The sequence below is a fragment of the Legionella adelaidensis genome, assembly GCF_900637865.1.
Lineage (GTDB): Bacteria > Pseudomonadota > Gammaproteobacteria > Legionellales > Legionellaceae > Legionella_A > Legionella_A adelaidensis.
Genome location: NZ_LR134437.1, coordinates 1 through 49,619 on the forward strand (window position 1 = coordinate 1; position 49,619 = coordinate 49,619).

The window sequence follows — 49,619 nt, forward strand, 5'->3', positions numbered from 1 at the left end:
ATCCATTAAAAACAGCAGTTTATGGGGTAGTAGGTGCTATGCAGGGCGCTATTGGTGTGATGGCTCTCTCTACATTCGGATTTAGCACTTGTTCTATAGCCACAGCAGCTACTATTGGAGCTTTAGCAGGCGCTGCAATCGCCGCTCCTTTTGCAATTGGGATGGGGGTTCTAGGTATTCTTGGAGCCACAGAAGGAAACGATATGGGTCCAACTTTATTACGATTTAGTTTAAACGTTGGAATTATGCTTTTAGCCAGTTTTGTCATGTCAACCTCATTAATGTTAGGTACATTACCTGTTGCTGCTGTTACTACGGGTGCTGTAATTTATGAGCTTGCCAAAGAAGGCGCTGCATTAATAATTTAATTCGTATCTTTGCTGGAAATGCTTCTCAGTTGTCGGTATGATTTTTCGAAGATTAACAATTCGGAAGGTTTCATGCGCGCAGCCATGGGTCTGATTTTTTTTACGATGTCTCAATTATTGTGGGCAGCTGTTGATGATTTTGAGCGTTCTCAAATAGAACAACGAATCAGTCCTGTGGGACAGGTCAAAGTCCAAGGACAAGAACAAATCAATACCGCGCAGACTCCTCCACAAGAAAACACGCAAGCAAGTGCCCCGAAAGAATCTGGACAGGAAATTTATGAAAAATATTGCGGCACCTGTCATGGTACAGGTATTGCTGGTGCGCCAAAATTTCGTGTAGAAGAAGATTGGAAATCTCGCTTAGCAAAAGGGCAGGAAACACTTTTGAAAAATGCTATAAACGGAATCAATGCGATGCCTCCTAAAGGCACCTGTGCCGAGTGTACAGAGGAAGAAATAAAGAATGCTGTTTTGTATATGTCCTCGAGCCATAAATGAATAAACGAATTTTTCGTGTTTTTGAGAGTTTATTGTTTTTAGCCACAACGTTCGTCCTCTTTTCCTCTTTTTATTTTCAATATTTTCAGGAATTGCAGCCCTGCCCCCTTTGCCTTATGCAACGACTCTGCATTTTTTTTATATTTTTTTTGTGTTTATCAGGTATGTTTTTATCGACTTTAAAAAGGGCAAGAATAATAACATTTTGGCAAGTTTTCTTTTCGCTAGCTGGCATATTTTTCGTTAGTAGACAATTATGGTTACAATCTCTTTCTGCCGAGAATGTTCCTGCATGTTTACCTGGCTTAGATGTTTTAATTCGTTATTTTCCTTGGCAAGAAGTAGCGCATGCTCTTTTTTGGGGCGATGGAGAATGTGCCGAGTCCACTTGGAGGCTATGGGGTTTGAGTATGGCGGGGTGGGCCGCTATTTATTTTATATTCTCTACATTTTTAAGTGGTTTTCTTTTCTGGCGTTTAAAAAAAACGCCTATAACTTATACACCGTAATTAAATGAGTATTTTTCGTTCTGAAATCCTTTATCGTTGTAAATATAATTCTGCACGGGTTACTAAAATAACTACTGCCCATGGCGAATTTTTAACACCCGTATTTATGCCTGTGGGTACGCGAGCAGGTGTAAATAACATGACCCCGCTTGAGTTAAAAACAGCAGGTAGCCAGATCATTTTAGGAGGAAACACCTATCATATGCTTTGTGCTCCAGGAATGGAGGTGATTAAAAAGGCAGGTGGTATGCATCTTTTTATGGGTTGGGACGGTCCCATGTTAACTGATAGCGGTGGTTTTCAAGTTTTTAGCTTATCAAAGAATAAAGAAATTTGCTTTATAGATGAGAAAGGCGCTCATTTTCGTCTACCTAATTCTTCAACGCTGATTCATATGACCCCGGAAATGTCGATCGAAACCCAGAAAATTATTGGTGCTGATATTATAATGGCTTTTGATCAATGTACTCCGGATAGTTGTTCCCGAGAAGAAGTCCAACATATTATGCAAAGAACCCATCGATGGTTAAAACAATCTGTCGCTTACCATCAAGATCATCCCCTCTCCTCTTATGGGTACCCGCAGGCATTGTTTGGGATTGTGCAAGGGGGAATATATGAGGACTTAAGGCAAGAGAGCGCCGATTTTGTTTCAACGATGAATACCGACGGCGTTGCAATTGGAGGTGAGACAGTAGGATTTGACATGCCCAAAACAGTTGAATTATTGCGGTGGATACAAAAATCTTTACCGGAAAATAAACCCCGTTATTCGATGGGAGTGGGTATGTCTCCGCAGGATCTTCTGGATGTTGTGGCTTGGGGTGTGGATATGTTTGATTGTGTTGCCCCTACCCGCAATGCCAGACATGGCGCTTTGTATGCAGGGGAGGTTATTAAGAAAAATAATTGGCTAGTATTTCAAAGCGAACATCCTGACTGCAGATTACAAATAAAAAAAGCGCAATATGCCAATGACTTATCTCCAATAATGGCAGAGTGCAAATGCTATACCTGTTTGAACTATAGTCGTAGTTATTTACATCATTTATTTAAACAAAAAGCGACTGCTTTTACAGCATTGGCAAGTATACACAATATTCATGTATTACATGATGTCTGTGCTAAAATGCGTTCTTTTATAATCGAAAACCCACAGGATTAGGAGCACAAATGGTAGTAATAGAAACATCAAAAGGTAATATTCGTATTCAATTGGATGAAGAAAATGCCCCGCAAACCGTTGCCAATTTTTTAAACTATGTAAATGAAGGTTTTTATGAAGACACTATTTTTCATAGGGTAATTGATGGATTTATGATCCAGGGAGGGGGCTTGAACGCGGAGATGCAAACTAAATCTACCAAGGCTCCAATAAAAAACGAAGCAAAGTCTGCCAAGCCTAACAAACGCGGTACTATTGCAATGGCAAGAACCATGGATCCGCATTCTGCAACGGCTCAATTTTTTATAAACGTAGCTGATAATGCATTCTTAAATCATCAAGCAGAAACATTAGACCATTGGGGGTATTGTGTGTTTGGTGAAGTGGTTGAAGGGATGGATGTGGTCGATTCAATTGCTAAAGTGAAAACTGCTAATAAAATGGGACATGGGGATGTTCCAGTTGAAGTGATTAGCATTAATAAGATTAGCGAAGAATAAAGCTTGAATTAAGCACGATAAAATCGTGCCCGTGAACGCGCCCGGGTATGATTTTATACTATACTTTATCAAAAGTAGGTTGGCGCCGAAGGCCCAACAATTTTATTTACATCGTTTTGTTGGGCCTTCGGCGCCAACCTACAGGTCAAGGATGGCTTTTATGATAAAAAAGATAAGTTGGCTTTTAGTGCTTTTACTTTTTGCGAATTCTTCTTGGGCAAGCCGCATTGTAATCCAAGGACGTCCTTTAGAATTAATACTGCATCAAGGTTTTTATAAATTTCCAAATGACTACGTGCAAGAAAATAGAGGCTATCATTTTATTGAGATTTTACACGTTGCCAGGGTTTGTTATATACATCCTAAAACGGATTTGGGTGCGTTAGAAATGATTCCTATCATTATTGAAGAAAAAGGTCAGAAGTTACAATGGTATTGTTACCGTTACGACCAACGGTTTTTTGAAATTGATTATTAACCTAAAAAAAGTAGCCATAAAGGATCTGCAGCTTTTTTTAGGTTCAATAATTTTATAATAATCGGGTTTTTACTTTAATAATTTGATTATATGCACTTTCAATCCTTTCTTTTTTAATCTTCCCTTTTTTGACTTGTTTCTCAATAATGTCAATGATTTCTTTGGGATTTTGAGGAACTTCCGCGACCTGATTGCCAAAAATTAACATATCTACCCCAGCATTGATAGCCATTGTTAATGCCTCTTCAAGGCCATAATTTGCAGCAATTGCTTTCATTTGCATGTCATCACTAATAATAATCCCGTCAAAATTATATTGCTCACGAACAAGGGAGGTTAAAATTTTATAAGATAACGTTGCAGGAACTCCTGAAGGCTCGATTTGTCTGTTAACTACATGCGCTGTCATTAGAAAATGGCAATGATTGGGTTCATTTATTTGCTGAACAAAGGGAATTAACTCCTCTTTTGACCAAGTGTCCGTTACATCTACAAACCCTAAATGCGTATCGCCTGCTGCACTGCCATGGCCAGGAAAATGTTTATATGCACACTCTATCTTTTTCTCTTGAAAAGCTTGTGAAAAAGTCTTTCCATATTGAGAAACCATATCGGGATCGGCAGAGAAGCTTCGCTCTTTCTTACTAATAAAAGACGTTTCAGGATTCACGTCCAAATCGGCATCGGGGGCGAAATCTAAATTAAAGCCAGCAGTTTTTAAAGTGTCTGCCATACTTTCAGCCTGCAATTTTGCATCACTGATTGACATTTGTCCTAGTTGTTTTGCAGAGAAAGTAGCCGGAAATCCATATTGTTCACTTAAACGTGTAACTAGCCCGCCTTCATAATCTACGGAAATGAACAGAGGTAAATTGGGTCTTTTGTATTTTTTATTGGCTTTTTTTGTAAATGTTTGCAGGGAGGTATTTAATAGTTGCACCTGCTCTGGTGATTCTATGTTCCTGTCATACAGCTTGCTTTGATAATCATAATCAAACAATATTACCCCGCCAAGGTTATACATAAATATAGAGCGGGTTATGTCTGAGTCTTCTGTTACATTTTTTCCTTGAAACCCAAAAATTAACATTTGACCGATTTTTTCTCTTAGACTAACCTCATGACCAAAAGCCCAGTTACTCCAGATACAAACAAAGAGTAATATAATTTTTTTAATTAATGACATAATGACCCTACTGCTAACTCGAGGCTTGAGATTGTATAATAATTTTTAATTAAATTCAAATTTTGAACATTTTGTTTATTGTTTTAATATGGCCGGTATGACTCAATGAAAATTATCCATTCTTTATTGCAAGCAAGAGAAGAAGTAATGAAAGGAAGTATTATTGCCTACCCCACCGAAGCTGTTTATGGCTTAGGGTGTGATCCTTTTAATATGGATGCAGTAAATACACTTTTAGCGTTGAAAAGCAGACCTATAGAGAAGGGTTTTATTGTGTTAATTTCCAACTGGGAACAGCTTTACTCTTTAACTGAACCTCTTTCAGAAGAACAATTAAAACCAGTGAGACAGAGTTGGCCAGGGCCGGTTACCTGGATTTTCCCAAAGGCAGAGACGCTTCCTCAATGGTTGAGTGGGAGCTGGAATTCAATAGCAATTCGAATGAGCGCTCACCCTATTGCTCGTGGCTTAGCGTTAGATAATCCAATTATTTCAACCAGTGCCAATATTACAGGTTTTGAGCCAGCGCGCGATAAAGAAAGTCTTTTTAAGCAATTTCCTCAAGGTATTGATTTCCTCGTCAATGGGGACTTGGGAGGAGCTCAAAATCCAAGCGCTATTTATGATGTATTAACGGGTAAGCGGTTGCGTTAGCTCTGGGTTATTCCATCTGAGCTGGCCGCGTATGATGGTTCCTTTGACTTGCGAATTTTCCAAGCTGTCTAGGGGATTAGAGGAAAGAATAGTCATATCCGCTAATTTTCCAACCTCTAGAGATCCTTTTTCTTTTTGTAAACCATATAGTTCTGCGGCTCCTAAGGTAAATGCATTTAAAGCATCCATGGTGGAAATTTTTTCTATTGCACCTAAAGATTCTGGGCAGTGGGTATTGTAGGGATAATTCCAGGATTGAACATTGCGTTCTGTGGCTTGTTTCATTATATCGAGAGGTATGGGTGGAGAAGAGGGGGAATTGGCATGGAAACTAAGATGGTTAAATGTGTTTTTTGCACTTGCAAGTGGTAAAAGTTGGTTGGCTCGTTGTGGACCTAATACTTCATGACACAGACTTTCCCCCCAGTAATATAACTGCGGAGTAAACCAATTAACTTTAATAGATAATTTTTGCATGCGCGCCATTTGGTCTGCACGAACATAAGCGCTATTTATAAAAATCGGTTTAAAACTTTTGTCATCTTTCATTTGAATACTTTGAATTCTGTTTAAAGCATAATCTGTTGCTGCGTCCCCCTGACTTTCAATGCCTAAGGAAATTTTTTGTTTGGCAGCTATATTTAATGTTTCATCAATCTGCTGAGGCGATTGGTTTAAAGAGCCTCGCCAGGAATTACCCTTTTCTGGGTGCGGTTGATAATAATTCGCGGTTAATAATGCCGAATAGCCTTGCAAAGAGTTATCAAGAGACAAAATAACCGGTCCAGAGAACAGCCGTGGATTATCTTGATATATTAGCTCCATACGTTTTTTAGTATTAATGGAATCGGAATTGAAAATAACATCCAGAGGAAAATTCCCGTTGCTTGTAAAAGAATTATATAAGGGAAGCCATTGATTAAGGCCTTGGGATTCGGTGATTGTTGTATATCCCTGTTGTGAATAAAAAGAAGCTGATTTTTGAATGGCATTTTTAGCAGTTTCATGATCAATCAATTGTGAAAACAGTTGGTTTAAATTTTGACCGTGGAGGACACCATTATCGGGTATTTCTAAAGAGGGGATCATTTGTCTTATCTTTTCAATCCCTGCGGTATTAAGCTGAACTATTTGTGGTGAATTATAAATAATGAGTAGTGGTTCCTGGTTGGTGATGGCATTTAGGTCTTCGATAGTTAAATGTTTTCCCTTAATGCGTGAAGGGTCGTAACCAAAGACTACCATCCAGTCTTGTTCCTTTTTGCCCAGATTTTCTTTGATAGAAGTAAGAAACTCATTAATATTTTTTACTGCCTTCCAATCTTTTTTATGTAAAGCATTGGTAGATGAAAGATCCAGAGCATTCTCACTTAACCAACCAAAGAGTAAGAAATGCGAATACGTATCAATAAAACCTGGGGTTACTGTATCGCCGTTTAAATTTATAACTTGTGTATTAGTGCCGCGGCAAACAGTCAATAACTCATTTTTATCCCCGACGCCTACTATACGTTCTTGCGTAATTGCCAGAGCATTAGCATCAGGTTTATTTGGATCCATGGTTATGAATTGGGCATTAATTAACAATTTATCTGCATTGTTACAAAGTATTTTATCTACCGTGGCCTGAACAGCATTAATACAACAAAAAGTTAAAAGAAATACAGCTAAAGAGCTAACTCGCATAATTTCGCCGCAAAAATCCCTGATGAAATTATCCTAGCGCATATAGGTAGGTTTTGGCAAAAAATCACAAGTATATCTTGAAATTTGTGCGCTAAAAAGTGATAGTGTCCTACGAATAGAATTCTTTGACTTTTTTTTGAACGATTATTAAGGTTTTCTTAAGAAATCTTTTATATAATTGCCCAATCTTTAATGTGGGTAAAGGAAGGTAATGAGTAAAAAACACACATTGACATTATTTAGTTTAACGATGATTACGGTGGGTTCGGTAGATAGTATTCGTAACTTACCGGCTACCGCCTTGTTTGGCAGTCAATTAATTTTCTTTTTCATCCTCGGTGCTATTTTCTTTTTAATTCCTACGGCCCTGGTTTCCGCAGAATTAGCCTCCGGCTGGCCAAAGCAAGGTGGTATATATATTTGGGTGAAAGAAGCGTTTGGTAAACGCACTGGCTTTTTGGCCATATGGTTGCAGTGGATTGAGAATGTAATCTGGTATCCTACTTTATTATCCTTTGTGGCGGGTAGTATTGGGTATTTGTTTAATCCTGCGCTTGCAAGTAATCCCTATTTCTTATGGTTGGTAATCGTTGGGTCTTTTTGGAGCGTTACTTACATTAATTGGCGCGGCATGCGCTCCTCTGCATTATTTAGCAATGTATGTGCCATTTCCGGATTACTTATTCCCATGTCTTTAATCATAGGGCTTGGTGCGGTATGGATTATGAATGGCAATCCCTTACAAATTCAATTTGATGCAGCCCATATTGCCCCTCATTGGCAAGATACTTCCATGTGGGTTTCATTAACAGCCATTATGTTATCTTTTTGCGGTATTGAGATTGCAACAGTACACGCCAATGATGTTGTTAATCCACAAAGAGTATTTCCAAAAGCCTTGGTTTATTCTGTAGGTATTATTTTAAGCACCTTAATATTAGGTTCTCTCGCAATTGCTGTGGTTCTTCCGCAACATGATATTAATTTAGTCGCCGGAATTATGCAGGCATTTGATGCGTTTTTCTCAAAATATCATATGCTTTGGTTTATGCCTTTTGTTGCCCTTATGTTGGTGTTGGGCGGGTTGGGTAGTGTCAGTAATTGGATTATTGCACCCACTAAGGGATTATTAGTAGCTGCAGAAGATGGAAACTTACCTGCAATATTTCAAAAAACCAATAAACATGGCGCGCCTATGTTAATGTTGATAGGGCAAGCGGTCATCGTTACTGTGTTATCCAGTTTCTTCTTGTTTATGCCTAGCGTGAATGGCTCGTATTGGTTATTAACTGCCCTTGCAGCGCAGCTCTATATGTTAATGTATTTATTAATGTTTGCTGCTGCTGTATGGTTGCGTATAAAAGCACCTCATCACCCCCGTGCTTTTAAAATTCCTGGGGGGTTATTGGGTTTGGTAGTCGTGGCAGGCATCGGGGTTATCGGGGCCTCTACTACTTTGGCGGTAAGCTTTATTCCTCCTGAACATATTAATGTAGGAAGCCAAACACAATATGAAATTATGTTAATTGGTGGATTAATATTAATGTGTTTGCCGCCACTAATAACAGCTAGCGCCTTGTCCAGAAAGCAAAAGCAAATTTTGGTGGAGTCTTCTCAGGCTGGGTAATTTTTAAGCCAAAAATTTGCGATGTCTATTCTGCGTGCTATCCAAACATCATGATAATTTTGTAAATATCCCACGAATTTTAAAATAGCGTAAGCGCGGCCAGGATGGCCGCTAATCCTTGGATGTAAACCAATTGTCATCATGGCAGGTTTTTTTTCTTGATACAGAAAATCAAATGTATTTTTTAAATGTTGATAGAATGCATCTCCATGGCTGAAGCCAGGACTGGTAGTGTATCTAAAATCATTACAATCCAAAGTATACGGAAGCACTAATTGTTGATTTGTATAATAGGGTAGGTCATCTGCATAACTATCCGAATGGTAAATTAATTGCGGGTATTTTTTTAAAAGATCAAGAGTATGGATACTCCTCCTGCCTGTATACCATCCGGAAATTGTTTTTGTAGTCAGTTTTTGTAATGTCGTTAAACACTGGTTGATGTGGTTGTTTTCTTCCTCCGCGCTTAACGAATGGTAGTCTAACCAGCGCCATCCATGTCCTGCTACTTCATGTGTACTGTTGGTTAAATAGGTAGTCAAAGCAGGATTGAGAGTAAGGGCATGACCAACTACAAAAAACGTAAGTGGTACATTGTTTTTATCAAAGATCTCAAGCAATCGCCAAATTCCTACACGACTGCCATATTCAAATAAGGATTCCATACTAAGATTACGCATTCCCTCAGGTCTTGGAGAAAGAGGAAATTCTCCACCGTAGGTTTCTGCGAACCGATCGCCATTAACCGGAGATAACTCTGCTCCTTCTTCGTAATTAATTACAAAATTAATGGCAAGCTTTGCTTTTTGTGGCCATGCAAATGTTGGTGGATTTTTTCCATATCCCTGCATATCTCGCATGACTACCCCAACTCAAAAGAAGTAATACCGTATATTTGTTCCAGTTTTATTTTGGGGGCGCCTTTTAAATACATCCGTGCCGTTTCAAAGACTTTTTCCATATTATGCCTTCTGGCGAGAGCCTTTGCGTTTTCATTGCATTCAGGAATGTCTAAATAATAAGGTTCTCCATACGCATGGGCGGTTAAATTAATAAAGAGCTCTTCGGCAATGAATGGGGAGTCGGCAAAAAGCGGGCCAATTTTGAAACCTTTTATGCAAGGCCGAATCAAACCATATCCTGCAATCTTTCCTTTTCTAAGAAACGCACATCCCTTTGCCCCTGGTTGATTAATCCAACATTGCAGGAAAGTGTCTCTTTTTGCAGGAAAATGGCGTTGGTCGTATTTAGAAAGAGCAGAGAATGAAACGGATTTCAGCGAAACAATAGCAGGATTAGAAGAAGCAATGGAATATTGCATATTTCCTTGATAGCGCGCGTTATTATGAGCAAGCTTATAACCTAATCGCGCATATTTGTTTAACATTCCTGTAACCCCGTCTATCCCGGCATTGCGCGAACCAATATACTCTAAACGTTTTTTGGTTAGTTCTAGCCCATAACCTTTATGACGGTATGCGTCTTCTACTATGTAAAAACCACAAAAAGCAAAGTGTTTATCATAAATAACCGCGGATCCTGCTGCAATAATTTCACCAGCCAGCTTACCAGCAAAAAAGCCATGAGGATCCGTTTTATAAAAGCAATCCGCATCATGAAGTCCCGGATTCCATCCTTCTTTTGCCGCCCATTGAATGGCTAAATCAACTTCTTCTTTAGTCATTCGCTCAACAAGATACTGATCCTTCATATGCAATCCTTTGCAAAGTCCTTTCTTTTAACTAAAGGCTATAATTGTCAATTAGTCTAATTTCTCCAATTTTAATGGCGGCAAAACGCCTGTTTTTATATTCTTCAATATATTCAACCTCAAATCCTTCCTGGAGTAATGACTGCTTGATTTGATCTTTTGATGATCCTTCATGAAAAATTTTGGCAAACATATCTGCACGTGCTTTTTGCTCAGGAGTAAGACGATTATTGCGTGAGCTACATGCCAAACTACTTTGCTCGCGTATAGTCGGGCAAGGAATGATTTCTATGTTAAGAAAAAAAGCGTTTACCATGTCTGTTATCAAAGACAGTTGCTGGTAATCTTTCTCGCCAAAGTATGCACGACTAGGCTGTACTAAATTAAAAAGCTTCATTACTACCGTGAGAACTCCATTAAAGTGCCCCGGCCTATGAGTTCCTTCCATTAATAAGCTCTCATTATTTTCAGTTAATTGGAATCGATATTTATCAGCATATACTTCAGTCTCAGTTGGCAAAAGACAGTAATTCACTCCACAATTTTTTAAAATTTCAAAATCTTTTTCCAGTGTTCTTGGGTAATGGATAAAATCTTCTTGTTGATTAAATTGAGTAGGATTCACAAAAATACTAACCACGGTGTATTGATTTTCTTGTACACTCCTTTTAAATAAAGCAGCGTGACCGTCATGTAAATTTCCCATAGTAGCCACAAAACCAATTGTTTTGTTTTGCAAAGTTTTTCGAAATTCACGCCAGTGATTTAATTCTTTAAAAATCTCCATTTATTCACCTCAAAATGTAAATTCAGCAGTGGGGAAGTGAGAGTTACGCACCTGATCCACGTAGTGATTAATGCCTTCTAATAAAACTTCTTTACCATTAGCAAAGTGTTTTACAAAGCGGGGTTTAAATTCAGTTTGCAGACCGAGCATGTCATGCCAAACTAGCACCTGCCCATCCGTATCACTACCTGCTCCGATTCCTATCGTAGGAATAGAAAGAGAATCAGTAATTTCTTTTGCTAAAAGTCTAGGGACACATTCAATAACGATAGCGAAGCATCCAGCTTGCTCTAATAATTTGGCTTGTTCTATTAATTGCAATGCTTCTTGTTCTTTTTTCCCTTGGACAATATAGCCACCTATTTGATGCAAGGATTGAGGGGTAAGGCCAATATGTCCCATGACTGGTACCCCAGACACCACCAAATGATGAATGGTTTCGCAAACATTTTCATCAGCACCTTCAATTTTAATGGCATGGGCACCTGCTTGTAACAATTGTTTCACATTATTAATTGTCTCGGCGATGGAAATCCTATGGCATAGGAAAGGAAGGTCACTTACCAAGAATTTTTTCTTCAACCCACGAGCAACTGCTGCGGTGTGCATAACCATCATTTCCATGGTAGCCATGATTGTATTGTCATAGCCATGAACTGCCATCGCGACCGAATCACCTACTAATGCACAGTCAACATCCGACTCTGCTAAAATACAAGCGGAGGGATAATCGTAACAAGTCACCATGGTAATTTTCTGTTGCGATGCTTTTTTTCTTTTAAAGTCGTGGATTTTCATGAAAGCCTCCTGAAAACGGAAGCTAATGGCAGGGCTATAGGTACCTGTCTCATGGATCAAGTCCTCCAATTTATTTTCGAGTTAAATGTCACCGCTCTTAAAGAGTCGACGCATGGGTATAGTAATAGAACCCGCTAGGAGCTGGCAAGAAAGATATGGGATAATGTGAGGAGTTACACGAATTTACGTTTTGAGGCTTGCGATGATAAGTAAAGAACTTCTAAATGAAGCTGGCGAACATATTTTTTCTTTTGAAGGTGCGGGGGGGCATATTTTAGATGCCAGGTTGCTTGTTCCTGAAAAGAGGCATCCTGAATTAATTGCTGTGCTTGGACATCCGCATTCATTGCAGGGAGGGACAATGCAAAACAAAGTGGTCACTACCATGGCACGTGCTTTTAGAGAGCATGGGATTGCCAGTGTACGTTTTAATTTCCGTGGGGTGGAGAAATCAGAGGGAGAATATAATCACGGGATAGGAGAGAGTGAAGATATGTTGTTCCTGGCACGTGAGTTTAAGGATCTCGTCTTAACCCCACGTTTTATTTTTGCTGGTTTTTCCTTTGGTTCTTACGTAGCTTACCGTGCTGCGGCACAATGTCCCCATCAACTCTTAATTACTATTGCTCCGCCTATTCATCATTATGACTATACTGAATTTAAAATTACGAAACCTTGGGTGGTTGTTCAAGGCGATGAAGATGAGGTGGTACCACCGGAGGTGGTATATGAATTTGTTGAAAAAAGATCGTCGTCAATATCTTTACTAAACTTTTCAGGGACAGGACACTTTTTCCATGGAAAATTAATTGAGTTAAAAGATCGTTTAAAAGAATGTATTACCTTTAAGGTTTCTTTATGAATTTGATGCAACAATATGAGCTGGCCGTTAAGCGCAAAGAAATTCAAAATGATCCCTTGCAAATAGAAATTCTTCCCTCACTGCAAAATCTGGGAGATACATTAAAAAGACCGAAGCATACTTGGTTCAAAAGAGGACGTAAAAAGTATGTTAAAGGGATCTATCTTTATGGGCCAGTAGGCTCAGGTAAAACATTTCTTTTAGATTTATTTTTTCAAAATGTAGAGGAACGCTATAAAGTACGGTTTCATTTTCATCATTTTATGCAGCAAGTGGATAATCAATTACGCAGGCTGCAAGGACACAAAGATCCTTTGCAAATTATTGCCAACGAGCTTGCCAAGAAAACCCGAATTCTCTTTTTAGATGAGTTCTTAGTACAAGATATTGCGGATGCTATGATTCTCTCTGAGTTATTACAGGCACTTTTTGCCCATGACGTGGTGTTAATTGCTACCTCCAATACGAGACCGGATGATTTATATTTAAACGGATTACAAAGAGCGCGGTTTTTACCCGCGATTGAACTTATTAAAACGCATTGTGAGATCCTCGTACTTGCCGAAAATTGTGATTACCGTTTAGGCCGAACGCCGGTATTAGAAGCTTATTTATCCCCCTTAACGAATGAGACGCATCAGTTACTTGAAAAACAATTTCGCTCTATTGCTAAAAATATTGAGGAAAAGGGTGAGATCATAATTCAGAATCGGGTGATTCCCTGTATAAAAAGTAGTGAACGGGCGGTTTGGTTTCAGTTTAATGTCATTTGTTCGATACCGCGTAGTCAATTGGATTACCTGGAAATTAGTGATCGTTACGATACCGTTTTTATTAGTGAAGTACCGCAGTTAAAAAATGATGATACGGTGAGTGCCATTCTTTTAACAAATTTAGTGGACGTTTTTTATGATAAAGGTATCCGTTTAATTCTTTCGGCTGCGGTGCCTTTAAAGCAGCTGTATCTGAGCGGGGAAGTCAGAAAGTCTTTTCAGCGAACTTTGAGCCGATTGGAAGAGATGCAGTCAGTTAGTTATCTTAGAAGAGAGCGATGAGAAAAGAGCCCTCTTTTATCGTTGTGAGGTGAACCAGACAGAGTTTCGATAAAGTAATTTTATAAATGAGAATGATTCTCGATATCATTTGTGGTAAACTTGATTTTTTATTTCTTTATATGTCGACATGTTGACCATTAACGAGCTAAATAAAGGAGACCGTGTTCGCTTAATAAGCTTTGGACAAACTCCTACTCTTTATCGACGTAAGTTGCTTTCTTTAGGGGTAACTAATGGCACGGAGGTTGCTATTATTCGATTTGCTCCCTTGGGCTGCCCTTTACAAATTGAAGTCCGTGGAACTTCACTAAGCTTACGTAAGGAAGAGGCGCTGCATTTGCTTTGGGAGCGGGTATGACTAAAGTTGTATTAGTCGGCAATCCTAATTGTGGAAAAACTTCTTTATTTAATATTCTAACGGGCGATAATCAGAAGGTTGGTAATTGGCCTGGCGTGACTGTGGAAAAAAAATCAGGTTCTTTGCAGTTAGCCCAACAAAAAGTAGACATCACGGATTTACCTGGTATTTATTCTTTGGTTAGTTCGTCAGAAGGAGCCAGCCAGGATGAAATCATTGCCGCCAATTTTATCGCTTTCGGTGAAGCGGATCTCATTATTAATGTCATAGATGCTTGCCATCTTGAGCGTCATTTGTATTTAACCAGTCAATTATTGGAATTAGGAAAGCCCATTGTTATTGCTTTAAATATGATGGATTTGGCAAAACAGCGGGATATTTCTATTAATGTTGAGGCCTTATCTCATATTCTTCATTGCCCTGTTGTTGCTATTCAAGCGCACCGTGGTATGGGTATTGGAGAGTTAAAAAAATCGTTACTAGCACCCCAAAGACCTATCCCTTTAAGTTTAAAAATCCCTGCAGAAATTTATCAAAACTTGAATCAATTGGAAGAAAAAATAAACCAAGCAGGGTTATCGAAAAAATTAAGCGCGTATATCGCTAACAGGATAGCAGAAGGAGATACTTTACTAGCACAAAAGCTACCAAAAATGGAAGAAGAGCACTGGCCAATTGACACGGATATTCTACTAGCCGATGCCCGCTACCAAGCGGTCCATAATATTGTCATTCGTACCCAGGAAAAAAAATCAGATGCAAGTGATTATTTAACCGCAAGGATTGATCGTGTAGTCTTAAACCGTTTTTGGTCTCTACCTATCTTTTTCGCCGTAATGTATGCCATGTTTTTGTTTGCTATAAATATTGGCGGCGCTTTTCAAGACTTTTTTTCTATAAGCAGCGATGTAATTTTTGTCCAGGGAGCGGAGTACTTGCTGACTAATCTTCATGCTCCAGGGTGGTTAATTGCTTTAGTTGCTCACGGAATTGGTAAGGGGATCAACACGACAGTGAGTTTTATCCCGGTAATCGCTGCTATGTTTTTTTTCCTATCTTTATTAGAGTCTTCCGGGTACATGGCAAGAGCGGCTTTTATTGTGGATAAAGCCATGCGCGCTTTAGGGTTACCGGGTAAATCATTTGTTCCCATGATCGTTGGGTTTGGTTGTAATGTTCCGGCTATTATAGGGGCTAGAATTTTAGACTGTGAAAGAGACCGTATATTGACAGTTCTAATGAGTCCTTTTATGTCGTGTAGTGCACGTTTAGCCATTTATGCTGTATTTGTGACTGCATTTTTCCCTCAGGGGGGACAAAATATTGTATTTTGTCTCTATTTTATTGGCATAGTAATGGCTGTATTAACAGGCTTGCTTTTAAGGAAAACCGTATTTAAGGGAAAAGCAGCCCCTTTAATTCTAGAGCTACCTGCTTATCATAAACCGACATGGAATCGATTATTCAAAGATACTTATAATCGTTTACGTTATTTCATCATACGTGCGGGAAAATTAATTATTCCCGTATGTTTAATTCTTGGCTTTTTAAATGCATTAACTTTAGATGGGTTAACGCATGGGTTAGAGGCAAGCCCCGACTCCATCTTGTCCAAATTAGGACAATTTTTAACACCGTTATTTCATCCAATGGGGATTACCAATGAAAATTGGCCAGCTACCGTGGGTTTATTGACAGGCACACTAGCCAAAGAGGTAGTGGTAGGCTCGCTAAACTCGCTGTATTCGCAAATAGGAAATGTACATCAAGTATTTTCACAATCTTTTGATTTTGGCGATTTAATGTTTGGAGCGATACGAACTATCCCGGCAAATCTAAGCAACTTGGGGGCTGCTTTAATCCATCCCATTTCGGCAAATGTTCCTGCAGATGGGTTATCTCGCCCTGCGTTCGGGATTATGTTTCACTACTTCAATAACAAAGCGGCTGCTTTTGCTTATCTATTATTTATTCTTTTATATATTCCTTGTGTTTCAACGATGGCTGCAATAAAACAAGAGACCCAACAAAAATGGATGTGGTTTTCTATTATTTGGTCATTATTAATTGCCTATACTAGTGCTGTCCTATTTTATCAACTAGCTACTTGTCTTTCTCATCCATTCTATTCGCTATTGTGGATAGCCACTTTAATAGGTTTATTATTTTCATCTATTACTCTATTTTTTAGGCTAACGAAATCAAGAAGGAGAATCCTTGCATGCTCTTAAAAATTCGTGATTTCATTTATACACAGCAAGTAGTAAGTATTCAGCAATTAAGTAGAGAATTTAATATTGATGAAGTTGCATTATTACCCATGCTAGCAGTATGGGAGAAAAAGGGAGTTATCCGGGCTTGCGAAGATCAAGATTGCCAGAAAAGTTGCGGCGGTTGCAGCAAAAAACCCTCATTTTATCGAATTTGCTGAAATAGACGCTAAATATTTCCAGGCAAAAATCGACAATAAACCAAGGGTGGCTAAAATCAATGCCAGTAAGTATTGATCCTGTAATTTTAATAATGCCACTAGGGCGCTTGCGAAGGCAGCACATATGTCTTGCATGCCGCCAAATAACGCTCCTGTAGTTCCCGCCATTTTAGGAAAAGGATCAAAAGCACCGGCAAAAGCATTAATAAAATTAAATCCAGCCCCCAGGCTAAAAACTGCTACAGGGATCAAAATGGTTAATACGGAGGTTTTGATAGCGAGCAATAACAACATGAGTAGACCGCCAATAAACATTAAAATACAGCCAATCAATACCATCACCCGAATCCCTTTTTTTAGTACCATTTTGTTATTAATAAATCCGCTAACAAAAATACTACCGGCAACCACAAATGCCAACCAGCCAAATTGTATAGGAGAAAGTCCCAGTTTTTCTTGAAAAAGAAAGGGGGCAATAGTCAAGTAAGCAATAAGCCCTGCACCTGCAAAGCAGGAGCATAAGGTATATCCCATAAAAACTTTACTGCGAAATAAAAGTAAATAATTTTCTTTCATCACCTTCATTTGAGTCGCATGAGGATTTAAGTGTTTGTTGGTTTCCGGTAAAAATAAAAAAATACTGACCCACATAATCAAACCAAAAATAAACAAAATGGCAAAATTTGCTCGCCAGCCTAAATAATCCTGCACGTAACCGCCTAATGTGGGTGATAAAGCGAGAATGACCACGCTGAGCATACCTATTTGCGATCCGACCTTGGCAAGGAGACGGTCGGTTAGTAAATCCCTGGCCAAAGACCGACCTACAGAATTACAGCAACCAATACCGATACCCTGAATAAAACGGCCAATAATTAAAAGGGTAGCGTTTGGGGTAAAAAAGCATAATAAACTGCCACAAATGCTAATGCCTATTCCTGCTAAGATGGGAATTTTCCTTCCAATGCGATCAGACAAAGGTCCATATACTAAATGCGAGGTACTGTAACCCAGCATATATATGGCCAAGGTCAGCTGAATAATATCTATTTTGCTACCTAATGATTGCGTGATTGCAGGTAATGAAGGAATGTATAAATCGGTGGTTAATTGCATGAGAGCAACAATTAACAAGATAATTGTTAGTAAAGAAGGGGTAATGGCGGGATGTGATCCCTGATTTTTTGGCAACATAGGTTTTTATTTTTAAAACTTTTATATTTTGTCTCTATCATCTACCTTTTAGAAAAGAATTGTAAAGAAAAGATTAATTTTTTGGCATAATCGTGATTGCTGGAAGAATCTCGGCTAAGATTAGCTAAAAACATAAAGTTTGGTTGATAGCAAATGGCAGAAGTAGAAAGTTCGAATCAAAATCCAGATATTCCAAATCTTTCCGAAGAAGAGAGAAAAATTCTTTTTGAAAGAGAAGATACGGATCCTGCTATATTAGTAGAAAGAGTGTATCAGCTTTGGTGGCGGTGGTCCGACTTTCATTTGTATATCATTTCCCCAGTAATCCCACCAATTTCCCCTCCTCTTGTTATTATGCCAGAAGAGGTGATTGAGGGAGGTGAGCTTGAGTTTGTTTATCCCATTGTGGACGAAGGGTTTAAGTTAAGCACATCCAAAGGGGACGAAATTTTTACGGCGGGAATGTCCATGTGCAAACTTTATTACACTATCGAGAAAATGATTCATATTCTCGTAGATCGCCTAAAATCGGGAGGAGTTAGCCCGGATTCAGAGGTGCAGGTTGCTTTTGGTGGTTTTGAACTGGCCCAACGTAAAGGCTTTGAATCCATCATTAACTTAAACTACAACGTGGTAGTGACTAATTTTGACCCGGGTGCTTGGGGAGAAATGTACTTGCGCGCAGTAAAAAGATTGGCAGACAAAGGGTATGGCTATCCTCCCGAATCGCCAAGAGAAAACTATCGCCATTTACATGCTTCGTCTCCTGGGGCTAAACGGTAGGCTTTCGAATTTTCTGACAGCTTTCACCCGTGTTTAAACAAATGGTTGGGCTGTCTATCCAACCTATCTGGTTTTTTATATATACCCAAGATACTCCAAAAAACTATTTTTGATCTGTCGTTTTTTGCGCCTGAGAAACCAAAAAGCTGGCTATTACTCCTCTTTTTTAATTTCCAGACACAAAAATCGAATCGTTCAAAACCTATATTCCGTTTTTGTCATTTTTTTTATAAATTTTTCCGGTGTGCGAAAGATAAAACCGCTAAATAAAAAGAGCGGGGTTAAACAAAAACGAAAGAAAAGTTGTTTATGCTTGAGTGATTTCTCGAGGGAAACCAATTGTATTCGCCATGCGCGCATGCCAATAGTTTGTCCCGCTAGTTTACAAGAGACACTGTAGTAAGTGTAGATAATAAGTAACAGAGCCATTTGAAACCATAATGTTTCTGGTTGTATAGGTCTGCCCTTGTTCAGAGTTATACAAATGGCAGTGAATGTTAGCAGCAGAGCTAAAATAGTTAAAAGATCATAAAATAGTGCTCCTAGGCGTTTGAGTCTCATCGCATTTCCTTAATCGATTTAAAATATCTTTCCGCGACCTGGTTACCTAAACAGGCTTCAATTCTATCAGTCATTTGCGCTAAGAAAACAGAGTGGTATACTTTAGCATTTCACCCAAGGATAACCTTTTTTACTAAGAGATTATTAACTATTTCCAACGAGGAAGTGTGTAACCGTGAACCCAAAAAGACCCATAAATCTTGATTTAAGAAGTTTAAAATATCCGCCAATGGCCATAGTCTCAATTTTGCATCGGATTTCAGGGATTTTACTTTTCTTATTATTTCCCGTATTTCTTTACTTTGGACATTTATCTATACAATCGCCGGCCAGTTTTGGTGAGCTGCAAGGTTTTTTAGTACATCCTTTCGGTAAATTAATGACCTGGGCTTTTCTTTCTGCTTTAATCTATCACCTTTTTGCGGGTATTCGCCATATTCTTATGGATATAGGTTTTGGTGAAACCTTGATTGCTGGGCGACGTAGTGCGATTGCTGTGATCGTTCTAGCTCTTATTTTTATTCTTATTTTAGGATTCTGGCTATGGTTCCCAATGTTACAAGCTTAACCGGAAATGGTTTAAAAGATTGGCTTATTCAGCGGCTTACAGCGGTTTATTTCGCAGTTTATTGTCTCTTTCTATTAGGGTTTATTATAGCCCATCCGGGCATGCGATTTGAGCAATGGCTGGCTCTTTTTCATTTTCCTTTTTTTAAAATAGCTACCATAATCGCGCTTCTTGCGTTTCTCTTACACACCTGGATTGGAATTTGGACGGTAACCACAGATTATATTACGTGTACCGCTATTCGGTTAACGGTTCAATCTTTAGTATTATTAGTGCTTTTAGCCCAACTGGTTGGCGGCATTATGATTGTTTGGGGACAATAAAATGGCATTTGTGCGCAACAAATTCGATGCAGTAATAATTGGGGCTGGTGGGGCTGGGATGCGAGCTGCTTTGCAGTTGGCAAATTCAGGAATGAAAGTTGCTTTACTCTCAAAAGTCTTTCCCACCCGATCTCATACCGTATCCGCCCAAGGGGGAATTACTGCGGCGTTGGGAAATGCTGATGAAGATGATTGGCGTTGGCATATGTATGATACCGTTAAGGGGGCCGATTACATTGGTGACCAAGATTGTATAGAGTATCTCTGTAAAACAGGTCCTGAAGTAGTTTATGAATTAGAACATATGGGATTGCCATTTTCTCGTATGGATAATGGTAAAATCTATCAAAGACCTTTCGGTGGGCAATCGAAGAATTTTGGTGGGGATCAAGCTACCCGCACCTGTGCTGCAGCTGACAGAACTGGTCATGCTTTATTACATACCCTCTACCAGCAAAATTTACGGGCTAAAACCCATGTGTTTAGTGAATGGTTAGCCCTCGATTTCGTAAAGGATGCGCATGGACGTATAGCGGGTGTGACCGCACTTTGTATTGAAACAGGAGAAGTAGTTTTTTTCCAATCACGTATTTGTATTTTAGCTACCGGTGGTGCGGGGCGTATTTACCAATCGACTACCAATGCATACATTAATACAGGTGATGGGTTTGGGATGGCTCTGCGTGCAGGGCTACCATTGCAAGATATGGAAATGTGGCAATTTCATCCAACAGGAATTGCGGGGGCCGGAACTTTAGTTACCGAAGGTTGTCGTGGTGAAGGTGGTTACCTAATTAATAAAGATGGGGAGCGCTTTATGGAGCGATATGCTCCTCACGTAAAAGATTTAGCCTCCCGTGATGTGGTTGCGCGAGCAATTGCACTGGAGTTACGCTCTGGTAAGGGATTTGACCCGGCTGGAGTGGATTATGTCAAGTTAAAACTGGACCATCTCGGCGCAGATTTAATCAAATCAAGATTGCCAGGAATTCGTGAGCTCTCCATGCAATTTGCTGGAGTAGATCCTATTTTCGAACCTATTCCTGTGGTGCCAACTTGCCATTACAGCATGGGAGGTATTCCTACCAATATTCATGCCCAAGTAATCACCAAACAGAAAGGCAAAGAAGTTGTTGTTGAAGGATTATACGCCGTTGGTGAATGTGCCTGTGTGTCTGTCCACGGAGCTAATCGATTAGGCGGTAATTCCCTTCTTGATTTGGTCGTGTTCGGTCGCGCAGCAGGCATGCATGTAGAAGAGCTCTGGCAGTCTGATCAATTACCGGATATGCCTTATGTTGCTGATAGCGACATCGAACCTGCTATGGCTCGGTTTAATCGTTGGCAGTACTCTGTTGACGGTGAAAATCCAGCTCTTATTCGTGATGAAATGCAACGGGTTATGCAAGAAGATTTCGGCGTGTTTCGTACAGGCGAATTTATGGAATCAGGATTACACAAACTAGAGCTCCTGCAAGAAAGATTGCAACATGCTCAGCTCTTAGATAAGAGCATGGTGTTTAACACGGAACGGGTAACTGCCTTAGAACTAGATAATTTAATGGCTACGGCATACGCTACTGCTAAATCGGCTTTGGCCAGGACGGAAAGTCGAGGCGCTCACAGTAGAGAAGACTATCCCGAACGTAATGACGCCGAGTGGATAAAGCACACCTTATATTTTGCAGAAGGGGATAATATTGATTATCGTCCTGTAAATGTTAGCCCTAAATACGTAGAGCCATTTGCTCCCAAGGTACGTGTTTATTAAAGAGGATATGTCATGGCTGAAACTACAAATATAACGCTTTCCATTTATCGCTACAGTCCTGAAGTAAACACAAAGCCTTTTATGCAGGAATATACTATTGCTATTCCCAGTAAAAGTGATCCTATGCTGCTTACTTTACTTGAACGTATAAAAATGGAACAAGATCCTACACTTACTTTCCGTCGCTCCTGTCGCGAAGGAGTATGTGGCTCGGATGGGATGAATATTAATGGGAAAAACGGTTTGGCTTGTATAACCCATATCTCTACCCTTAAAAATGATAAAATTGTGATTCGCCCGTTACCTGGCTTTCCTATTATTCGCGATTTAGTGGTTGATATGACGCAATTTTATCAACAATATGAGCGCATAGAGCCTTATCTGCAAAATAATAGCGAGCCCCCGGCGCAAGAGCGATTACAAACGCCAGCAGAGCGTTCAAAATTAGATGGATTATACGAGTGTATACTTTGTGCTTGCTGCTCAAGCTCTTGCCCTTCTTATTGGTGGAATCCTGACAAATTTGTTGGCCCTGCCGGTTTATTACAGGCTAGACGTTTTTTGGCAGACAGTAGAGACACTGCGACCTTTCACCGATTAAGTAAATTACAAGATCCTTTTAGTGTATTTCGTTGCCGTACCATTATGAATTGTGCGAGTGTGTGTCCTAAGGGATTAAACCCTTCGAAAGCAATTGCCGAAATCCGCCAGCAAATGCTTAATCACGAAACATAAAATAGTCCGTGGCTGGTCCCGGAACAATAGTATGCAGAAATAATCGGTTCAATTAGTACCCTTTGGAGATAGAAGTAATGAGTAGTGAAATGCAGAAACAATGGGCAAGCTCCTATTTATCAGGTGGAAGCATGGCATATGTTGATGCTTTATATGAAGACTATTTAAATGATCCTGATTCCGTTTCAGATGACTGGAAACAGGTTTTTCAAAATTTACCAAAGGTAAATGGAAGTGCCGATGTATCCCATAAAGCCATTCGCGATTACTTTCTAGCCAACGCTGATAAACGGAGGGTACAAGTCGTTAGTTCTGATGTTAAGCAGGCAGAAGTGGCACATCTAATCAATGCATACAGAACACACGGCCACCACGCAGCTAAACTTGATCCTTTGGAAATGGCTGAGAGAACGCATGTTCCAAGCTTGGAACTTACTTACCATGGCTTAACTAATAATGATTTAAACAGTACTTTCTTTGCAGGCACTACTTTCCCTAAAGATCATATGACTTTGGCAGAAATCTGTCAGTCTTTGAAAAATACATACTGTGGCAGTATTGGCATTGAATATATGCATATTGCTAACACAAACGAGATAGAATGGATTCAAGAAAAATTGGAATCCACTTTAGGTAGACCTGCGTTTAGTGCTGAAAAAAAACGGGAAATTTTAGATGAATTGATTGCTGCCGATGGTCTAGAGCGTTATTTGGGTACTCGGTACGTTGGACAAAAACGTTTCTCATTAGAAGGCGGCGACTCCCTTATACCCATGATGAAACAAATTATCAAATGCGGCGGCACGCAAGATGTTAAAGAAATTATAATTGGCATGGCGCACCGGGGGCGATTAAATGTTTTAGTGAATGTTTTAGGAAAAGAGCCTCATCAACTTTTCCAAGAATTTGAAGGAAAATTAAATTCTGATCGTACCGGAGACGTAAAATACCATTTGGGTTTCTCCTCTAATTTACGCACGGAAAGCGGTAAGATTGTCCACGTGGCGCTAGCGTTTAATCCTTCCCATTTAGAAATTATTGGGCCCGTAGTTGAAGGCTCGGCTCGATCACGTTTACGACGCCGTAATGATTTACAAAAGAAAAATGCCGTAGTACCTGTAGTTATCCATGGAGATGCTGCATTTGCCGGTCAAGGCGTGGTAATGGAAACTTTTAACTTTTCGCAAGCGAGAGGTTATAGTACCGGAGGTACCGTACATATTGTCATTAATAACCAAATTGGTTTTACTACGAGTAATCCATTGGATTCGCGCTCGACTCTTTACTGTACAGACGTTGCTAAAATGGTACAAGCACCTGTTATCCACGTTAATGGAGATGACCCTGAGGCGGTTGTGTTCGCTACGAAGATTGCGTTTGAGTTTCGTATGAAATTTAAACGTGATGTTGTCCTGGATATTGTTTGCTACCGTCGGCATGGTCATAACGAAGCAGATGAACCTTCAGTCACTCAACCGCAAATGTATAAAAAAATTAAATCAATGCGACCTTTACGGGAAATTTATGCTGAACAATTAATAAATGAAGGCATTATTACTCACGAAGAAGTTGAGAAAAAATTAGAAGCGTATCGAAATAATCTGGATAAGGGAGTGGCGGTAGTTGAAACCGTGCAAGGGGATTATGAGGGTAAAATCTCAGTAGATTGGACTCCCTATATCAATGCCAAATGGACTGATAAAGTCGATACCAGTGTTCCCCTAAAAACATTGGAAAAATTATCCAAGCAATTAACCGAATTACCTGAAGGCTTTACTGTTCATCCCGTAGTAAAACGTCTACTGGAAGATCGCATAAAAATGACGGCAAATGAGATACCTCTTAACTGGGGATACGGGGAAGCGATGGCCTTTGCCACATTATTAGACGAAGGTTATGGGGTGCGTTTATCCGGACAGGATTCGGGCCGAGGTACTTTCGCACACCGGCATGCAGTTTTACATGATTTGGAAACGGGAGAGTCTTATATTCCCTTGGAAAAAACTGCTTCCAATCCATTGCGCACCTTCTTAGTGATTGATTCTGTGCTATCGGAAGAAGCTGTGCTTGCTTTTGAATATGGGTATGCTGCTTCTGAGCCTTCTTCACTGGTTATTTGGGAAGCGCAATTTGGTGATTTTGCCAATGGTGCTCAAGTAGTGATTGATCAATTTATTAGCTCAGGAGAACAAAAGTGGGGGCGTTTATGCGGTTTGGTTATGTTTTTACCGCATGGGTATGAAGGTCAGGGGCCGGAACATTCTTCCGCACGTTTAGAACGGTTTATGCAGCTATGTGCGCAACAAAATATTCAGGTGTGTACGCCCACGACACCTGCACAAATATTTCACTTAATTCGAAGGCAAATGATTCGCAAGTTTCGTAAGCCCTTGATTGTTATGACTCCAAAAAGTTTATTACGCCACAAGCTGGCAGTGTCTTCTTTAGATGAATTAACCTCTGGTGGGTTTAAATTAGTTATTCCTGAGATGGATGAGCTTAATGACGATAAGGTTACAAAAGTCATTTTGTGTTGTGGAAAAGTATACTATGATTTGTTGCAAAAACGTCGCGATGATTCTTTAAATCATGTAGCAATTGTACGAATTGAACAACTTTATCCTTTCCCCAAGAAAGCGTTAAAAAGAGAGCTGGCAAAATATCCCAAAGCAAAAAAAATTGTTTGGTGTCAAGAAGAACCACAAAATCAAGGCGTTTGGTTTTCTTCACAGCACAATATAAAAGACTGTTTAAATGAAGATCAAATTCTGTTATATGCAGGAAGAGGATTTGCTGCAGCACCTGCAGTAGGGAGTGCGCAACTTCATGCAAAAGAGCAAACAGCCCTAATAGAACAAGCTTTGTTGGATTAAAATCAATTATTAAAAAGAAGGTAATATTATGTCGATTGAAGTGAAAGTACCTGCTTTACCAGAATCTGTCGCCGATGCAACAGTAGCTACTTGGCATAAAAAGGTAGGTGATAAAGTTTCGCGTGATGAAAATATTCTTGATCTGGAAACAGACAAAGTAGTTCTCGAGGTTCCTGCTACGGCAGACGGTGTGCTTAGTGAAATCTTATTTCCTCAAGGTTCCACTGTTAAAGCGGGTGATATACTTGGGCGGATTCAAGAAGGGGAAGCTGCTCCTGCAAAAGCAGTTACCAGCGCAGAAAAAGAAGAAAAAGCTAGCGTAAAAGAAGCGGAAGATGATAAAGCAGCGAGCCCTGCAGTGAGGCGCTTGTTGGCCGAGAATGATTTGCAGCCTAGTCAAATTAAAGGTACAGGCAAGGATGGACGCATAACTAAAGAAGATGTGGTAGGTTTTATTGAAACCAATAGAGATAGGGGTGGAAAGCCTGCGGATCAAAAAGAGGTAAAAGCGGTACCATCTAATGCTTTTATAGGTGAGCGAGAAGAGCGCCGTGTTCCAATGACTCGTTTACGCGCCAAAGTGGCTGAACGTTTATTAGAGGCGCAGCATAATGCGGCCATGCTTACCACATTTAATGAAATTAACTTAAAAGCAGTTATGGACCTGCGTAATCAGTATAAAGATACTTTTGAGAAGCGTCATGGTGTCAAGCTCGGATTCATGTCCTTCTTTACCAAAGCAGTCGTTGAATCATTAAAACGTTTTCCGGCAGTCAACGCCTCAATTGACGGACAAGATATTGTTTACCACGGGTATTATGATATAGGCATTGCGGTTTCTACCGAACGAGGTTTGGTTGTACCAGTAATCAGGGATGCTGATCAAAAATCAATGGCTGAAATAGAGCAAACTATTGCAGATTTTGCGACGCGAGCACGCCAAAACAAGCTAACGCTTGACGATATGCAAGGTGGAACTTTCACTATAACTAATGGGGGAGTGTTTGGTTCCTTATTAGCTACTCCTATTATTAACCCTCCTCAAACAGGTATTTTAGGAATGCATAAGATCGAAGAACGGCCTATTGCTGAGAAAGGGCAAGTGGTAATTCGACCCATGATGTATGTGGCATTGTCTTATGATCATCGTTTAATTGATGGTAAGGATTCTGTGCAATTTCTTGTGAGCGTTAAAGAGTTTCTGGAAGACCCTGCTCGCTTATTGCTAAACGTATAAGCTTTTGGCATCGGCATGATTTCTTGATAAAATAATTATCAATTGTAGGTTGGGCCGGCAGGCCCAACAAGCGATCTCGCATGATAAAGGTTGGGCCTGCCGGCCCAACCTACACTATTTTTTTAAAGGTGCAATACTATGAATTTACACGAATACCAGGCAAAAGAATTATTTGCTAGTTATGGTTTACCAGTTCCTCGGGGAGAGGTTGCTTATAGTGCCGATGATGCTGTGCAGGTGGCGGCGAAATTATCAACACCAAGATGGGTGGTAAAGGCCCAAGTCCATGCTGGAGGAAGAGGTAAAGCCGGTGGGGTAAAACTGGTTTCAACCAAAGAAGAGTTAATTCAATATACTAAATCCATCCTGGGTACACGTTTAGTAACTTACCAAACAGATGCTACAGGTCAGCCGGTTAATGCAGTGTTGGTAGAAGAAACCAGTGATATAGATCGCGAATTATACTTGGGAGCTGTGGTTGATAGAGCTAGCCGTAGGGTAGTCATCATGGCTTCAACAGAGGGCGGTGTGGAAATTGAAAAAGTCGCTGAAGAAACACCTGAGAAGATTTTCAAGGTGGTTGTTGACCCGCTAGTTGGTGTCATGCCTTATCAATGCCGGGAAGTAGGGTTTAAACTGGGTTTAACCGAAGATCAAATTAAACAATTTACACAATTAATGATTAAATTGGGTAAGATGTTTGTGGAATGCGATTTAAGTCTTCTCGAAGTTAACCCGCTTGTTGTGGATAAAGCCGGAAAACTTATTTGTCTTGATGGAAAGATTAATATCGATAGCAATGCGCTTTTTCGTCAACCTAAATTAAAAGCTATGCGTGACACTACCCAGGAAAACGAAAGAGAAAATCGCGCACACGAGTGGGATCTGAACTATATTCCACTGGATGGAGTAATAGGCTGTATGGTTAATGGTGCAGGCCTTGCTATGGCTACTATGGATGTAATCAAATTACACGGTGGTGAGCCAGCTAACTTTTTAGACGTGGGTGGCGGTGCAACGAAAGAACGCGTGAGTGAAGCATTCAAAATTATCCTTTCTGATGAAAATGTGAAAGGAATTTTAGTCAACATTTTCGGTGGAATAGTCCGTTGTGATCTAATTGCCGAAGGCATTTTAGCCGCAGTGAAAGAAGAGTCTGTACAAGTTCCGGTCGTTGTGCGCTTAGAGGGTAATAATGCAGAATTGGGTGCAGAGATCTTAAATAAAAGTGACCTGAACGTAATAGGTGCCACCGATTTAACCGACGCCGCTAAAAAAATTGTTGCTGCTGTAAAATAATTTCCGAGGAAAGTAATGAGTATATTAGTAAACAAAAATACAAAAGTAATTTGCCAGGGTTTCACTGGGAAGCAAGGTACGTTACATTCCGAACAAGCAATTAGTTACGGAACAAAAATGGTAGGGGGAGTGACCCCGGGCAAGGGTGGACAAACGCATTTGGACCTACCGGTTTTTAATACGGTACGCGAGGCAGTGGAAGAAACAGGAGCGGATGCCAGTGTTATTTATGTTCCTGCACCGTTTTGTAAAGATTCTATTCTTGAAGCGGCTGACGCCGGCGTACGATTAATTGTTTGTATTACCGAAGGCGTGCCCGTTCTGGATATGTTAGAAGTTAAAGTGTATTTGGAAAATAACACGAACAGTCTTTTAATTGGACCCAATTGCCCCGGAATTATTACTCCAGGGGAATGCAAAATCGGTATTATGCCAGGCTCTATCCATCTACCAGGCAAAGTGGGGATTGTTTCTCGCTCTGGTACTTTAACTTATGAAGCAGTAAAGCAAATGACGGATAAAGGCTTTGGGCAAACTACTTGCGTAGGTATAGGTGGCGATCCTATTCCGGGAATGTCATTTATTGATGTGCTTGCTTTATTTGAACAAGATCCCAAAACAGAAGCAATTATTTTAGTGGGTGAAATTGGCGGAACGGCAGAAGAAGAAGCCGCTGAATTTATCAAATCGAATGTAAGCAAACCTGTGGTTTCTTATATCGCAGGAGTCACTGCGCCCGCCGGAAAAAGAATGGGGCATGCCGGAGCTATTATCTCTGGTGGTAAAGGAACCGCTGCTGATAAATTTAAAGCACTGGAGGCTGCGGGCGTTCGTACCGTTCGTTCACCTACTGAATTAGGTGATGCAGTTGCTGAAGTAATGGATTGGTAAAATGTCAAAATGGCAAACCCTGGCAGATATTCGTAGAGAGTATGGCAATCTCACACTAACAGAAGAGGAGGCCCTGGAGTCTCCTATTGAGCAATTTGAGCTATGGTTTGCCGAAGTTTTAAAATCTGAAAAATCTGATCCCACTGCTATGGTCTTATCAACGGTGGATGAACGGAATATTCCTGATTCACGTATTGTTCTTCTCAAAGAGATAGATAAGGGAAATTTTGTCTTTTTCACTAATTATTTGAGTGCTAAGGCCGTACAAATTAGAAAAAACCCTTATGTCGCTCTGAATTTCTATTGGCCTGAAACCGCACGACAAGTGCGTGTACGTGGACGCGTAAAAGAAACCAGTAAAGTGAAATCAGATGCTTACTTTGCTTCTCGACCGCTGCCTAATCAACTGAGCGCCCTGATTTCTCCACAAAGTGAAGAAATTACAAGTCGCGAAGAATTGGAAAAGCGGCTTAATGATTTAATTGAAAGCGAGCAAAAAGACCCGATAGTTCGTCCCGTACATTGGGGTGGATATGAAGTCATTCCTGATGAAATTGAGTTTTGGCAAGGTAGAGATAATCGTTTACATGATAGGATTCATTATTTTCATGAAAATGGAAAATGGGTACATCGTCGATTGGCCCCTTAAATTAAGTTTGTCAAGAAATTGTAAATGTTTGAAAAACTCCCTTTTTACCTCTTCGCATTCGTTAAAATGTATCTAAGCAAGAAATATTTTATGTAAAAGACTTAGATAAGGGGTAAAACATGAAAGATATAATCAACGTATTACCTGATATTAGACTAAGATTTAACATTGATCACCCAACCTTTGAAGAATGCTATGCCTTCGGTTATGAATGCGCCATGGCAGAAGTAAGTGAAAATGAAAATCCGTTTAAACCAGGTACAAGCGAGTATGACCAATGGGCAGAAGGTTGGTGGGCAGGTTTCTACGGTGAAGAACCAATCTATGATATAAAAGAGTTCCTTACTGCCAACACGTCAGCTGTGGGTAGGTTTGAAGCAGCAAACGAAGAAAAATATCAGGACGTAAAAGTAGGTTTCTTCACCAAAATACTCGGCTATAGTGGCGAATTAGTGGCCTTGGCTGTAGTTGGATATCAGGTGGTGGACTTAGTTGCTTAAATTAGAGGGCTTTGGCCCTCTTTTACATTATTTTCAGAACCATACTACGCATTCTTTCAATCTCTGAAGTATTAAACTCCTTATAAATAGCGCTGCCAATATTAAGTGCCACAATTACTTCCTTTCCAATGCCTTTCAATAAATCTACACCAGAGAGTTTAAGCAATTGGATTTCATCTTTAATGGGCTCGGCCCAGCTATCAAAATAATTCATAGAAGAAAAAACAGGGAGGAAAACTTTATCATCTTCTTGATAAAACAAAACCTCAGGCTCCTCGCCGCCAGGGAATTTTTCAATAGGAACAATAAAATTTGCTTTAATAAACTCTAAATAGGCTTTATTTATTGTTTTATTATCTTCACTATTTGCTAAGGCATTTGCGACTGCAGTTTCCAACTCATTCATGTGTGGACTCTTAAAATAAAAACAATGAAAATGATAACAAAAATACCAATTGAAATAATTAACCTCAATAGGGTAATGAGTGTTAATTGTTGTCTTGTAGTCGATAGATTAATCGCAATGGGTAAAAATTAACATTCGAAATGAATCAAAATGATAATGGAGTTACTTTCTAACTAGGATTATTTATGTTCCTTATCTCTTAATGCAAGACTCCAAGCCCCCCTGAAAAGTTGGTAGACTTTGAGAAGTTTGCTGAACGGAGTGAAGTCGTGTTTTAATAACTGGGTTTAAGAATTCCCATATCTTTTTATGGGATAAATGAAATGGAGATAACAATGAAAAGAATTTTAGGATTAGTGGTTATTATTGCCGCTCTAGTCCTCGTAAGTTACTACGGTATGGGATTGATGACCGAAAGGACCATTAAAAAAGATTTGCAATTAATTAATCAATCACAAGGTGTGCATGCTGAATTAATAGAATATAAACGTGGTTGGTTTACCTCACATGCAAAATTTAACTGGACATTGCATATCCCAGAAAGAGTAGTAAAAAATGAAGATGATCAAACTACTACTACACTGCCGGCACAAGATTACAAACTGTATATGCCATTAAAGGTATATCATGGCCCGATTATTTTTGCTGATAAGGCCGTGCATTTTGGATTAGGGTACGGATTTACCAGACTGAATCTGCCGCAAGAATATGTTCAGCGCTTTAGAGAAACCTTTACCGCCGATTCTACTATTCCTCAGTTAGATATCAGTGTTTTGGTGAATTATATAAATAAAAGTAGATTACGAATTAAATTACCTAAATTTACCTTAATTGCAAAAGAAGAAGGTTCCCGCTTTGAATGGTTAGGGATGAAAAATGATGTAACTATTTCATCTGATTTATCTTCTATCGAGGGTGATTTTGCCATCAAAGGTATCCAGTTTAGTAAAGATAAAATAAAGGGTATTGTTGGAAAAATTACCAGTGAGTATGATTTAAGCATGTCACCAGAAGGTTTGTATGTAGGTGATGCTAGCCTGTCTTTTCCCTCCTTTTTAATGAAAGAAGGGGATAAAAAGCTGTTAGAAATGAATGACTATGACATAGAAACGAATAGTGATATTGATGACGGCTTGTTAAATGCTTATTTTAAAATGTCGTTAGACCGTATAATTACTAGCGACAAAACCTATGGTCCCGGGATTTTAAAAATAGCGCTTAAAAATCTTGACGCTAAAGTATTAGCCTACATTAACGATCAGGCTAATAAAATGCAACAAGGTAGCGAAGAGCAACGCCAACAAGCAATGATGGTTCTTTTGCCCGAGATTCCCAAGTTACTTAACAAAGGTGCGCGCTTGGAGGTAAGTGAAGCTAAGTTCACTATGCCTGAAGGCACTGTAGAAGGGAACTTGTGGATTCAGCTCCCTAAAGGAGAGTTTGGTAATCCTTTCCAACTCATTCAAAAGGTAGAGGGTGAAGGCAAAGTACAAATGCCTATGGTGGTTCTAAAACAAGTTATGTTGACGTCTGAAAAGCAACAACTCAGTCAACCATCTCTACAACAAGCCATGATTGATCAGTTACAAAAAAATCAAGCCAGTGGCGAACAGGCAAATAATAAAGAAGAGAATACTCCTAATCAAAATCCAGCAGATACAAACGTAAATACTGATAATACAGCCACGCAAAGCAGCGGCTCGCCACAACCGCAAATGACGCCAGCTGAAATTGAACAAAAAGCACAAGTTCAATCAGACCAAAAGATTGCTGCTTTAGTGGAAAATGGTTTATTAATGGTAAGTGGCGAAAATTATGTAATGCAATTTAAGCTCGCGAATGGCCAGTTAAGCGTAAACGGTCGACCATTTAACCCAGCAACAATGCATTTCTAGTACAAGAGCTATGACATCCAGGATTCTCAAACATCAGACATTTTGAAGAATCTTGGATGTAGACCTCTGTTGGCCTTTTTTTTAGCCATAATTTGTTAATTTTAGCTTGTTCGAATTTGGCCATTTCGTTAAAATAATTTTTTTTAAAGAAGGAGATTAATAACAATGACAACGATCAGCAATGAAGCTGGGGATAGTACTGCCTCTTTAGCCGCGAGCGTTACACAATCCGTTCAAAAATACTTTTCTGAGCTTAAAGGAACTGATCCCGTAGATTTGTATCAGTTTGTTTTAGAAGAAGTAGAAACACCGTTATTCAAAGCAGTGATGGAACATTGTAAATACAATCAATCTCGTGCGGCTATTATGTTAGGAATAAGCCGTGGAACCTTACGCACAAAATTACGACGTTATTTTGATGATAAATATGTAGGAACACGCGATTAATTAAGATCTAATGTGCTTCAAAACCTCTGGAAAAGGTTTTGAAGTAATATTATTCAGTAAACATCGAGCTAACAGATTCTTCTTCATTCACACGTTTAATAGCTTGAGCAAGCATTTCCGCCAGACTAACTACTCTAATCTTTTTACACTTTTGCGCAGCTTCTGATAATCGAATGGTATCTGTAACCACTACCTCGTCTAATGAAGAGTTTTGAATATTTTCAATAGCCGGTCCAGAAAGAACGGGATGGGTAATGTAAGCGCGTACACTAATAGCTCCGCTTTTTTTAAGCTCATGGGCTGCAGAGCACATAGTTCCCGCAGTATCAACGATGTCATCAATAATAATGCAGTTCCTGCCTTTAGGCTCTCCAATTATATGCATAACTTCAGACTTGTTCGGTCCAATTCGTCTTTTATCAATAATTGAAAGTTCGGCATCGTTTAAACGTTTAGCCATAGCTCTTGCTCTAACCACACCTCCAACATCAGGCGAGATAACCATTATATGCTCTAATTTTTGGGCTTTAATATCTTCTAATAAAATACGAGTAGAATAGACATTGTCGACTGGCATACAAAAGAAGCCTTGAATTTGATCAGCGTGTAGGTCCACTGTCAAAACTCTATTAATTCCCACAGATGTCATCATGTCGGCAACAACTTTGGCAGTAATAGGGACACGAGCAGAACGAACTCTTCTATCTTGCCGTGCATAGCCAAAATAGGGAACTACCGCCGTAATAATTCCTGCAGAAGATCGGCGAAGTGCGTCAGCCATGACTAATAATTCCATCAAATTATCATTAGAGGGCGCACAAGTGGATTGAACGATAAAAACATCTTTTCCACGCACATTTTCGAGAATTTCAACCATGGTCTCGCCATCGCTGAAAGTTCCAACAGTCGCTTTTCCCAATGGGATATTTAGAAAAGAAGAAATTTTCTGAGCTAATTCAGGATTGGCATTGCCAGTAAAAATCATCATTGTTGACATGTGTAAAAATCCCTTCGGAGGAAGTGAATCAATATTTCTAAACACATAGCAGAAGACAGCCAGAAAGATATTATTATTTTTTGAGCGATCCGGTGACGCATCCTTCCCGGTATCTTCTGCCGTCTGTTTACTTGAATCAACAAGAATATGGCTGGGGTGCTAGGATTCGAACCTAGGAATGCAGGGATCAAAACCCTGTGCCTTACCACTTGGCGACACCCCAAAATGTTGTAGATTCTATACATGAAGCACGCGGCATCAGCTGCGAACTGCTGCGTATTGTGCAGCGAATCAGAAGGCTTGTCAATCACAAAAGATGACTTTTTAAAATACAATTATAGTATAGTTAATGTAGGTTGAGCCGGTAGGCCCAACAAGCAAGGTGACTTGGGGTGTTAGGCCTTCGGCTCAAGTATTGTCATCTTTTTTTCCTTCTCTTACGGGGAAAGAAACTGCCGTCAAAGTACCTTGATGGAGCGCAAGCGTAATCAAGGAATTTTCAGGCCTATGCCACCATGCATTTTATTTATACCGTCCAGTTTTTCACTACTAACTTAATCGTTACTCCATTTCCAGTTAAGCGTATTTTACTAGGTAAGTCGCCTTTCTGGGTGGAGGTATATCTTTCGTAGTTTACTGTATAGCCGGATTGCTTGAGCATGGACAAATGGTTAAATTCATCATATTTTGATGCTTGTACCGGCCCGGGCGCTGGTAATCCTCTAACCCAGTAATAAAGATTATTTACTGGAAGACGAATGCCAGTTTGCTTTAGCAATAAGTCATCAGCGTTATTAGATGTTGCCGTTTTTGGACCATCTTTATAGGTTACCGCTCCTCCTTCGCGCTCTACCAACACCGTCCCTCCCCCTAAAGGACCCATTAATCGTATTTGGTAATTAGTCGCGCCTTGCTGTTGCCAATTAATACCTGCGCTCCAGGCTTTTTGTGCATTTTTGGCGGACATGGCGCCGGAAAGTGCCCATGATGAAATCGTTTGAGTTTGTGCAGTGCGTTTCTCCACCGGCATATTTTGATTCTGTGGGGCCTCGGGAGCAGGTGTTTGAGAAGCACAGGCGGTTAATAACGCAGTAGATACTATCAGTGTCCGTTTCCATGTTTGCATTGGCAAATCTCCTTAAAATAACTGGTTAAATATCTATACCCAAGATACTTCAAAATGCTAGGTTTTGAACGATTCGATTTTTGTGTCTGGGAAATTAAAAAAGAAGAATAGCCAGCCTATTGGGAGTCTTTTTTGGTTTCTCAGGCGCAAAAAGCGACAGATCAAAAATAGTTTTTTGGAGCATCTTGGGTATATTAAGGTATTAATAGTTTTTCGATTAACAATACGCTAGACTCCCACAATATGCAATTAATCTGAATTATTATGAAACAAAAAGCAATTTATCCTGGCACTTTTGATCCAGTAACTAATGGCCATATTGATATCATTAAACGCGCAGCTAAACTTTTTCCAGAGGTTGTTGTGGCAGTGGCAAGTAGTCCTACAAAAAAACCATTATTTTCGCTTGAGAAAAGGGTAGAGCTAATCCAGCAAGCCATTGAAGATTTGCCAGGAGTAACCGTGTTAGGATTTGATGATTTGTTAATAAATTTTGTACATCAACAAAATGCCGGGATTATCATAAGAGGATTGCGCTCAGTATCTAATTTTGAGTATGAGTTTCAATTAGCAGGGATGAATCGTAAATTGGCGAAGCAAGTAGAAACTTTATTTTTAACTCCCGAAGAAAACTATATGTTTATTTCATCCACCCTTGTACGCGAAATTGCCTCCTTAGGAGGGGATGTTTCTAATTTCGTACCTCCTGTCGTTGCTGAAGCACTAAAAAAATTAAGGGATTAGCATGTGGAAAAAAAATGGATTACTTATTCTACCGTTTTTCATTTTTTACTCCATCTCATGTTCTGCACAGGGAAAGGCACCATTATTACCTCCCGGTTACGCAGTAGCGAGCGCGCATCCCTTAGCTACTTACGCAGGTCTTGAAGTATTAGCCAAAGGGGGAAATGCTTTTGATGCGGCCGTGGCAGTAAGTGCTGCTCTGGCGGTAGTAGAACCTTATCATTCAGGCTTGGGTGGTGGCGGTTTTTGGCTATTATACAATGCCACCAAAGGAGAGTATTCCTTCGTTGATGGAAGGGAAGTTGCCCCAAAAGCTGCAACAAAAGACATGTTTCTAGGGCCCAACGGTGAACCAATTGCAAAATTATCATTAAATGGGGCTTTGGCAGCTGCAATACCAGGCGAGCCTGCGGCACTTGTATATATTGCGAAAAAGTATGGACGATTATCCTTAGAGCAAAGTTTAGCCCCAGCCATTCGTCTGGCTGAGAAGGGATTTGTTGTAGACCCGCAACTGTATTATTTTTTTACTATGAACGATAGGTTACAACAACTACAGAAATTTAGTGCTTCTCGAAAAACATTTTTAAAAGACAATAAGTTATACCAAATCGGTGATTTGTTGATTCAAAAGGATTTAGCAAATACTTTAAGAAAAATAGCCAAAGAAGGCCATTCGGGTTTTTATCAAGGAGAAATAGCTGAAAAACTCGTTTCTGCAGTTAGAAAAGAAGGAGGTATTTGGACTTTAGAAGATTTATCCGGCTATCACATTAAAGAACGTCAACCGCTGGTCGCCCAGTTTCGGAATATGAAAATCATTACCGCGCCATTACCTTCTGCCGGTGGTATTGCACTCGTTACCATGTTAAATATTTTATCAGCATACCCCCTTGACTCTATGAATAAGGTCCAGTGGATTCATTATGTAGCGGAGGGGATGAGACTGGCTTATTGGCAACGCGGTGAATTGGGCGATCCCGATTTTATTAAGGTCAATACAGAGGAGTTTTTAAAGTCGGAAAATATAGAAAAATTACGACATTTTATTAATCCTGAGCAAGCTACGCCCAGTTCTAATTTATTACAAAAAATTCCTGTCGAAGAAGACTCGATAAATACTACCCATTTTTCGATTATTGACACTGAGGGAAATAGGGTTGCTGCGACTTTATCTATTAATTTTATTTTTGGATCTAGCTTGGTAGCAGAAGGTACGGGGGTCATTTTAAATGATGAAATGGATGATTTTGCCAGTAAGCCTGCAGTAAAAAATGTTTTTGGGATACTGGGTAGTGAAAAAAATAGTATCGCCCCTGGTAAAAGGCCTTTATCAAGCATGACGCCAACTTTTCTAGAAATGCCCAATCGGATTGCAATAGTAGGTACCCCAGGGGGCAGTAGGATTCCTACCATGGTGTTGTTGGCAAGTTTAGCGTTTAACGAGGCATATGGTGCTATTAGCATGGTTTCTACCATGCGTTTTCATCATCAATACATGCCGGATGGGTTGGTATTTGAGCCGGATACTTTTTCTATAGCCACGCAAGAAAAATTAAGAAATATGGGGTATCATTTAATCCCATTGTCTAATTATTATGGGGACATGCAAGCAATAACTTGGGACCAAAATACTAACTTAATCACCGCCTCCTCTGATCCAAGGCACATTGGTATGGCCAGTGTGGTACTTAAGCAGAATAAGGGCGGGTATGGGGTAAATCAGTAACTTAAATTCGGTAGTTGAACCTACCAATGAGGGACTACTGCCGAATTAAGGTTTGGTAGTTTAATGATTTTCTCCTTCAACCAAATGTTTTATTGCAGTATGAACTCTATTAATTAATTCTTCTTTGTTTTCTAGAGTATATTCACTTGCATCAATGGCCTTACCAATATGAATTTCAGCCGTTTGATTGAGGTTAAATTGAAAGGTATTGGCAGGTAAAATAGTATGGGCTCCGCGAATTCCAAAAGGAATAATTTTAGCTCTGGTTTGTATAGCAGTTATGAACGCTCCACGCTTAAACGGTCCCACTTTGCCATCTTTGGAACGTGTGCCTTCGGGGGCAATCCACATGAGAATCCCACTTTCTAATAGCTCGCGAACATAATTTAAGTCTGTGATAGCTTGCTGGCGGTTTTTTCTATCAATAAAAGGGTATTCTGCGGCTTTCATCCCTTTTCCCATGATTGGAATTTTTGAAAGTTCTTTTTTTGCTAACATACGAACCGAATGATTAGGGAAGGCCAGTAAACTTAAAGGAATGTCATATAAACTACTATGATTACACATAATAATGGTTGCTTCCCCGGCTATGGGCTCCACACCATATGGATTATAAACTTCATATTTAACCCCTATGAGCCTTAATATTCTCTTTGCCCATCTGAGTGAGGTCTTATCGACCCAAATACGATTTATTTTAGAGAAGGAACGGCGAATAATGGCCAATCCGCATATTTGTGCGGTTAGTAAAGCTGAATAAACCATTATCCAAAGCGTGCGTAATTTACTTGCTTTCATTTTTACCCTTTTTTATTTTTTTGTAGGTGCATTAACTCTTCTCCCAGATTGTTACCCGGTGATTGACAGTGCGGGCAAAAAGCGGAGCTTCTTCCTGCGATGGTAACTTTTTTGATCGGTGTATTACATTGTGAACAAGGTTGGTTTTCCTTTCCATAAATTCGTAAGGAATGTGAGAAGTACCCAGGTTTTCCTTCCACCGATAAAAAATCTTTTAGCGTCGTCCCTCCCGCATGAATCGCAGCAAGTAAAACACTTTTTATTTGCTCGCATAAGTTATCACATTCTTTTGGAGTAAGCATACCAGCCATTTTTTGGGGGTGAATGCCAGCTAAAAAAAGGCTCTCGGTTGCATAAATATTTCCTACGCCGACTACGGTAGTATTATTCATTAAGAAAGACTTTATACATTGTTTTCTGTTTCTCGACTGTAGAAAAAGATACTGACTATTAAAGTCACTACTTAATGGCTCTGGCCCTAAATTTTTTAAATGAAGCGAGTGTGCAGGATTTTCTGTTACGTAAACCCATAACCCAAAGCGACGCGGATCGTTATAACGTAAGATAGTCCCATTTTTTAGGCAAAGATCAATATGATCATGTTTTTTTAAATCGCTTTGTTGAGAGAGGTAAAGATGGCCGGACATTCCTAAATGAATAAGAATAGAACCCCGTGTCAGTTGTAAAATAAGAAATTTACCTCTACGGTGAATATCAACAATCGTTTGACCCGAACATAATTCATGAAGCCGGGGAGTAACCTCAACTCTTAATTTATCTTGGCGAACGATTATTTTATCAATGACCTTATTTTTCAAATAAGGAGCTATTCCACGTTTCGTGGTCTCTACTTCGGGAAGTTCAGGCATAGATGCTATTTATTTTCATGCTCAATAATACGACATTCACCTTCAGTGGTATTTTTAGTAGGAAAGAAGTATTTTTTAATCATAGCAACGCCCCAAATCAGGCCGCCTATCAATACTCCCCATACTAATACGTAAGCAATCATAATAAAAAGGCCAATGCCAACAGCAATCGCAACCCCGATACCAATAAAAGGAAGAAGTTGTTCCAGTACTCTGGGTAATTTAGTATTCATGATATACCTTTAAAAACTTTCTATAAAAATTATCGTCTACATCTGACTAATATGCAATGTGAATAGTCACAATGTGTTATTTAAGTAGAAAGTGTAGTATAATTTACAGATATTTTGAGAATAGAGAGTAGTATACTTCTTTTTTGCACTTAAATAGGAATTATTGATGTTTGGACTTTTAAGTTTATCTTTTTGGGGTTACGTAATTGCTGCGGTTATTTTAACGCAGATAACAATTGCGTCAGTTACGATTTTTCTTCATCGGTGCCAGACACATAGGGCGCTTACACTTCATCCAATCATTAGCCATTTTTTTCGTATGTGGCTTTGGCTAACAACCGGGATGGTGACAGGGGAATGGGTAGCTATTCACCGTAAACATCACGCCACAACCGACATGGAAGGAGACCCCCATAGCCCGGCGGTCTTAGGCTTGAAGAAAGTATTTTGGGAAGGAGCCGAATTGTACCGTAAGGCTTCAAAAGATAAAGAAATGATTGAAAAATATTCCCATGGAACACCCGACGATTGGTTGGAACGCAATGTATATAAGCGTCATTCAGCAAAGGGAATCTTGGTAATGTTCTTACTGGATATACTTTTATTTGGTTTGCCTGGAATAACCATTTGGGCTATTCAAATGCTTTGGATTCCTGTATGGGCGGCCGGCGTAGTAAATGGTGTGGGCCATTTTTGGGGCTATCGTAATTTTGAATGCCAAGATACCTCAACCAATATTTTCCCTTGGGGTTTTTGGATAGGTGGAGAAGAGCTTCATAATAATCATCATACTTTTGCTTCTTCCGCTAAGTTCTCTGTTAAATGGTGGGAATTTGATTTAGGCTGGATGTATATTCGTTTACTTTCTTTGTTTGGCCTGGCAAAAGTTAAAAAATTACCTCCTAAACTAGCAAGACAAGAAGGGAAATTACAAATTGACTTAGATACGGTTAAAGCGGTTATTGGCAATCGTTTCCAAGTGATGTCTGATTATTACAAAAGAGTAGTAAGACCTATTTTGCGTCACGAGAAAAATAATGTTGAAAACAAAAGTGACAAGAAATTATTTCAACGTGCAGGTAGACTTTTGCGTAGACAAGAAGGGTTATTATCTCCACGTGCTACTTCGCGCTTACAAGCACTATTAAATCGGTACGAGCAATTACGTACGGTTTATAATTATCGTGTATCACTGCAAAATATTTGGACGAAAACGGCCTCTTCACAGAAAGAGTTAATTGAGTCTTTGCAACAGTGGTGTAAACAGGCGGAAGAATCCGGCTTAGACGTGTTGCATCAGTTTGCCCAGCGAATTAAGGCTTATGTTCCAAAGACGGTGTAATAGAATTGTTGGGCCGTAAGGCCCAACTAACACTCTCAATTCTTAAATCCTAAAACCACTAAAATACAAGGGCCCCTCGCCAAAACATTTACTCCATTTATTTCGCAATCCTTAATCGCTTGATCACTCTCAGCTCCCGGTTGCATCCAAATATTTTTTATTCCTTTTTTAATTGCTTCTATAACAACTTTCTCGGTTACTTGAGAAGGAGTAATTATGGAAATGCTTTGCACGGTATCAGGAAGCTCGCTCACATTTTTATAACAAGCTAAACCCTCAATTTCTTTGTGGATTGGATTGATTGGATATGCAGTGAGACCGTTTTGCATGTAGCATCGCAAGACTTTGTTTCCATACTTATCTCTTTTAGGAGAGGCGCCGACCACTGCGAAAGCCGAGGACTCAAAAAATTTCTCAATACCGTCGTGTATAGAAATCCCCATAGCTATCCTTAATTTTTACTCTAATTAAAACTATAGTATACATTTGACATAGCTTCTTATTTTCTAGGATTATGTTAAAAGTATTTGCTGAAGGGGTTCTAAATGAGTAAAGGAATTGCAATTATTACCGGGGGTACTGGGGGTATAGGCACCGCTATTTGTACGCGCCTTGCTAATGAATTTAAAGTGATAGCCTGCTATTTTAAAAAAGGTAATCATGAAGAAGCGCGGGTTTGGCAACAGCATCAAAAAAATAGAGGGATTGACGTAGACATTCTTTATGCAGATGTTTCACTTTTTTCTGATTGTGAAAAACTGACCGGTTTAGTACTGGAGCGGTATGGCGCCATTGATGTGTTAGTAAATAATGCAGGAATTACTAACGATACCTCTTTAAGAAAAATGAGCGCTGAACAATGGCAACAAGTAATCGACGCCAATTTGACGAGTGCTTTTAATATGACACGGAATGTTCTTCCGTCAATGATAGAAAAAGGATATGGCAGGATTATTAATATTTCTTCAATAAATGGCAGAAAGGGACAAATTGGTCAATGTAACTATGCTGCGACCAAAGCAGGTCTTTACGGGTTTACAAAAAGTTTAGCGCAGGAGGTTGCTAATAAAGGAATTACAGTAAATACCATTTCCCCTGGTTATATTGAAACCCCTATGCTTACCAGTATGAAGGAAGAGGTCTTACAGTCAATTATTGCTCGAATTCCAGTAGGTCGTTTAGGAAAGCCGGAAGAGATCGCCTCTGCTGTGGCTTTCTTCGCGGCAAGGGATGCAAGCTTTATTACCGGGACCAATTTGGATATTAACGGCGGTCAATACATGTAATCAGTATTACTAAACACACGAGTTAATTATGGACAAAAACAAAGTGGTTTTGCTGACAGGTGGTATAGGCGATATTGGCACTGCGATTACCAAACAATTGGAACCAGATTGTAAAATGATAGTTGCCCTCGATGTAGAAAGCGTCGAGGAAGGGAACATATGGGTGCAACAGTTGAAGAGAGAAGGATTTGGAAAGGTAATGTACCGTAAAATGGATGTTACCAACTTTGATGAATGCCAATTGGTAATTGGCTCATTAGCCAATGAATTACAAACCATCGATGTACTTATTAACAATGCCGGCATTACCAAAGATGCTGTTTTTCATAAAATGACTAAAGAACAGTGGGACAGTGTTTTACGGGTAAATTTAGATGGTATGTTTAATGTGACTCGCAATACAGTAGAATATATGCGGGTTCAGGAGTGGGGTCGCATTGTGAATATCTCTTCGGTAAATGCGCAAAAAGGACAATTCTCACAAGCAAATTATGCCGCTTCAAAATCCGGCATCTACGGCTTTACAAAGAGTCTGGCTCAAGAATTAATGGCAAAAAATATTACGGTAAATAGTATTTCTCCAGGTTATGTAGATACAAAACTGATGAAAGGAATACGTCCGGATATTTTACAGGCGATAATTGATCAAATCCCCGCCAAACGCTTAGCAAAACCTGAGGAAATAGCATGGACAGTAGCATTTTTAATTGACGAAAGAAGTGCTTATATCACGGGATCTAATCTAAGTATTAATGGCGGCTATCATATGTATTGATATTATGAGCAGATTAATCAAAAAATATAAAAATCGGCGTTTGTATGACATTGAGACAAGTAAATATATTACTATGGAAGATTTGCAACAATATGTGTTGGACAATATTCCTTTTCAAGTACAAGACTCGGGCTCTGGAAAAGATTTAACTAATTTAACTTTATTACAAATTCTCGTGGAGATGGAAGCCACCTCCACTCATTTCTTGTCTCCTGATGTGCTAAGGCAACTAATCTGCTTGGCACATCACCCTATGCATAAAAAATTTAAATCCCTTCTTGAACAAATGCTTGCTTTCATGAGCGAGAATCCGGCTAATACTTTTTTTTCACAATGGCAGACTTTCTATAAGAATCATTTTGAAGAATAGGGTATTTGACAACAACGCTCAATTCGATCTACACTTTTATTGTGCACTGCAACATAAGAGGCTACATTATGAATTCTGAATACTTTGAACGGTTGTCAAACTTTGCAAAAAAGGCGCAAGAGCCATTGCAATCATTAGCTGAATTAAATGTTAAGACTCTTCAAGGAATGACTTATTTAAAACCTGATGAGTTTACTCAAATTAAAAACCCAGAGCAGCTTTTAGAGAAACAAATTGAGCTGGCGGTAACCAATGGGCATAAGGCATTAAATTATATGCAAAAATCCTTTGAGATTATGGAAAAAGCCATGATGTCTATGGTTCAAGAAGCAAAATCCGCTAAAAACAAATCCATGAAAGGAATGTAGATTTAAATTAGGTGGCGAGGCTCAACAAACGATGTGGGAAATATTTGTTGGGCCTCGCGGCCAAATCTAAGTCGATTTTTTGTAGACATATTTCCCGGGGGCTTTTCCTAACGATTTATAGGGAAGCACTTTCCACTGAGGTGCCGGGACTTCTCTACCACTATGGTCATACAGCCAAGTTAGCCAAGTCGGCCACCAGGAACCTGAATGCTTGTTAGCTTTTGCTATCCATTCTTCAGCGCATGATTCTTCTTGTGAATGGACAAAAAATTCATATTTTTTATTTTCCGGGGGATTGATTATTCCTGCAATATGACCGGAACCCCCTAGGATAAATTGCTTTTCGCCTTTAAAAACTTGATACCCAACATACGTTGTTTGCCAGGGAGCAATATGGTCTTTTTGCGTGGAAATGAAAATAGAGGGGGTATCAATTTTAGTAACGTCTAAAGGAGTATTATTTAGTTTTATTTTGTTGGGTTTAATCAAGTCATTTTGTAAATACATCCATCGTAGATATTGTGAATGCATTTGAGCTGGCATATTTGTTGTGTCAGAGTTCCAGTACAAGATATCAAAAGGCACGGGAGACTTTCCGAGTAAGTAATTTTTAATGAAAAATGACCAAATTAAGTCCGTTGCCCGTAAAGAATTAAAAGCATGAGCCATGGCTTGCCCATCAAAAAATCCTTTTTCATTCATTTGCTTTTCTAATGCAACAATTTGTTTTTCATCAATAAATACGGAGATTTCACCCGGGTTACTAAAATCGATCATAGAAGCCAGGAAGGTAGAGCTGTTTATTAATTTTTTGTTTTTTGCTTTTAAGTAGGCTAAAAGCATAGCTTGTAAAGTACCGCCTATGCAAAATCCCAGGGTATTAACCGTTTTGACATTTAATTGTTTTCTTATGACTTGTAATGCTGTTAGGGGACCCTCTTTTAAGTAATTCCATAAACTCTTTTTTGCCAATTTGGAGTCCGGGTTTACCCAGGAAATCGCAAAGACCGTAATACCTTGTTTAACTAACCAGCCAATTAAAGAGTTATTCGGGCTTAGATCGAGAATATAAAATTTATTAATCCAGGGTGGAATGACTAATAAAGGAATCTCTCTAACTTTTTTTGTCTGTGGGGCATATTGAATTAATTCCATTAAATCATTTTTAAAAATGACTTTGCCAGCGGTGGTGGCAATATTTTTTCCAATTTCGAATGCTTTCTCATCACTCATTTTTATAGTGAAGTTGGACGGTTGTTCATTAATATCACTTAAGAAATTATTAAAACCTTTTAACAGGTTTTCACCTTTACTTTTTACAGTTTCAGAAAGAAGTTCGGGGTTAGTATAAATATAATTATTGGGAGATAATGCATCTAAAAATTGACGGGTGAAAAATTTTACCCTTTTTGCTAGTTGTGCATCTTCTGAGTCAATTTCCCGTAATAAAGAATTGATATGCTTATAGGCTAAAAGGTAATGCTGGCCAAGTAGATTGAAAAATGGATTATTTTCCCATTCCTGGTTCTGGAATCGTTTGTCATTAAGAGGATGAAATTTTTTTCCTTCTTTCCAATAATTAAATTGATCTTGTAATAGCCGGTTTGATTCTTCCCAATAATTGACTTGCATAGGCCAAAATTTATCAGGGTTCATTAATATATTGCTGAAAAAGCCATGAAAATCGGTGGCAATGGAAAAAAAATTCTCTATGTATTGAGGCAGTTGCGGTGAGTTTTTAGGGTAAGAAGATAGAAGTTGTAATCCTTTTTCCCCTATTGATTTGATTAAATCGTTGATATCTTCTTCCATTTAAAGGTTTCCATTTATAATTAAACATCCGTTGGGAATTGCCATAGAGTAAGTTACAATCATCAATTTTTATTCGCAACACTATGCAACTGAAAGAACTAAAATTATCTGGTTTTAAATCATTTGTCGAACCCACTACGGTTTCTTTTCCAAGTCAGTTAGTGGGAGTCGTGGGCCCTAACGGGTGTGGTAAATCAAATATTATCGATGCCGTGCGCTGGGTTATGGGGGAAAGCTCTGCCAAAAACCTGCGTGGTGAAGCGATGACAGATGTTATATTTAATGGTTCTTCTACGCGCAAACCAGTTGGCCAAGCTGCTGTTGAATTGGTTTTTGATAATAGTTTGGGTAGGTTGAGCGGTCAATATGCTAGCTATCAAGAGATTAGTATAAAACGTGTCGTATCTCGGGACGGTGATTCGAATTATTTTTTAAATGGGAGTCGCTGTCGACGCCGCGATGTAGTCGATATTTTTTTAGGAACGGGAGCGGGAGCAAAAGGGTATGCCATTATTGGCCAAGACATGATTTCTCGCTTAATTGAAGCGCGCCCTGATGATTTAAAAGTGTATTTAGAGGAAGCTGCCGGGATTTCAAAATATAAGGATAGGCGCCGGGAAACTTTGCTACGCATTAATCAGACGCGTGAAAATTTATCACGCGTTGCAGATATCCGTGAAGAATTGTCCAAACAATTAGCAAGGTTGGAGAAACAGGCAAAAGCAGCTGAACGTTTTAAACTTTTAAAAGAGAAAGAGCGTCAACTTAAAGGAGAAATCTTCAGTTTAAAGTGGGCTGCTTTGAATAATGAACAGGAAGTGCTAACTAAAAATAGTAAGGCACTAACCTTTCAATCTGAAGAATATGAAACCCAAGCTACTCTTTTGGCCAAAGAGGAATTACTTTCCCAAAATGAACTGCAAACAGCGAATGAACTTTTTCAAGAGATTCAAAATCAATTTTTTAAAGCTGGAACGGATATCGCGCGGTTAGAAGAGTCGATACAACAGAGTCAAAAAGAAAAGCATTTGTTCACTAAAAATAAAGAAGAATTAACCCTCGAATATCACCATACTATTGAAAAAATAGAAGAAGAAAAAGTTTGCCTTATCCAACTTGAAACGCAACTCATTGAATTAGAAAAAAAAGTTAAGGACTTACAAGAGGCTTACCAAAGCCAAAAAAGTAATTGGGACAAAAAAGAAAAAGAGCATACTAAATGGAACAATGACTGGCGAGAAATCCAGGAAAAACTAAATGCCAGTCACAGAGAAAAACAAGAGCACACGTTGGTTTTAAAAAACTTACACATGCAGCGTGAACAATTATTGGTGCGATTAGAAAAAATTACACACGAGAAAGAATCGTTACCTATTGAAATATTACAAAAAAATGCTCAAACACTCCGCAATGAAAAAACTATTTTGGAAAAAGAAATAACAGAATTGCAAAGTAAACTTGCTCAAATTTCTGAAAATAACCGGGATTTGAAGAAGGATATTAGTGGAATTGAACACCAATTAAATATAGAACATGATCAATTAAAACATATAGCTGCAAAAAAAGCGGCACTAGAAGCAGCACAACAGGCAGCTTTAAAAAATATTAATGATCCGGAAAAGCTGGCAAAATGGGCTACTGCTCCAAGACTGGTTTCTAAATTTTCTATAGAAGAGAAATGGAGAACAGCTTGTGAACTGGTTTTTGCAGAAGCTTTGCAAGCTGTAGTAATAGAAGAATGGGATGAGTTATTAAAAGAGGCAAACACGATTAATCACCCTGCGTATTTCGTCTCTTCACAAACTAATTTTGCAAGGCAGACTCATCCTCGTTTAGTGGATAAAATACAAGGGGTTGTCCCGGCAATCGATTTTTTACACGAAATTTATTTGGCAGAGTCTCTGGAAGAAGCGTTGTCACTAGTGACCTCCCTTAAATCAAATCAGTCGGTAATTACACCCCAAGGAGTCTGGGTAGGGCACGGATGGCTGAAAGTGGCAGCGAGTAATAGTGAAAAGGAAGGACTTATTGCCCGTCAGGATACTTTAAATAAATTAACCGCTGAATTAGTACAACTTGAAGAAAAAATTCAAAAATTACAAGAAAAGAGAAATACTTTACATTCCACCTTCTCATTAAATAAAGAAGAAGAAGAAAAATTATTTATTTCCTCCCGATCGCTTCAATCCAACATATTAACGTTAGAGGCTCAATTCACCAGTAAAACGAAGGAGTTTGAGAATAATGTGTTACGCAAAAATGCTTTGCAAGAAGAAGAAGAAGAGAAACGTTATCAGTTAGAAACGATATGTGCAGAAATAGAGAGGATAAAAGATTTGTGCCAGAAGGCAGAAGAGCAACTTTCGCATGCGGAAATTGCGGTTCAAAATTATAATAAAGACAGAGAAGCCTGGGAAAAGACGTTACAAATTGAAAAGAAAACCTTAGAAACTGTACTGAATGAATTACATCAGCAAGAACTACAATACGATCGCGAAAAAAATAAAAAGCAGCAATCATTAGAAAGCCAAACCAGAGAAATAAAAAGAGCGGAAAGCATCCAGCTACGTTTAGAAAAATTGGAAAAACAATTTCTGGAGTTGGTAGCACCTTCCAATAAAAATGAAGAGACCTTAAAACAAAAACTAACCGAATATCAACATCTTGAAAAAGAATTAATCAGTAAAAAAGAAAAAATTAATCAACTTCAAGAGGTCTTGCAACAAACTCAACAAAAAATAAAAGATCTGCATTTACAAAATAAAAACTTGGTAGAGCTAATTCAACAAAATAAATTAGCCGAGCAAGCATTACAGATAAAAAAAGCGTCTCTGGAAGAGGCCTTATATGAACTCAATTTGCAAGCTACAGAAGTACTTTCAACATTAACTGAGTCGAAAGATATTCATCTTCTAGAGAAAGAATTATTAGAAACTCAAGAAAAAATCAAACGTCTGGGAGCGATTAATTTAATTGCTATAGAGGAATATCAGGAAGAAAACGGGCGAAAACAACAACTTGATGTGCAATATAGTGATTTAAATGAAGCATTATCCACTTTAGAACTTGCCATTGCCCAAATGGATAAAGAAACCCAAGCACGTCTTCGTGATACATTTAACCAAATCAATTCTTCTTTTCAATCCTTGTTTCCTCGTCTTTTTGGCGGGGGGCGTGCAATGCTGGAATTGACATGCGATAATCTTTTAGAAGCTGGAGTTTTGGTAATGGCACAGCCTCCCGGAAAACGTAACAGTAGTATTCACATGCTCTCCGGTGGGGAAAAAGCAATGACTGCAGTGGCTCTGGTATTTGCCATTTTCCAACTAAATCCCTCTCCTTTTTGTATGTTGGACGAGGTAGATGCGCCTTTAGATGATGTAAATGTGCGCAGATTTTGTGACTTAGTGAAAGAGATGTCTGAATTTGTACAATTCTTGTTTATTACCCACAATAAGGTAACAATGGAGTTGGCAGATCATTTAATTGGAGTAACAATGCGTGAGCCTGGGGTGTCTCGTGTGGTTGCGGTTGATGTAGAACAAGCTTTGGCTATAGCAGAATAGGAGCGAATGATGCAGGCTAACTGGAGTTTAATTCTAAATATCCTGTTACTGATTGGGGTTATAGTAGCCATTAATCGAATGATGAAGGCACGCCGCCAAACTAATAATATATTAAATTCTCAACCCTCTCTCGGGCATGTGGAAGCAAATTATGATGACATTATTGCAGTGCGTAAAATTGACCGAGAGGATGATGCCCCCATTTTGCAGCCAGCAAAAAAACCCAGTATACAAGCATTTAGCCATCAGCCTCCTGTTCAACAGGCAGCGTCCTCTGCACCCGTACTTAATACAACGGTTTCCGTTTCTGCAGAAGAAAAAAAGCCCAATTTAATGAACAAGGAGCGTGTAGTTACGAATGAAAGAGCTCCTTCTGTAATGATATTTTTATTAGCAAAGGAAAATAGGCAGTTGGCTGGTTATGAGCTATTACAGACTGTCTTGGCTGCGGGGTTGCGTTTTGGTGAGGGTCATATATTCCATCGTCATCAATATCCAAATGGGCAGGGGCCGGTATTGTGCAGCTTGGCGGCAGCTACACCTACAGGTGTATTTGATCTGCAAAATATTGGCGCGTTTAGTGTTCATGGTCTTTGTTTGTTTATGCACGCTTCAGGAAATTCAATTATTGATAAAGAACGCTTTACTATTATGTTGGACACTGCAAAGCAATTAAGTGAAGGATTAGATACGTATTTATTAGATAGCAAGCGTCAGCCTTGGAATGATGAAAGCATCCAGGAGTATTATAGTTTATTAAATATACAACCTAGTGAGTGATCGTTTACCTATGAAA

Annotated in this window: 51 protein-coding genes and 1 tRNA gene; 35 read left to right on the forward strand and 17 right to left on the reverse strand. The window is 39.2% G+C overall.

What is annotated here, in order from left to right:
• Positions 1–38 precede the first annotated feature (38 nt).
• The 6 genes from EL206_RS09415 to EL206_RS09440 all read left to right on the forward strand — a co-directional run bounded on the left by EL206_RS09415 (position 39) and on the right by EL206_RS09440 (position 3,521).
• Positions 39–368 (forward strand): hypothetical protein, encoded by a 330-nt coding sequence (locus tag EL206_RS09415; RefSeq protein ID WP_141117190.1) that lies wholly within the window; start codon positions 39–41, stop codon positions 366–368.
• A 105-nt stretch (positions 369–473) separates the two neighbouring features.
• Positions 474–869, forward strand: a complete 396-nt coding sequence (locus tag EL206_RS09420; RefSeq protein WP_058462396.1) for a c-type cytochrome — start codon at positions 474–476, stop codon at positions 867–869.
• The gene (locus EL206_RS09425; protein WP_058462153.1) at positions 866–1,378 is read left to right on the forward strand and encodes a disulfide bond formation protein B; all 513 of its coding nucleotides are present in this window, start codon (positions 866–868) and stop codon (positions 1,376–1,378) included. The genes EL206_RS09420 and EL206_RS09425 overlap by 4 nt, the downstream gene beginning before the upstream one ends.
• Positions 1,379–1,382: 4 nt before the next feature.
• Positions 1,383–2,543 carry a tRNA guanosine(34) transglycosylase Tgt gene (tgt, locus tag EL206_RS09430; protein WP_058462152.1) on the forward strand — a complete coding sequence of 387 codons (1,161 nt, stop codon included), beginning with the start codon at positions 1,383–1,385 and terminating at the stop codon, positions 2,541–2,543.
• Between the two features lie 8 nt (positions 2,544–2,551).
• Complete coding sequence (locus tag EL206_RS09435) at positions 2,552–3,043, forward strand: peptidylprolyl isomerase (protein ID WP_058462151.1); 492 nt, start codon at positions 2,552–2,554, stop codon at positions 3,041–3,043.
• Positions 3,044–3,203: 160 nt separating this feature from the next.
• Positions 3,204–3,521 (forward strand): hypothetical protein, encoded by a 318-nt coding sequence (locus EL206_RS09440; RefSeq protein WP_058462150.1) that lies wholly within the window; start codon positions 3,204–3,206, stop codon positions 3,519–3,521.
• A 52-nt stretch (positions 3,522–3,573) separates the two neighbouring features.
• On the opposite strand, the gene EL206_RS09445 is transcribed toward EL206_RS09440, so the two are convergent.
• Positions 3,574–4,707 (reverse strand): glycoside hydrolase family 3 N-terminal domain-containing protein, encoded by a 1,134-nt coding sequence (locus tag EL206_RS09445; RefSeq protein WP_058462149.1) that lies wholly within the window; start codon positions 4,705–4,707, stop codon positions 3,574–3,576.
• Positions 4,708–4,812: 105 nt separating this feature from the next.
• On the opposite strand from EL206_RS09445, the gene tsaC reads away from it, so the two are divergent.
• The gene (gene tsaC, locus EL206_RS09450; protein WP_058462148.1) at positions 4,813–5,361 is read left to right on the forward strand and encodes an L-threonylcarbamoyladenylate synthase type 1 TsaC; all 549 of its coding nucleotides are present in this window, start codon (positions 4,813–4,815) and stop codon (positions 5,359–5,361) included.
• Here the strand turns inward: tsaC and EL206_RS09455 are convergent.
• Positions 5,338–7,047 (reverse strand): amidohydrolase, encoded by a 1,710-nt coding sequence (locus tag EL206_RS09455; RefSeq protein ID WP_058462147.1) that lies wholly within the window; start codon positions 7,045–7,047, stop codon positions 5,338–5,340. The genes tsaC and EL206_RS09455 overlap by 24 nt on opposite strands.
• Before the next feature lie 211 nt (positions 7,048–7,258).
• On the opposite strand from EL206_RS09455, the gene EL206_RS09460 reads away from it, so the two are divergent.
• The gene (locus EL206_RS09460) at positions 7,259–8,674 is read left to right on the forward strand and encodes an APC family permease (RefSeq protein WP_058462146.1); all 1,416 of its coding nucleotides are present in this window, start codon (positions 7,259–7,261) and stop codon (positions 8,672–8,674) included.
• On the opposite strand, the gene EL206_RS09465 is transcribed toward EL206_RS09460, so the two are convergent.
• The 4 genes from EL206_RS09465 to panB are packed head-to-tail and all read right to left on the reverse strand — an operon-like array spanning position 8,662 to position 11,970.
• Positions 8,662–9,534 (reverse strand): polysaccharide deacetylase family protein, encoded by an 873-nt coding sequence (locus tag EL206_RS09465; RefSeq protein ID WP_058462145.1) that lies wholly within the window; start codon positions 9,532–9,534, stop codon positions 8,662–8,664. The two genes, EL206_RS09460 and EL206_RS09465, sit on opposite strands and share 13 nt — an antisense overlap.
• A gap of 2 nt (positions 9,535–9,536) precedes the next feature.
• A complete protein-coding gene (locus EL206_RS09470; protein ID WP_058462144.1) occupies positions 9,537–10,385 on the reverse strand; it encodes a GNAT family N-acetyltransferase in 849 nt (282 codons plus the stop codon).
• A 31-nt stretch (positions 10,386–10,416) separates the two neighbouring features.
• Positions 10,417–11,172 (reverse strand): pantoate--beta-alanine ligase, encoded by a 756-nt coding sequence (gene panC / locus EL206_RS09475; protein WP_058462143.1) that lies wholly within the window; start codon positions 11,170–11,172, stop codon positions 10,417–10,419.
• A gap of 9 nt (positions 11,173–11,181) precedes the next feature.
• Complete coding sequence (panB, locus tag EL206_RS09480; RefSeq protein WP_058462142.1) at positions 11,182–11,970, reverse strand: 3-methyl-2-oxobutanoate hydroxymethyltransferase; 789 nt, start codon at positions 11,968–11,970, stop codon at positions 11,182–11,184.
• 202 nt (positions 11,971–12,172) lie between these two features.
• Between panB and EL206_RS09485 the strand changes: the two genes are divergently transcribed.
• The 5 genes from EL206_RS09485 to EL206_RS09505 all read left to right on the forward strand — a co-directional run bounded on the left by EL206_RS09485 (position 12,173) and on the right by EL206_RS09505 (position 16,676).
• Positions 12,173–12,832 (forward strand): alpha/beta hydrolase, encoded by a 660-nt coding sequence (locus tag EL206_RS09485; RefSeq protein WP_058462141.1) that lies wholly within the window; start codon positions 12,173–12,175, stop codon positions 12,830–12,832.
• Positions 12,829–13,887 (forward strand): cell division protein ZapE, encoded by a 1,059-nt coding sequence (zapE, locus tag EL206_RS09490; protein ID WP_058462140.1) that lies wholly within the window; start codon positions 12,829–12,831, stop codon positions 13,885–13,887. Before EL206_RS09485 ends, zapE begins: the two co-directional genes overlap by 4 nt.
• 127 nt (positions 13,888–14,014) lie before the next feature.
• Positions 14,015–14,245 (forward strand): FeoA family protein, encoded by a 231-nt coding sequence (locus tag EL206_RS09495; RefSeq protein ID WP_058462139.1) that lies wholly within the window; start codon positions 14,015–14,017, stop codon positions 14,243–14,245.
• Positions 14,242–16,476 carry a Fe(2+) transporter permease subunit FeoB gene (gene feoB, locus EL206_RS09500; protein WP_058462138.1) on the forward strand — a complete coding sequence of 745 codons (2,235 nt, stop codon included), beginning with the start codon at positions 14,242–14,244 and terminating at the stop codon, positions 16,474–16,476. The genes EL206_RS09495 and feoB overlap by 4 nt, the downstream gene beginning before the upstream one ends.
• Positions 16,467–16,676, forward strand: coding sequence for a FeoC-like transcriptional regulator (locus tag EL206_RS09505; protein ID WP_058462137.1), 210 nt, complete (start codon positions 16,467–16,469; stop codon positions 16,674–16,676). The genes feoB and EL206_RS09505 overlap by 10 nt, the downstream gene beginning before the upstream one ends.
• On the opposite strand, the gene EL206_RS09510 is transcribed toward EL206_RS09505, so the two are convergent.
• Positions 16,656–17,870: a multidrug effflux MFS transporter gene (locus tag EL206_RS09510; RefSeq protein WP_058462136.1), complete on the reverse strand. Its 1,215-nt coding sequence runs from the start codon at positions 17,868–17,870 to the stop codon at positions 16,656–16,658. The genes EL206_RS09505 and EL206_RS09510 overlap by 21 nt on opposite strands.
• A gap of 153 nt (positions 17,871–18,023) precedes the next feature.
• Here EL206_RS09510 and EL206_RS09515 point away from each other — a divergent pair, with 153 nt between their 5' ends.
• Entirely contained in the window at positions 18,024–18,653 is a 630-nt protein-coding gene (locus tag EL206_RS09515) for a hypothetical protein (RefSeq protein WP_058462135.1), read from the forward strand.
• 195 nt (positions 18,654–18,848) lie between these two features.
• On the opposite strand, the gene EL206_RS09520 is transcribed toward EL206_RS09515, so the two are convergent.
• Positions 18,849–19,214, reverse strand: coding sequence for an RDD family protein (locus tag EL206_RS09520; protein ID WP_058462134.1), 366 nt, complete (start codon positions 19,212–19,214; stop codon positions 18,849–18,851).
• Positions 19,215–19,389: 175 nt separating this feature from the next.
• On the opposite strand from EL206_RS09520, the gene sdhC reads away from it, so the two are divergent.
• The 10 genes from sdhC (at position 19,390) to EL206_RS09570 (ending at position 30,060) form a co-directional block, all read left to right on the forward strand.
• Entirely contained in the window at positions 19,390–19,782 is a 393-nt protein-coding gene (gene sdhC, locus EL206_RS09525) for a succinate dehydrogenase, cytochrome b556 subunit (protein WP_058462133.1), read from the forward strand.
• Positions 19,758–20,105, forward strand: coding sequence for a succinate dehydrogenase, hydrophobic membrane anchor protein (gene sdhD / locus EL206_RS09530; protein WP_058462132.1), 348 nt, complete (start codon positions 19,758–19,760; stop codon positions 20,103–20,105). The genes sdhC and sdhD overlap by 25 nt, the downstream gene beginning before the upstream one ends.
• A 1-nt stretch (position 20,106) precedes the next feature.
• A complete protein-coding gene (gene sdhA, locus EL206_RS09535; RefSeq protein ID WP_058462131.1) occupies positions 20,107–21,876 on the forward strand; it encodes a succinate dehydrogenase flavoprotein subunit in 1,770 nt (589 codons plus the stop codon).
• A 12-nt stretch (positions 21,877–21,888) separates the two neighbouring features.
• A complete protein-coding gene (locus EL206_RS09540; RefSeq protein WP_058462130.1) occupies positions 21,889–22,611 on the forward strand; it encodes a succinate dehydrogenase iron-sulfur subunit in 723 nt (240 codons plus the stop codon).
• Between the two features lie 77 nt (positions 22,612–22,688).
• A complete protein-coding gene (locus tag EL206_RS09545; RefSeq protein WP_058462129.1) occupies positions 22,689–25,484 on the forward strand; it encodes a 2-oxoglutarate dehydrogenase E1 component in 2,796 nt (931 codons plus the stop codon).
• Between the two features lie 28 nt (positions 25,485–25,512).
• Positions 25,513–26,721, forward strand: a complete 1,209-nt coding sequence (odhB, locus tag EL206_RS09550; protein ID WP_058462128.1) for a 2-oxoglutarate dehydrogenase complex dihydrolipoyllysine-residue succinyltransferase — start codon at positions 25,513–25,515, stop codon at positions 26,719–26,721.
• 138 nt (positions 26,722–26,859) lie between these two features.
• Positions 26,860–28,020, forward strand: coding sequence for an ADP-forming succinate--CoA ligase subunit beta (gene sucC, locus EL206_RS09555; RefSeq protein ID WP_058462127.1), 1,161 nt, complete (start codon positions 26,860–26,862; stop codon positions 28,018–28,020).
• A gap of 15 nt (positions 28,021–28,035) precedes the next feature.
• Positions 28,036–28,911, forward strand: a complete 876-nt coding sequence (sucD, locus tag EL206_RS09560; protein WP_058462126.1) for a succinate--CoA ligase subunit alpha — start codon at positions 28,036–28,038, stop codon at positions 28,909–28,911.
• Between the two features lies 1 nt (position 28,912).
• A complete protein-coding gene (gene pdxH / locus EL206_RS09565; RefSeq protein ID WP_058462125.1) occupies positions 28,913–29,560 on the forward strand; it encodes a pyridoxamine 5'-phosphate oxidase in 648 nt (215 codons plus the stop codon).
• Between the two features lie 119 nt (positions 29,561–29,679).
• Positions 29,680–30,060: a hypothetical protein gene (locus tag EL206_RS09570; RefSeq protein ID WP_058462124.1), complete on the forward strand. Its 381-nt coding sequence runs from the start codon at positions 29,680–29,682 to the stop codon at positions 30,058–30,060.
• A 22-nt stretch (positions 30,061–30,082) separates the two neighbouring features.
• Here the strand turns inward: EL206_RS09570 and EL206_RS09575 are convergent, their stop codons facing one another.
• Complete coding sequence (locus EL206_RS09575) at positions 30,083–30,466, reverse strand: SseB family protein (protein WP_058462123.1); 384 nt, start codon at positions 30,464–30,466, stop codon at positions 30,083–30,085.
• Between the two features lie 335 nt (positions 30,467–30,801).
• Between EL206_RS09575 and EL206_RS09580 the strand changes: the two genes are divergently transcribed.
• Together EL206_RS09580 and EL206_RS09585 are read left to right on the forward strand one after the other, a co-directional pair.
• Entirely contained in the window at positions 30,802–32,361 is a 1,560-nt protein-coding gene (locus EL206_RS09580) for a YdgA family protein (RefSeq protein ID WP_058462122.1), read from the forward strand.
• Between the two features lie 165 nt (positions 32,362–32,526).
• Positions 32,527–32,808: a helix-turn-helix domain-containing protein gene (locus EL206_RS09585; protein ID WP_058462121.1), complete on the forward strand. Its 282-nt coding sequence runs from the start codon at positions 32,527–32,529 to the stop codon at positions 32,806–32,808.
• Between the two features lie 49 nt (positions 32,809–32,857).
• Here EL206_RS09585 and EL206_RS09590 read toward each other — a convergent pair whose 3' ends face one another.
• From EL206_RS09590 to lolB, 3 genes are all read right to left on the reverse strand, one after another.
• Complete coding sequence (locus EL206_RS09590) at positions 32,858–33,805, reverse strand: ribose-phosphate pyrophosphokinase (RefSeq protein ID WP_058462395.1); 948 nt, start codon at positions 33,803–33,805, stop codon at positions 32,858–32,860.
• A 148-nt stretch (positions 33,806–33,953) separates the two neighbouring features.
• Positions 33,954–34,028 (reverse strand) — tRNA-Gln (locus tag EL206_RS09600).
• Positions 34,029–34,331: 303 nt separating this feature from the next.
• Positions 34,332–34,931 (reverse strand): lipoprotein insertase outer membrane protein LolB, encoded by a 600-nt coding sequence (gene lolB / locus EL206_RS09605; RefSeq protein WP_058462120.1) that lies wholly within the window; start codon positions 34,929–34,931, stop codon positions 34,332–34,334.
• Positions 34,932–35,195: 264 nt separating this feature from the next.
• Between lolB and coaD the strand changes: the two genes are divergently transcribed.
• Both coaD and ggt read left to right on the forward strand, forming a co-directional pair.
• Positions 35,196–35,675, forward strand: coding sequence for a pantetheine-phosphate adenylyltransferase (coaD, locus tag EL206_RS09610; RefSeq protein WP_058462119.1), 480 nt, complete (start codon positions 35,196–35,198; stop codon positions 35,673–35,675).
• Between the two features lies 1 nt (position 35,676).
• The gene (ggt, locus tag EL206_RS09615) at positions 35,677–37,404 is read left to right on the forward strand and encodes a gamma-glutamyltransferase (RefSeq protein ID WP_058462118.1); all 1,728 of its coding nucleotides are present in this window, start codon (positions 35,677–35,679) and stop codon (positions 37,402–37,404) included.
• A 60-nt stretch (positions 37,405–37,464) separates the two neighbouring features.
• On the opposite strand, the gene EL206_RS09620 is transcribed toward ggt, so the two are convergent.
• The 3 genes from EL206_RS09620 to EL206_RS09630 are packed head-to-tail and all read right to left on the reverse strand — an operon-like array spanning position 37,465 to position 39,304.
• Positions 37,465–38,169: a lysophospholipid acyltransferase family protein gene (locus tag EL206_RS09620; RefSeq protein ID WP_407637804.1), complete on the reverse strand. Its 705-nt coding sequence runs from the start codon at positions 38,167–38,169 to the stop codon at positions 37,465–37,467.
• Between the two features lie 35 nt (positions 38,170–38,204).
• The gene (mutM, locus tag EL206_RS09625; RefSeq protein WP_058462116.1) at positions 38,205–39,071 is read right to left on the reverse strand and encodes a bifunctional DNA-formamidopyrimidine glycosylase/DNA-(apurinic or apyrimidinic site) lyase; all 867 of its coding nucleotides are present in this window, start codon (positions 39,069–39,071) and stop codon (positions 38,205–38,207) included.
• Between the two features lie 5 nt (positions 39,072–39,076).
• Positions 39,077–39,304, reverse strand: coding sequence for a hypothetical protein (locus EL206_RS09630; RefSeq protein ID WP_058462115.1), 228 nt, complete (start codon positions 39,302–39,304; stop codon positions 39,077–39,079).
• Positions 39,305–39,467: 163 nt separating this feature from the next.
• Here EL206_RS09630 and EL206_RS09635 point away from each other — a divergent pair, with 163 nt between their 5' ends.
• Positions 39,468–40,646, forward strand: coding sequence for a DesA family fatty acid desaturase (locus EL206_RS09635; RefSeq protein WP_058462114.1), 1,179 nt, complete (start codon positions 39,468–39,470; stop codon positions 40,644–40,646).
• Between the two features lie 35 nt (positions 40,647–40,681).
• Here EL206_RS09635 and EL206_RS09640 read toward each other — a convergent pair whose 3' ends face one another.
• The gene (locus tag EL206_RS09640; RefSeq protein ID WP_084758837.1) at positions 40,682–41,089 is read right to left on the reverse strand and encodes a CoA-binding protein; all 408 of its coding nucleotides are present in this window, start codon (positions 41,087–41,089) and stop codon (positions 40,682–40,684) included.
• A gap of 102 nt (positions 41,090–41,191) precedes the next feature.
• On the opposite strand from EL206_RS09640, the gene phbB (EL206_RS09645) reads away from it, so the two are divergent.
• The 4 genes from phbB (EL206_RS09645) (at position 41,192) to EL206_RS09660 (ending at position 43,445) form a co-directional block, all read left to right on the forward strand.
• Positions 41,192–41,932, forward strand: a complete 741-nt coding sequence (gene phbB / locus EL206_RS09645) for an acetoacetyl-CoA reductase (protein ID WP_058462113.1) — start codon at positions 41,192–41,194, stop codon at positions 41,930–41,932.
• A 28-nt stretch (positions 41,933–41,960) separates the two neighbouring features.
• Positions 41,961–42,707: an acetoacetyl-CoA reductase gene (gene phbB / locus EL206_RS09650; RefSeq protein ID WP_058462112.1), complete on the forward strand. Its 747-nt coding sequence runs from the start codon at positions 41,961–41,963 to the stop codon at positions 42,705–42,707.
• Positions 42,708–42,711: 4 nt separating this feature from the next.
• The gene (locus EL206_RS09655) at positions 42,712–43,077 is read left to right on the forward strand and encodes a polyhydroxyalkanoate synthesis regulator DNA-binding domain-containing protein (protein WP_084758854.1); all 366 of its coding nucleotides are present in this window, start codon (positions 42,712–42,714) and stop codon (positions 43,075–43,077) included.
• A gap of 68 nt (positions 43,078–43,145) precedes the next feature.
• On the forward strand, positions 43,146–43,445 hold the full coding sequence (locus EL206_RS09660; RefSeq protein ID WP_058462110.1) for a phasin family protein: 300 nt from the start codon (positions 43,146–43,148) through the stop codon (positions 43,443–43,445).
• Between the two features lie 66 nt (positions 43,446–43,511).
• Here the strand turns inward: EL206_RS09660 and EL206_RS09665 are convergent, their stop codons facing one another.
• Positions 43,512–45,257 (reverse strand): PHA/PHB synthase family protein, encoded by a 1,746-nt coding sequence (locus tag EL206_RS09665; protein WP_058462109.1) that lies wholly within the window; start codon positions 45,255–45,257, stop codon positions 43,512–43,514.
• Positions 45,258–45,340: 83 nt separating this feature from the next.
• Here EL206_RS09665 and smc point away from each other — a divergent pair, with 83 nt between their 5' ends.
• Entirely contained in the window at positions 45,341–48,823 is a 3,483-nt protein-coding gene (smc, locus tag EL206_RS09670; protein ID WP_058462108.1) for a chromosome segregation protein SMC, read from the forward strand.
• 9 nt (positions 48,824–48,832) lie between these two features.
• On the forward strand, positions 48,833–49,603 hold the full coding sequence (locus EL206_RS09675; RefSeq protein ID WP_058462107.1) for a cell division protein ZipA C-terminal FtsZ-binding domain-containing protein: 771 nt from the start codon (positions 48,833–48,835) through the stop codon (positions 49,601–49,603).
• Positions 49,604–49,619: the final 16 nt, after the last annotated feature.

Excerpts from the sequence above, each read along its gene's own strand:
- EL206_RS09415 (WP_141117190.1), top strand. The coding sequence starts at position 39 with ATGCAGGGCGCTATTGGTGTGATGGCTCTCTCTACATTCGGATTTAGC.
- EL206_RS09420 (WP_058462396.1), top strand. The coding sequence starts at position 474 with ATGTCTCAATTATTGTGGGCAGCTGTTGATGATTTTGAGCGTTCTCAA.
- EL206_RS09425 (WP_058462153.1), top strand. The coding sequence starts at position 866 with ATGAATAAACGAATTTTTCGTGTTTTTGAGAGTTTATTGTTTTTAGCC.
- tgt (WP_058462152.1), top strand. The coding sequence starts at position 1,383 with ATGAGTATTTTTCGTTCTGAAATCCTTTATCGTTGTAAATATAATTCT.
- EL206_RS09435 (WP_058462151.1), top strand. The coding sequence starts at position 2,552 with ATGGTAGTAATAGAAACATCAAAAGGTAATATTCGTATTCAATTGGAT.
- EL206_RS09440 (WP_058462150.1), top strand. The coding sequence starts at position 3,204 with ATGATAAAAAAGATAAGTTGGCTTTTAGTGCTTTTACTTTTTGCGAAT.
- EL206_RS09445 (WP_058462149.1), bottom strand. The coding sequence starts at position 4,707 with ATGTCATTAATTAAAAAAATTATATTACTCTTTGTTTGTATCTGGAGT.
- tsaC (WP_058462148.1), top strand. The coding sequence starts at position 4,813 with ATGAAAATTATCCATTCTTTATTGCAAGCAAGAGAAGAAGTAATGAAA.
- EL206_RS09455 (WP_058462147.1), bottom strand. The coding sequence starts at position 7,047 with ATGCGAGTTAGCTCTTTAGCTGTATTTCTTTTAACTTTTTGTTGTATT.
- EL206_RS09460 (WP_058462146.1), top strand. The coding sequence starts at position 7,259 with ATGAGTAAAAAACACACATTGACATTATTTAGTTTAACGATGATTACG.
- EL206_RS09465 (WP_058462145.1), bottom strand. The coding sequence starts at position 9,534 with ATGCGAGATATGCAGGGATATGGAAAAAATCCACCAACATTTGCATGG.
- EL206_RS09470 (WP_058462144.1), bottom strand. The coding sequence starts at position 10,385 with ATGAAGGATCAGTATCTTGTTGAGCGAATGACTAAAGAAGAAGTTGAT.
- panC (WP_058462143.1), bottom strand. The coding sequence starts at position 11,172 with ATGGAGATTTTTAAAGAATTAAATCACTGGCGTGAATTTCGAAAAACT.
- panB (WP_058462142.1), bottom strand. The coding sequence starts at position 11,970 with ATGAAAATCCACGACTTTAAAAGAAAAAAAGCATCGCAACAGAAAATT.
- EL206_RS09485 (WP_058462141.1), top strand. The coding sequence starts at position 12,173 with ATGATAAGTAAAGAACTTCTAAATGAAGCTGGCGAACATATTTTTTCT.
- zapE (WP_058462140.1), top strand. The coding sequence starts at position 12,829 with ATGAATTTGATGCAACAATATGAGCTGGCCGTTAAGCGCAAAGAAATT.
- EL206_RS09495 (WP_058462139.1), top strand. The coding sequence starts at position 14,015 with ATGTTGACCATTAACGAGCTAAATAAAGGAGACCGTGTTCGCTTAATA.
- feoB (WP_058462138.1), top strand. The coding sequence starts at position 14,242 with ATGACTAAAGTTGTATTAGTCGGCAATCCTAATTGTGGAAAAACTTCT.
- EL206_RS09505 (WP_058462137.1), top strand. The coding sequence starts at position 16,467 with ATGCTCTTAAAAATTCGTGATTTCATTTATACACAGCAAGTAGTAAGT.
- EL206_RS09510 (WP_058462136.1), bottom strand. The coding sequence starts at position 17,870 with ATGTTGCCAAAAAATCAGGGATCACATCCCGCCATTACCCCTTCTTTA.
- EL206_RS09515 (WP_058462135.1), top strand. The coding sequence starts at position 18,024 with ATGGCAGAAGTAGAAAGTTCGAATCAAAATCCAGATATTCCAAATCTT.
- EL206_RS09520 (WP_058462134.1), bottom strand. The coding sequence starts at position 19,214 with ATGAGACTCAAACGCCTAGGAGCACTATTTTATGATCTTTTAACTATT.
- sdhD (WP_058462132.1), top strand. The coding sequence starts at position 19,758 with ATGGTTCCCAATGTTACAAGCTTAACCGGAAATGGTTTAAAAGATTGG.
- sdhA (WP_058462131.1), top strand. The coding sequence starts at position 20,107 with ATGGCATTTGTGCGCAACAAATTCGATGCAGTAATAATTGGGGCTGGT.
- EL206_RS09540 (WP_058462130.1), top strand. The coding sequence starts at position 21,889 with ATGGCTGAAACTACAAATATAACGCTTTCCATTTATCGCTACAGTCCT.
- EL206_RS09545 (WP_058462129.1), top strand. The coding sequence starts at position 22,689 with ATGAGTAGTGAAATGCAGAAACAATGGGCAAGCTCCTATTTATCAGGT.
- odhB (WP_058462128.1), top strand. The coding sequence starts at position 25,513 with ATGTCGATTGAAGTGAAAGTACCTGCTTTACCAGAATCTGTCGCCGAT.
- sucC (WP_058462127.1), top strand. The coding sequence starts at position 26,860 with ATGAATTTACACGAATACCAGGCAAAAGAATTATTTGCTAGTTATGGT.
- sucD (WP_058462126.1), top strand. The coding sequence starts at position 28,036 with ATGAGTATATTAGTAAACAAAAATACAAAAGTAATTTGCCAGGGTTTC.
- pdxH (WP_058462125.1), top strand. The coding sequence starts at position 28,913 with ATGTCAAAATGGCAAACCCTGGCAGATATTCGTAGAGAGTATGGCAAT.
- EL206_RS09570 (WP_058462124.1), top strand. The coding sequence starts at position 29,680 with ATGAAAGATATAATCAACGTATTACCTGATATTAGACTAAGATTTAAC.
- EL206_RS09575 (WP_058462123.1), bottom strand. The coding sequence starts at position 30,466 with ATGAATGAGTTGGAAACTGCAGTCGCAAATGCCTTAGCAAATAGTGAA.
- EL206_RS09580 (WP_058462122.1), top strand. The coding sequence starts at position 30,802 with ATGAAAAGAATTTTAGGATTAGTGGTTATTATTGCCGCTCTAGTCCTC.
- EL206_RS09585 (WP_058462121.1), top strand. The coding sequence starts at position 32,527 with ATGACAACGATCAGCAATGAAGCTGGGGATAGTACTGCCTCTTTAGCC.
- EL206_RS09590 (WP_058462395.1), bottom strand. The coding sequence starts at position 33,805 with ATGTCAACAATGATGATTTTTACTGGCAATGCCAATCCTGAATTAGCT.
- lolB (WP_058462120.1), bottom strand. The coding sequence starts at position 34,931 with ATGCAAACATGGAAACGGACACTGATAGTATCTACTGCGTTATTAACC.
- coaD (WP_058462119.1), top strand. The coding sequence starts at position 35,196 with ATGAAACAAAAAGCAATTTATCCTGGCACTTTTGATCCAGTAACTAAT.
- ggt (WP_058462118.1), top strand. The coding sequence starts at position 35,677 with ATGTGGAAAAAAAATGGATTACTTATTCTACCGTTTTTCATTTTTTAC.
- EL206_RS09620 (WP_407637804.1), bottom strand. The coding sequence starts at position 38,169 with ATGGTTTATTCAGCTTTACTAACCGCACAAATATGCGGATTGGCCATT.
- mutM (WP_058462116.1), bottom strand. The coding sequence starts at position 39,071 with ATGCCTGAACTTCCCGAAGTAGAGACCACGAAACGTGGAATAGCTCCT.
- EL206_RS09630 (WP_058462115.1), bottom strand. The coding sequence starts at position 39,304 with ATGAATACTAAATTACCCAGAGTACTGGAACAACTTCTTCCTTTTATT.
- EL206_RS09640 (WP_084758837.1), bottom strand. The coding sequence starts at position 41,089 with ATGGGGATTTCTATACACGACGGTATTGAGAAATTTTTTGAGTCCTCG.
- phbB (WP_058462113.1), top strand. The coding sequence starts at position 41,192 with ATGAGTAAAGGAATTGCAATTATTACCGGGGGTACTGGGGGTATAGGC.
- phbB (WP_058462112.1), top strand. The coding sequence starts at position 41,961 with ATGGACAAAAACAAAGTGGTTTTGCTGACAGGTGGTATAGGCGATATT.
- EL206_RS09655 (WP_084758854.1), top strand. The coding sequence starts at position 42,712 with ATGAGCAGATTAATCAAAAAATATAAAAATCGGCGTTTGTATGACATT.
- EL206_RS09660 (WP_058462110.1), top strand. The coding sequence starts at position 43,146 with ATGAATTCTGAATACTTTGAACGGTTGTCAAACTTTGCAAAAAAGGCG.
- EL206_RS09665 (WP_058462109.1), bottom strand. The coding sequence starts at position 45,257 with ATGGAAGAAGATATCAACGATTTAATCAAATCAATAGGGGAAAAAGGA.
- smc (WP_058462108.1), top strand. The coding sequence starts at position 45,341 with ATGCAACTGAAAGAACTAAAATTATCTGGTTTTAAATCATTTGTCGAA.
- EL206_RS09675 (WP_058462107.1), top strand. The coding sequence starts at position 48,833 with ATGCAGGCTAACTGGAGTTTAATTCTAAATATCCTGTTACTGATTGGG.